Genomic DNA, 57251 nt, shown 5'->3' with positions numbered 1-57251 from the left:
GACGTCAAGGAGGGCATCGAGCGCGAAGGCACGGGCTACAACGAAGACGGTTACGACGATGGCTACGAGGGCGGGGAGGCGCCGGACGAGCAGGCGAATACGGCCGAAGGCAGCGAAGCCGCGGCAAACGCCGCGCGCACCCAGACTGCCACCCTCGACCGCAACGGCGGCGCGCGCATCGCCGTGCGCGACCTGCCGCCGATCGACGGTCCGCGCACCCTGTTGGCCGAGCTGAGCTACCAGGACGCGAACGGCGAAACGCTCACGACCGCGACCCGGGTCAGCCTGTTCCCGTCGGAGGTCATGCTCGGCATCAAGACCGTCAGCTGGCTGAACAAGGAGCCGGTCAAGCTGCAGGCCGTGGTGGTGGACGTGCACGGCAAGCCGGTGGCGGGGCGCCAGGTCGAAGTCGACCTGTTCCAGCGCACGAGCTACTCGCACCGGCGCCGCCTGGTCGGCGGTTTCTACGCCTACGAGAACAGCAGCGAGATCAAGCGCATCGGCGCGGCCTGCAGCGGCCAGACCGATGCCCGCGGCCTGCTGGCCTGCGAGGTGGCGGCGCCGGTCCAGGGTAACCTGATCCTGCGCGCGCGCACCCAGGATGCCGATGGCCGCGCGGTGGTCAGCCACACCGAGGCCTGGGCCGGCGCCGGGGCCGAGGCCGAGGCGCGCGACGACAACTGGTTCGAGGTCTCCGACAACGACCGCATCGACTTACTGCCGGCCAAGCCGCGCTTCGAACCGGGCGAGGACGCGCGCTTCCAGGTGCGCGCGCCGTTCCGCTCCGGCACCGTGCTGGTGACCGTCGAACGCGAAGGCATCCTCGAGACCTGGGTGCGGCGCTTCTCGGCGAAGGACACGACCATCAGCGTGCCGATCAAGGGCAGCTATGCGCCGAACGTGTTCGTGTCGGCCATGGTCGTGCGCGGGCGCGTGGCCGGCGTGCAGCCGACCGCGCTGGTCGACCTCGGCAAGCCGGCCTACAAGCTCGGCATCGCCGAGGTGAAGGTGGGCTGGGCCGCGCACGAGTTGAAGGTGGCCGTCAGCACCGACAAGGAGGTCTACAAGGTGCGCGACCGTGCCCAAGTGCGCGTGAAGGTCACGCGGCTTGACGGCAAGGCGCTGCCGGCCGGGGCCGAGGTGGCCCTGGCGGCGGTGGACGCCGGCCTGCTCGAGCTGATGCCGAACGAGAGCTGGAAGCTGCTCGAAGCGATGATGCGCCAGCGCAGCCTGCAGGTGCAAACCTCGACCGCGCAGATGCAGGTGGTCGGCAAGCGCCATTTCGGGCGCAAGGCGGTAGCGCACGGCGGCGGCGGCGGGCGCGGCATGAGCCGCGAGCTGTTCGAGACCCTGCTGCTGTGGCAGGGCAAGGTCAAGCTCGACGCCAAGGGCGAAGCCACGCTGCCGGTGCCGCTCAACGATTCACTGACGAGTTTCCGCATCGTCGCCGTGGCGAATGCCGGCGCCGGCCTGTTCGGCACCGGCGCCACCGACATCCGCAGCACCCAGGACCTGATGCTGATGTCGGGTCTGCCGCCCCTGGTGCGCGAGGGCGACCGCCTGCGCGCCGGCTTCACGCTGCGCAACGCCTCCGAGCGCAGCCTGCAGGTGCAGCTGAGCGCGAGCGTGAGCGCCGACGGCGGCCAGGCCCGCGCCCAGGCGCCGCAGAGCGTGCGCCTGGAGCCGGGCGAATCGCGCGAGGTGGGCTGGGACCTGACGGTGCCGCAGGCCCAGGCCCTGCGCTGGCAGGTCGATGCGCGTACCGGCGAAGGCGCGGGCACCGGCGACAGCCTGCGCATCGTGCAGAAGGTGACGGCGGCGGTGCCGGTGCGCGTGATGCAGGCCACCTTGCTCCAGCTCGACGCGCCGAAGACGATTCCCGTGGCGCGTCCGCAGGACGCCTTGCCGGGCTACGGCGGCATCCGCACCACGTTTACGCCGCGCCTGGCCGGCAGCATGGCGGGGGTGCGCGACTACATGGCCGCCTACCCCTACACCTGCTTCGAGCAGAACACCTCGCGCGCCGTCGCGCTGCGCGATGCGAAGATGTGGGAGGGCCTGGCCGCCACGCTGCCGGCCCACCTCGACAGCGACGGCATGCTGAAGTATTTCGCCAGCATGCTCGAAGGCAGCGACAGCCTGACCGCCTACGTGCTGTCGGTCACGAGCGAGGCAGGCTACGCCATCGCGCCAGAGCAGCGCGAACGCATGGAGGCGGCCCTGGTCGCCTTTGTCGAAGGCAAGCTGACGCGCGGCCAGTCGCTGCGCAGCGGCGACCTGGCGGTACGCAAGCTGGCCGCGCTCGAAGCCCTGTCGCGCACCCAGGAAGTGCGCGACGCCTGGCTCGAATCGATCCGCATCGAACCGAACCTGTGGCCGACCTCGGCCGTGCTCGACTGGTACCTGGTACTGCAGCGCACCCCCGGCCTGGCCGAGCACGACACCCGAATGGCCCAGGCCGAACGCATCCTGCGCGCGCGCCTGACCCTGGCCGGCACCACCATGGGATTTTCCACCGAGGCGAGCGACGACTGGTGGTGGCTGATGGCCTCGCCTGACGTGAACGCCAACCGCCTGCTGCTGGCAATGCTCGACAATCCATCCTGGCAGGGCGACATGGGCCGCCTGGCGCGCGGCGCCCTGGGCCGCCAGCAGCGCGGGCGCTGGAACACGACGCTGGCGAATGCCTGGGGCGTGCTGGCGATGGAGAAATTCTCGGACAAGTTCGAGGCCGTGCCGGTAACCGGCAAGAGCAGCGCCGTGCTGGCTGCGAATGCAGGCAATGCAAGCGCCAGCCCCGCCGCCTGGAGCGGCGCCGTGCCCGCGACCGTGCTGCAGGCCTGGCCGCAGGCGGGCAGCGGCCAGCTCACGCTGCGCCACGAGGGCGGCGGCAAACCCTGGGCCACGGTGCAGAGCTTGGCCGCGGTGCCCCTGAAGGCGCCGCTGTCCGCCGGCTACCGCATCAAGCGCACCGTCACCCCGGTCGAGCAGGCGAAGCAGGGCGCCTGGAGCCGCGGCGACGTGTACCGCGTGAACCTGGTCATCGACGCCCAGTCCGACATGACCTGGGTGGTGGTCGACGACCCGATCCCGGCCAGCGCCAGCATCCTCGGCAGCAGCCTGGGCGGCGATTCGCAGCTGGCGGGAGGCGGGCGCAGGAGCGGCGGCCGAGGTGGCGATACCTGGGGTGGTGGCGGCTGGGGCTATGGCGGCCTCGAATACGAGGAGCGCACCCACGGCGCCTTCCGCGCCTATTACTCCTTCGTGCCGAAGGGCCAGTTCAGTGTCGAGTACACGGTGCGCCTGAACAACGCGGGCAACTTCAGCCTGCCGCCGACCCGGGTCGAGGCCATGTACAACCCCGAGACCTTCGGCGAGCTGCCGAATCCGGTGCTGGCCGTGGGGCCGTGATGCGCCGTTCGATGCTGTTGCCGGTGGTGCTGGTGCTGTCGGCCGCCGTGCACCTCGGCGCCTCGGCGGCCATGCCGACGCCGCAGCAGGTGCGCGCGGCCTGGAAGCCGTCCAGCGCGCGGCTGCTCGACCGCCACGGCGTGCCGGTCGAATCGGTGCGCATCGACATGCGCGTGCGCAGGATGGCCTGGACGCCGCTGGCCGACATCTCGCCGGCCCTGGGCCTGGCCGTGCTGCAGGCCGAGGACGGGCGCTTCATGGAGCACGGCGGCATCGACCTGCGCGCCATCGGCCAGGCCGCCTGGGACAATTTGTTCCGCGCACGCCCGCGCGGCGCCTCGACCATCACCATGCAGCTGGCCGGTTTGCTCGACGCCGAACTGCGCGCCGGCGCGGGCGGACGCAACTGGACCCAGAAATTCAACCAGGCCCTGGCTGCACGCGAACTCGAAGCCGGCTGGGGCAAGGCCGAGATCCTCGAAGCTTACCTGAACCTGGCCAGCTTCCGCGGCGAACTGCAAGGCGTCGCCGCCGCCTCGCAGGCACTGTTCGGCAAGGCACCGTCCGGGCTCGACCTGGCCGAATCGGCCATCCTGGCGGCACTGCTGCGCGCGCCCGGCGCGGCCCCAAAAACAGTGGCCATGCGCGCCTGCACCATTGCCGCCGAGCTCAAGGCGCGCACCGGCTGCGCCAGCATCGAGTGGCAGGCCGAGGTCGCCCTCGGCCGTCCCGCCGCTGCCGCCATCAAGGGGCAGGCGCAAATGGCGCCGCAAGTGGCCAATCAACTGCTCGGCACGGGCGGGCAGGACGTGCGCAGCACCCTCGACGCCGGCCTGCAGCGCTTCGCGCTCGACTCGCTGCGCCGCCACCTGCGCGAACTGAACGACCGGAATGTCGCCGACGGCGCCGTGGTCGTCATCGACAACGCCAGCGGCGAGCTGCTGGCCTATGTCGGCAACGGCGGCAAGGGCGAAGTCGACGGCGTGGCCGCCCTGCGCCAGGCCGGCTCGACCCTGAAGCCCTTCCTGTACGAACTGGCGCTCGAACGGCGCCTGCTCACCGCCGCTTCGCTGCTCGACGACAGCCCGATCGACGTCGCGGGCGAGGCCGGCCTCTACGTGCCGCAGAATTACGACCGCCAGTTCAAGGGCTACGCCAGCGTGCGCACCAGCCTGGCCAGCTCGCTGAACATCCCGGCGGTGCGCACGCTGCTGCTGCTCGGACCGGAGCGTTTCCACGGCCGCCTGCAAGACCTCGGCATCAGCTCACTGAAGGAAGACGCGGCATTCTATGGCCCCTCGCTGGCGCTGGGCTCGGCCGACGTTTCGCTGCTGGAACTGAGCAACGCCTACCGCACCCTGGCCAACGGCGGCCTGTACGGCCCGGTCACGCTGCGCGCCCACGCGCCCGCGTCCAGGCCCGGGCCGAAGCAGCGCGTGCTGGACGCCGGCGCCGCCTGGATCGTGGGCGACATCCTGTCCGACCGCGGCGCGCGCAGCCCGACCTTCGGCCTGCGCAGCGACCTTGCCACCGCCTACTGGAGCGCCGTCAAGACCGGCACCAGCAAGGACATGCGCGACAACTGGTGCGTGGGCTATTCCACACGCTACACGGTCGGCGTCTGGATCGGCAATTTCGACGGCCAGCCGATGTGGGACGTCTCCGGCGTCTCCGGCGCGGCGCCGGTCTGGCGCGACGTGATGGACTTCCTGCACCGCGAGAACCCGCCCCGGCAAGCCGCGGCGCCGGACGGGGTAGTGCGGCGCAAACTGCGCTACGCCCCGGCGCACGAGGCCGCGCGCCAGGAGTGGTTCCTGCGCGGCACCGAAACCAGCCTGGTCGAAGCGGTGGCGCCGGAACGCCGCACGCCGAAGATCATCTACCCGGTCGACGGCAGCATCCTGGCCACCGACCCCGACATTCCGGCCGAGCGCGAGCGCGTGCTGTTCCAGGCCCAGGCCGGCCAGGGCCTGCGCTGGCGTCTCGACGATGCCGAGCAGGGCGCCGCCGATGCCGTCCTGGCCTGGCGCCCGGCGGTGGGCCCGCACCGCCTGGAATTGCTCGACGCGGCAGGCAAGGTACTCGCCACCAGCCGCTTCGAAGTGCGCGGCAACCGGGAGCCGGCAGCGGACCAGAAGCCGGGGTTATAGATGAGCTCGTTCTATCGTTCAATCCGATGGCAGCTTACTTGCCGAGCCAGCTGCGCTCGCCAAGCCGCTGACCATGCGGGAAGCGCTGATGGCGGATCAGGATGCGTTCGACCGGACCCTCCGGCAGGTATTCGATCGTCAAGTTGCCGTCCTGCGAACTGAGCAGGTTTGGCGATACGGGGAACACCCGTTTGCGGTAATGTCGGTTCAGGTCGGCATACAACTGCTGGTCGACCAGACTGAGGCGTACGTCGAGGCCGCTCGCCAACCGGTATTGACCGGCAACGGCGTCTTTCAGGTTTTCCGCATCGCCACGGTCCATGGATGCGGCGGCAAGCGCGGATGAAATGAAAGCGGTGGACGACACGAAGGCAAGGCAAAGCAGGGCACGCATGGCTGTCTCCTTCATCGAACGTTGAACGACACGACTGACGAAGGTTGGACAGGCCGGGTTTCAGCGCGACTGCACGTATGTATTAAATTTTGCTGCGGAAACCCGCAAGGCTCAGGCTCAGGCCTGGTTCACGATGCCGATGAATTCCACAATCAGCGTCGCCGCACCAACCACCAGTACATGTGCGGTCACCAGCACCAGCCAGCGGCAGCATGTGGCGAAACGGCTTCCGCCATAAACCCGCTGCATCGCCATCGGTAGATAGGCTATCAGGCACAGAAAGGGAATGATCTGGAAAATGTCCCATGCCGAAAGCACGTCGCTGGATACGCCCTTCAGGAATGGGAACATCGCGGCCCATCCTATGCTTCCAGGGATGACGATCATCAGGCTGACAACTAGAAAGGCAAACGCATTGGTATGCAAGGCAAATACCAGATGCTCGCCGTAGCGGAAGTTGGAGCGCCGGTAAATCAGTTTCAGGTACAGCGCAAAGAGCGGCAGTGCGCCAATCAGCATGTAGGGCGCATATGCAAGGAATCCGTGATTCAGCGCCGCGCTTTTTTCCTTGTCGGTTTGTCTGAGAAAGTTGTTCAGCTTATCCTGCCAGTGTGCATTGACCTTGCCTATGGCGGCGATGGCGTCCTGGATGCTGTCGTTCACGGTTGGAGATTCGTCCGTTGTTTCCGCATGCTGCGGGTCATGCACCGCCAGCGTGAAAATCGCTCTTGGTGTCTTGCCTGGAGCATAAGTTCCTGGAGCCGCGTGGCTATACGTAAAGCCGAATTGCCCGTCTTCGATCAGCAACTGAGGCAGTTCAATATGAAAGACTTTAATTAGAGCAAACAGGATCAGACTCAGGGTCAGATACAGCCGCAACGGCGGAATATACGGCATGCGGCGCCCAGCCAGGAATTCCTTTGTCAGTTCGCCAGGACGCAGGACGAGCAGCTTCAGCGTTTGCCAGAGCTTGCCTTCCAATGCCACGTAATGGCCGACGAATTCATGCACAAACTCACCCGCGCTCGGGACGTGGGCATGGGTCGGTTCTCCGCATTTTGCGCAGAAGTTATCGGTGACGATAGCGTTGCAACTGCGACAGTGTGAGATGGGAAGGGCGGAGTGCGGGGCGAGGGTACTTTGTACGGCAGCAGTCTGCATGATATCTGTTGCAAAAGTTTCCAAACAAACACATGCTACCTCAAGCCTTGGCAACGCGACAATGCCAGCGTGTGGTTGTTGAAGAAAGCCGACAATCGAAAGCGAGCGGTAAAGACGAAAGGCTCCATGAATTTTCATGGAGCGCTAGGAGAACTTCAACCGACAGTCGCAGGCAAGCTGCCGATCAGCTTGCAGCCACATTCGGTCGTGCATCCCTCGACCGCAACGGCTATCCCGTTGACTGTAACTGTGTCGTGGGCAGTAATGATCTTGTTCACACCGTGAGGCTTGCCGCCGGGGTAGAGCATTGGACAGTCAACTTTGTCACCCAGTCGAGCGATTGCTCTTCCCCTAATGTCGTGGTCGGGCGAACCGCTGATCACTGTACCGCCATGATTGGTTTTGTCTCCGACGGTGATGAACTTAATTGACATTGGTTCTCCAGTGGAATTGGTGACGTTATCAAATCGGCTAACCATCCGGCTAATCGCGTTCGTTAGGCAGCCTCATATATGTTTTAGCTGAAGATTGCAGTAGCAATCGGTGATCGCTGCAATACGCCTGGAATTAATAAACGTACCGTACTCACGCCCGGATTAGGTCTTATTGAATTCGATATCCTGGTCTTGTGCGCCATCTTGCAAATATCGTCCTCATTCGCAAGATAGATTCGAGCCAGCGCGTTCATGTCTTAGGCAAGGAAGGGTAGCGCAAAAAATGCAAGCGACTGTAGATCTTGTTAAAGATGCTAGGTCATATTTTGTTATATTAAACCTCTAAATTTGGTTCGTTTGAACTGTATTGGAATGTGATCTCCAAGCTTAAATCGCCTTGCTTGAAGTCATAATAAAAAATGAGTCTTCCCCAATTGTAAAAGTCTGAAGAGGCAGTGCTCGGGTGATCGCTTATTAAATTCAAATTCAAAGACTTTTCGCATGCCTTGATTGCATCTGATTCAAGAATGCTGGATTCGAAAAATTCGATCGAATCAAATAAAAACGTTACTGCGCTTAATCTTCCTTCTCCGATTTCAATCACGCCATCGGCGGATTTTCCAAAAACACTTATTTTGCTTAGGAGGCGATATTGTGTTTGGTTCTCATCTGTTTGAAGCGGTGGTCCGCATAGTCTTGCGATAGATCCGACGAGAACGCCTTTTTCGTCAACAGTTATGGGCGTCGAATTAACAAAAACCGAACCGTTCTTGGGATCGAATGTAATTGTATGCATTATCGATTTATGTGCGCGATGGCACTCCTATTCGAATTCGACAATCAAGCCACTATCCTGAAAATGTTTTCGAATTGCGCTGACGATATCTTGCTTCTCGGTTTCATTCAAGGCAACCTCTGGCGGTATTTTCCATTCATTTAATGAGTTCAAATAGATGACGTAACTTGGTTCAGTTGGCGCTGAGGCAATGAGCGCCTCGCCTAAGACCCGTACATGCCTGTCTCCACTCTTTAACTGTATAGCGCCTCGTGAGACGTGTACGACTTCCAAATTCATATACCACCTCCTAAGCAGATCCCTGCGATTTCGAACCTTTGGTCGATAATAATGGTCTGGAAGAATTTGGACAGGGAGTGCTTCTATTCCATATGTGCTCATTACAAACTAAGGTCTCTAACAAACCTTTGTGTTCTGACTTTGACAGCAAAAAACGGACGATTACTTACAGTTCGAATGAGTCTGCATGTGCGATCTGCAACACTCGAAGCAACTGATCGTTCTTAGCCCCAGCTTTTCCGGCATCAACATCAATGGAAACATTTCCGCAAACACAGTATTTATTATCCGTAGGATTTGACCATAGAATACTCCAGCAGTTGATGCACTGATAGAATGTCCAATCCGACACAGGTAGAGTTGCTCCGACGATGTGGCTTAAATCTTTGATGACTAACTTATTCTTTGACATGATTTATTTTGGCAGCCAAAATTGATAATAAGCTTGGGCAAAAAGTTAAGTTGGAAAGCAGGGTTGTGTAGAACTGTTTTCTACTTGGCCTGAATAATCAGCATCTAGCGAAATTTAGTGTGCGAGAGTGGCTCTAGAGTCAGATGGTACAAATCAGTTCGCTAAAAGGCCACGCAGAGCTCGAATGTTTCACTGCAAAAGATTCTAGTTAGCAGAGGAAGTCATGAACGAATATCGTCCCTTCATCGCATGCAAATGGTGTGAACATGGACTATTGCGCACCGCCAACTCTCCAAGAGATACATGGTTGTTTATGTATACCCAACCTCGATACCGCACAAAGTCGACTTCAAATCGGCTCTCGAAATTACACCGACCCAAGGAAAGTCGAACACGTTGGCGCCTAATGATGTCGATGAAGCGTCTATGCCGAGCGACCTTATCAAGGTTCCATAAAAATGGCCACATTAAAGGAACGTGGCTCATAGCTCACTTCAAGTTTTCCCCACTGAAAGCACCACATGCGCCGTCTATTCCTTTTGTCGTTCGGCGGACTTCCAGCCCTCTGCTCTACGAATTTCGATAGCGTATGATATTCATCTTTCAACACCTCTTCACTTACGCCATCCCACCCTTTATTGGTGCAAGGGCCGTCTAGCCAGCGCAATAGTAACCACTCAATCTTTTTCTCTCGCAATGAGATGGTAACGCCAAATTTCATGTTGTCCGCTACGGCCTCGACGTAGAAATAAGGTTCGCCTCCACCTGGGTCTTTCCGTTTCTCGATTAAGCCTTCTTCGGTAAGAGCGATTAGATTTTCATAACCGGACACAACGGAAATATTTTTCGCGCCTAGCTCGATTTCTTCTCCAGTTAAATTAATCATGGGCTTGTCAATCTATAATTGCCCCTCTTCCATACTCATACGATCATTTGCGGTGATGTAATACTGCGTCCCCCCTCCCGGTCCATATTGGTCGTTGGCTTGGGCATAAGCTTTTCCGAAACGAAGATCTTCTCTGAGTGTGAATGCCTGTACCTGCTGCCTTGGACCTCGCGGGAAGAGCTTGGAATTTCTAGAGTGCCCCACTTATGTAGCCTCATGATATGCACCAATTGATTTCCTGTCGAGTGACTTCATCGAGGTACTATAAAGATATCCGCCTGAAAGGCACGTAGGTCAAAGCTTACGTCAATTTTCCCCCATTTAAAGCGCCACGTATGCTCTCTATTTTTCTTAACATCAGGCGGACGTCCAACGACCTTTTTGACAAAATTTAATAGAAGATGATATTCATTTTTTACCTCTGTAACGCTCACATCATCCCACCCCTTCATTGAACTGCCTAACCAGTGCAATCGTAGCGATTGGGTTTTTTTCTCTTTCAAGCTAATGGTGATGCCAAACCTCATGCCGTCTGCCTCATCTTCGAGGTAATAGTAAGTTCCAATAGCGTCTTTTCGTTTCTCAATTAGACCATGTCGGGCAAGGTTACTTAATTCTTCATTAGAAACAGCGAGGATATTTTTCTCGCCGATATTGATTTGTCCTTCAATGAAATTAATCATGGGTTTGTCAACGGTATCATTGCTCCTGCTGTTAAGGTCCGACGATCATTTTTACTTATAAAATACTGCAATCCGCCGCCCGGTCCATATTGGTCATTGGCCAGGGCGTAAGCTTTTCCTACGCAAAGATCTTTTGTCAGTGTGAATGCGAAGGTTTCATGGCCCAACGCGCTGTGTGCCGCCAGCAGCCGCCCGACCGGATCGTAGCGGTATTCGATACGTCCACGCCCGTTGTCTTCGACACTGGTCAGTTGGCCGGACGGGGCGTAGCGGTAGCGCCGCAGGATGGCGGCTTGCATGCCAGCCTGGGCGTCGGGCCGGTAGATACGCCGCTCCCGCCCCGACGGGCGGCGTCACGATCCATCCAACCGGTGGCGCGCCGCCAGCGCGCGTTCCACGTCCGCACGAAGGGCGCGGTGCTGCTGCTTGTCTAGATTGACAACGTCGTTGCCGAGTGAAAGGTGCCACGCGCCGCGTTTGTCCACGCCATACCATCCGCCGCCGGACAGGCCGGTTCCTAGCGGCAGATCATCGAAATGGTAGTTCACGACGGTAAACGTCGCCGCGTCAGCGCCGTCGATCCGCGCGTATTCGTGAAACACTGCGTGGCGATCACGCACTACTGTGATCTCGGGAGGGTGGCCGCCGTCGGTCCGTGAGATGGCGACGGGGATGTCGCTGCGCAAGGTGGCTGGGTCGGCGCCGGCCAGTACGTGGTGCTCGTACAGTACCCAGCGACCGTCAGTCACATAGCCAGGCAGGAGCTGGCGCAGCCGCGTCGCGTTGACCGGTGGCGTCTGGTCCGCGACACGGCGCAAGCGGATGAACACGGCGGAGCCATCGCTGAGGATCCACCCGTCGAGAAACGGCCGCATCCGGTCAAGGTCGACAGGACCGTCAAGCTTGGTGAAGTGCTTGTGCCGCCAGATCTTCGGCCGCGACCAGATTGGCAGGCAAGCGACACCCGTCATGCAGGGGAATCCGGCGGCCTGCCGGTTTTCCGTTTCTCCCACTGCATAAACAGCTCCTCCGATCGCTGCCAGCTCGTAGCGCCCGACCGTGCGGCTCGCGAATTTGTGCGAGCAGCTGGAAAATGGCTCAGCGATCTTCTCGCCGGCACTGTCCTTCCAGCGGGTGTAGCACGACCTCTCAGGAAAATGACAGTAGCCGAGCACCAGCAGCGGCACGGCGATCGCCTCGCATACACCAAACTTGCTCATAGGATGCTCCGGTGGTCATTGTTTGGGAACGATACCCAGATCCATGTCGTTGAAGTTGACCAACGGCAACCGAATGTGGCGCTCATACAGGACTGAATCGCTCCGGCTTTCGTGAAGGCCGATTAGTGTGTCAGGCTGGGACGGCTTGACCAGACTTCCCGCACTACCAGCGCTATGCAAAGCCACGAAAGAGCGTTGTACGCGGGCAGCCGGGAAAGAATTAATTTCTCGAAGCTGAAAGACCAGACAACATTGAACTCCACCTGAGGTGATGGATATCTTGAACAGATAGTCTGGCAATTTTTCAAGCTGCATAGCTTCGTCGGAACCAACTTGATACGGCGTTGCATGCAATGAGCAGGTTCGGACGAACAAAAAGCAATTTGATCATGTGCGCGGAGAGTGCGCTGCTGTAGTCAGCCTTATAGCGCACGAGAGGTGCGCTATGCTTAGCCACTGCAAGCGTTGCAAGTGACACCTCAAGAGATCGGGTCATGTCACTTTACAAACGCGGTAGTACGTAGTGGATCGATTTCACCACGCCATCAGGAGAACGCATCAGGCACTCTGCTGAAACGGTTAACAAAGTCGAAGCACAGGAACTGCACGACCGACTAAAGGCAGAACACTGGCGAGTGCAAAAATTAGGTGAACGGCCCAAGCATACGTGGGACGAGGCTGTGTCGAAGTGGTCACAGGAAACGGCACAAAAGCGCACTCATCATGAGGATTTGCTCAAGCTGGACTGGCTACGTCCGTTCTTGCAAGACCGGGTGCTGATTGAAATAACGCGCGACGAGATCGTGGCAATCGGGCTACGCAAGAAAGGAGAGGCGAGCAACGCGACAGCGAACCGTTACCTGGCTCTTATCCGCTCTATTCTGCGGAAGGCGTGCGCCCAAAGTGAAGATGTACCCCGAACTCAAGCGCCGCGTTCGCTGGATCTCGCCAGAGCAGGCGAGGGCACTGCTGGAGGCGTTGCCGGAGCACCAGCGCGACATGACACTGTTTGGGCTTGCTACCGGGCTAAGGCAGAGCAACGTCACCGGTCTGCGCTGGGGGCAGGTTGACCTCAAGCGCGGCACAGCCTGGATCGCAGCTGACGACGCGAAGGGTGGCGAGGACATTCACGTTTCGCTGTGCGACTTGGCTCTAAAGGTATTGGAGTGCCAGCACGGAAAGCATCCAGAGCGCGTCTTCATGTATGAAGGTAAACCGGTCAGGTACGTAAACACAAAGGCTTGGCGCACGCTCTCAAGCGCGCAGGAATTGCCGACTTCTGTTGGCACGACCTGCAGCACACTTGGGCGAGCTGGCTGATCCAGAACGGCACTTCTTTGTACGACCTGCAGAAGATAGGCGGTTGGAAGTCGGCGGCGATGGTGCGGCGGTACGCGCACCTGGCACCGGCGCACATGGCGCGTCGCGCGGCCGTAGTCGATGGACTGCTGCGCGTCACAAGTACGGCACAGCAGGTAAAAGAGCGAACTGCTGCGGATACAAAAAAAGGCGTCACGATTGCTCGTAACGCCTTGATCTGATACTACAAATTCGTGGTAGGCCGTGCGGGATTCGAACCTGCGACCAACGGATTAAAAGTCCGCTGCTCTACCAGCTGAGCTAACGACCCAAAAGAAGCAAGATTATAGGGGCGAACGCCGATGCTGTCAAACGTCCGCGCCCAAAATCTTGCCATAGAACCTTATTTGAGCACTGCCAGCCGGTCCTTGGCCGATTGCGCCGCCTGGGTGCCCGGGAACTTGGACACCAGCTGCTGCAGCGTTTTCTTCGCCTTCGGCAGGTCTTTCAGTTCGGCATAGCTGGTAGCCATGTTCAGCATGGCGTCGGCCGCCTTCGGGCTGGTGCCGTAGTTGGTGGTCACGATTTCCTGGGCCGCGATCGCCTTCTTGTAGTCGCGCTGGGCGTAATAGGCGTTGCCCAGCCAGTACTGCGCATTCGCGGCATAGGCCGAATCCGGATAGCGCTTCACGAAATCCTGCAGGGCAGCGGCGGCTGCCTTGTAGTCGCCACCCTTGAAGGTTTCCATGGCGGTGTCGTAGGCCTGCTTTTCCGACGGCAGCACTTCGGCGGTCTGGCCGTCGATGTTTTCCTGGCGCGGCTCGAGTTTCTTGATGCGGGCGTCGAGGTCGGCGTACAGGGTGCGCTGGCCGTTTTGTGCCTTGGCGATTTCGTTGGCCAGCACTTCGATCTGGCCGCGCAGCTTGGCGATCTCGGCCATGGTGCGCTCGTTCTGGTTCAGCATGTCGAGCGTCGCGGTCTTGTCGGCCTTGTTGTCGAGGCGGCCGTTCAGGTCGCGCGCGATGTTGTCGACTTTGGCGCGCAGGTCGAGGATGGCCTTGCGGGCTTCATCGTCGTCGAGCAGACCGGCGTTGGCCTGCAGCGGCAGCCAGGCGGCGATCAGCAGGCAGGCAAGACGGGACGGAAGCAGTTTCATCATGTCGTGGCTCTTTCTAAACCAGTGTTGCAATGGAAAACGGGGCGGGTTGCAGTCTGCACTGCACCCGCCCCGCTGTCAATTAACCGGGTCTTAATGCGACCCGGACGCGACAGGATTACTGATAAACGATGTCGGCGCGACGGTTTTCAGCCCAGGCGGATTCGCCCGAACCGGTTGCCTTTGGCTTTTCTTCGCCCAGCGAGACGGCTTCCATCTGACTTTCCGACACGCCCAGCGATGCCATCGAACGACGGACGGCTTCGGCGCGCTTCTGGCCCAGGGCCAGGTTGTATTCGGTGCCGCCGCGATCATCGGTGTTACCTTGGATCAGGACTTTGCGGCCCTGGTTCTTGGTCAGGTAGCCCGAGTGGTTGGCGACGACTGGCTTGCCGTCTTCACGCACAACGTAGCTGTCGAAGTCGAAGTAGACGCTACGGTTGGCCAGCACGCCCTGTGGGTCGTTCAGTGGGTCGACGGTTGCGGTTTCGACTGGACGCACGTCACGTGGGTCGGTGGTGGCGGCGACTGGCGCAGGCGACTTTTCTTCGACTGGCGCTGGTGCGTCCGGCACTGGGGTTTTGCACGCTGCCAGCAGGGCAGCGGAGGCGATGATGAATGCGAGGCTCTTGGTATTGCGCATGGTTTCTCTCCTGGTCTTGGTTAGTGATTTACTGCTATTACTTCATGAAAGGACCCCAGCTGGGCTCCCGAATGTTTCCCGCTTTGGTGGTCAAACGTTGCTTGACCCGTCCATCCACCGAAACCACGGCCAGCGCAGTACGCCCGCCGCCTTTGTTCGCATACATGATGTACTTGCCGTTAGGCGAAAAACTCGGTTCGGTGGCCCCATCGGCCAGGCGCAGTTCCTGGCCGCTGGCCAGGTCCATCGCAAAGAGGGAATATCCGCCGTCGCGCTGCGAAATCCAGGCCAGGGTCTTGCCGTCTGGAGCCACGCGCGGGCTGATGTTATAGCTGCCATTGAAGGTGACGCGGGTCGCATTCCCGCCATTCACGCTCATTTTGTAAATCTGCGGGCCGCCGCTGCGATCGCTGGTGAAATAAATGCTCTGGCCGTCGGCCGAGAATTGCGGCTCGGTGTCGATGCCATTGCTGTTGGACAGGCGGCGCAGGCCGGAACCGTCGGCATTCACGATATACACCTGGTAGCTGCCCGACTTCGACAGGGCGATCGCCAGCTTGCTGCCGTCCGGCGACCAGCTCGGCGCCGAATTGCTGCCTTTTTCGTTGGCGATGACGCGGCGCTTGCCGCTGACCAGGTCCTGCATGTAGATCACAGGCTTGCGGTCTTCAAACGAAACGTAGGCGACCTTGCCGCCGTCCGGCGACCACGATGGCGAAATGATCGGCTCGCGGCCCTGCACGGCGATGATTTCGTTTTCGCCGTCGGCATCGGCCACGGCCAGCGCGTAATTGCGGCCGGCGCGGTTTTCTTTCACGTACGCGATGCGGGTCGAGAAAATGCCGCGCACGCCGGTCAGTTTTTCGTACACGTCGTCGGCGATGCGGTGGGCTTGCAGGCGGGTATAGCGCGGCTGCACTTCGCCGCCGAGGGCCGACAACTGGCCGCCCTTGACGGTATCGAACAGTTTATAGCGCACGGCGAAACGGCCGTCCGGCTGGCGCGATACGCTGCCGACGACGAGTGCATCGGCGCCGCGCGCTTTCCAGGCGCCGGCGTCGATATTCGCGCTGTCGCTGATCACCTGACCGGCGTCAATGACCTTGAACACGCCGCTGCGTTCGAGGTCGGCGCGGATGATGGCCGACACCTGGTCGGGCGCCACGCCTTCGTCGGCAAAGGCGGCGACGGCGACCGGGATCTGGGTGCTGCTGACGCCGGCGATCTCGACGCGGAATTGCGCGTGCGCGGCGCTGCCCATCAGGAGGGAAACGCTGAACAGAAGGGTATGTAGTTTCTTCATGGGCCTCTCAATACTTGAATACTGGTGGTCACTGCAAATCTTTTAACTTGAAGACGAGTGGGAAAGTCCGTTCTACCGTACCATCTTTTTTCTTCGGTAGTGGTGACGATTTGTTAATGCCCCTTTCCACTGCTTCGTCGAAAGCCGGAACGCCACTGCTCTTGGTCTTGCGCACCGACAGGATTTCACCGGTCGGCAGTTGCTCGATGCGGAATTCGACGGTCGGATTACCCGGCTCGTCGCCGCCCGGATAGACCGTATTGCTCTTGACCTTGGCCGCAATCGCCGCCTGGTAACCGCTGTCGAGTTTTGGCGCGCTCGATTTCTGGGCATTGCCGGTCGAACCGGCGGCACCCGCAATGCGCTTGAGTTCCAGGTCGCGCAGTTTATCGAGCTGGGCCTTTTCGGCGGCGTCGGCTTTTGCTTTCGCGGCTTTTTCGGCGGCGAGTTTCTTTTTCTTGTCGGCTTCGGCTTTTTCGGCTTTCTCGGCGGCGAGCTTTTTCTCCGCTTCTTTCTTTTTCTCTTCTTCCTTCTTTTTCTCGGCGAGTTCTTTTTTCTGCTCTTCGCGTTCCTTCAATTCTTCACGCCGCTTTTCCTCGGCGAGTTCCTTGCGCTTTTGCTCTTCGCGTTCCTTTTTCTCCGCGAGTTCGCGTTCCTTCTTCTGCGCCAGTTCACGCTCGTCGCGTTCCTTCTTCGCCAGCTCGATCTTGCGCTGCTTCTCGCGCTCGAGCGCGATGTCCGGCGCGGCCGGTTTTACTGGCTCCGGCTCCACCACTTTCGGCGTGGGCGGCGGTGGCGTCGGCGCTGGCGGCGTCGGTTCCGGTTCGGGCTGCGGTTCCGCTTCCGCCGGAGGCGCCGGCAGCGGCGGCGCGGCAGCCGTCTCGACCTTCATGTCCCAGACTTCCGCCTCGACCGAGATCGGGGTATTGCTCTGCCAGCTGATACCGAAATACAAAAAGGCCAGCAGCAGGGCGTGCACGGCCAGCGCCAGCAGGATCGCTGGCATGCGGCTCGGTTCGGGCGGCACCGTGTACGGGGCGCCGGGGGAAGCTGGCTTCATTCCTGGTATGACTCTTTACTGGGTGGCAAGGCCAACACGGGCGATGCCCATCTTCTTCGCTTCCGAGATCATCTCGATCACTTCCTCGTACTTGCTTTCGCGGTCGCCGGCGATCAGCACCGGGTAATCCGGGTTGTCCTGGTGCAGGGTGCGCAGGCGGGCGAGCAGGGCGGCGCGGTTGTCCATGCTTTCGGCCGGCGTCGATTCCTTGCCGTGGACACCGATCGAGAGTTCCGCGTTCGGCTTGATCGAAATCTGGATATAGGTGTCAGGCGGCAGCGTCGACTTTTCGGCGCGTGGCAAATTCACCACATTTGGCGTCTCGTTGGCTGGCACCGCCATGAAGATGATGAGCAGCACCAGCATCACGTCGATGTAGGGCACGACGTTGATCTCGGATTTCAGTTTGCTGCGGCGCCCGCTGCGCATGCTGCTGCCGGAATAGGCCATGTCGGTTCCTCCTGCCGATCAGCGCGACTGGCGCTGCAGGATGTTCGAAAATTCCTCGACGAAGCTCTCGAAGCGGATCGCCAGGCGGTCGATGTCGTGGGTGAAGCGGTTGTAGGCGACCACGGCAGGAATCGCGGCGAACAGGCCGATGGCGGTGGCGATCAGCGCTTCGGCAATGCCGGGGGCGACCACGGCCAGCGTCGCTTGCTGGACATTTGCCAGGCCGCGGAAGGCGTTCATGATGCCCCAGACGGTGCCGAGCAGGCCGATGTAGGGCGAGACCGAGCCGACCGATGCCAGGAAGTTCAGGTGCAGGTCGAGCGCGTCGAGTTCGCGCTGGAAGGCGGCGCGCATGGCACGGCGGGCGCCGTCGAGGACCGCGCCCATGTCGAGGGCGTCGCGCGAGGCTTGCTTGCCCTTGATGAACTCACCCATGCCGGCTTCGAAGATGCGGGCCAGGGCACCGCTCTGGTCGCGCTGGGCGCTGGCGCTCTGGTGCAGGGTGTGCAGGTTGCCGCCGGCCCAGAAGCTGCGCTCGAACTGCTCGGTCTGGCGCCGTGCGGCGCGGATCGCGAACAGCTTGCGGAAGATGTACGACCACGAGAAGACCGACAACAGCAACAGCAACAGCATGATGAGCTGCACCAGGATATGCGCGTTACTGATCAGGGCAATGAAGGAAAGGTCGTGGGTCGGGGTCATCGGTTGGGCAATATTGTCGGTTTATTCAAGCGGCACGCATTTTATCAGCCACGTGGCCGGGGAGCGAGCGCGGCCGTACAGACGCGAGGTCGACGCAGCCGACCTTGACGCTGGCTTCGGCCAGGAGTTGGTCGCCGCGGTAGGCCTTCTGCGCGAACTGCACCGAGGCGCGGCCGAGCTTTTCGACCGCCAGGGTGAGCGTGATTTCGTCGTCCAGGCGCGCCGGCGCGTGGTAGTCGATGGTGGCGCTTTTCACCACGAAGCCGGCATTGTCGGATGCGATCAGGTCCTGCTGGCCAATGCCCGCCGCGCGCAGCCATTCGGTGCGCGCGCGTTCGAAGAACTTCAGGTAATTCGCGTAGAACACGATGCCGCCGGCGTCGGTGTCTTCGTAATAGACCCTGACAGGCCAGGTGAAAACGGAGGGCATGCTACAAGCCATAAATGATAAAAGGAAACATTTTACGCTATTCGATTCCGCATATGTACTCCAGCGAACATGACGGATGGAGAGCGCGACCAGGCGCATGCTGGTGAATTGCCAGGATTGCGAGGTAGTAGACGAGATGCAACCCTGTCAAGACAACAACTGTAACACTTTCTCACAATTATCGAAGGCAGGGCGCACGGTGTGCATATGCAGTTTCCGTGGGGTTCGTAGGAGGGCCGGGCCGCGCAAGACACCTGTGTCCACGCGGTATGGGACTGACGCATACCGGCTTGCCGGTCAGCATCGCATCTGCTCGACGGTCGGACAGCGTGGACACGGGTGTCCACCCTACAAAATCAATTACGCTCCGTTGGAGCTTGCTGATCAGGTACGTTTGATATTGAACGGCGAGAATCCCTGGCAAGTCGGCATCAGCTCGATCAGGTTGACGTTGATATGCGGCGGCAGGGTCGCGATCCAGTACGCCGTCTCGGCAATATCCTGCGCGGTCAGCGGCGTCGTGCCTTCGTATACCTTGGCCGCGGCCGCATCGTCGCCCTTGAAGCGCACGTTCGAGAACTCGGTGCCGCCGCACAGGCCCGGCGCCAGGTTGGTGGCGCGCACGCCGGTGCCGACCAGATCGGCGCGCAGGTTCAGGGTAAATTGCTCGACGAAGGCCTTGGTGGCGCCGTACACGTTGCCGCCCGGGTAAGGATAGTGGCCGGCCACCGAGCCAAGGTTGATGATCAGCCCGCTGCCACGCTCGACCATCGCCGGCAGGATCGCGCGGGTCATGGTCACCAGGCCCTGGCAATTGGTGGCAATCATGGTTTCCCAGTCTTCGAGCGGGGCCTGGTGGGCCGGCGCGGTGCCCAGGGCCAGGCCGGCGTTGTTGATCAGCACGTCGATCGGGCGCCAGGATTGCGGCAGCAGGGCCAGCGCTTCCTCGATCGAGGCCTTGTCGGTCACATCCATTTCCACCGGCAGCGCCGATTCGCCCAGCTCGGCGGCGAGGGCGTCGAGGCGGTCCTTGCGGCGCGCCGCCATCACGACTTGGTGGCCGTTGCGGACGAAAGTGCGCGCCATGTCGGCGCCGAAGCCGGCCGATGCGCCGGTGATGAAAACGATCATGATGAGTCCTCGGGTTGGCTGAACCCGGTGATTGTAGCCGAAACAATCATGTTGCCAGCTGTTTAAGGCCCATTGCCGCCAGGTCGGCGGTTTCCTTGCCCTAAAAGGGCGCATCACATACAATCCGAGCTCCATTTGCGTCTCACGTGACTGGCGAAAACCGCATGAGCCTGGCTCTGCGGCAAGGTGGCTACCACCGTGGAGCGTGAGACCTCATCCGCCGTTCGCCTGGGCAACCGACAAAGTGCACGCGCAGCAGACCCTGCAGCGCGGCCGGTTGCGTCCAGGCTTCCTGCCGATCCGGCTCTGCCCTGTCTGGTTCTCTTATCGATTGGAGTTTTGTTCATGTTTGCAAAAGATCACACGCTGGCCAATGTTGACCCGGAACTGTGGGATGCGATTCAGAAGGAAAACACCCGTCAGCAAGATCACATCGAGCTGATCGCGTCGGAAAACTACACCTCGCCGGCCGTGATGCAGGCGCAGGGTTCGCAGCTGACCAACAAGTACGCCGAAGGCTATCCAGGCAAGCGCTACTACGGCGGCTGCGAATACGTCGACGTCGCCGAGCAGCTGGCGATCGACCGCGTCAAGCAACTGTTCGGCGCCGAAGCGGCCAACGTCCAGCCGAACTCGGGTTCGCAGGCGAACCAGGGCGTGTTCTTCGCCATGCTCAAGCCGGGCGACACCATCATGGGCATGTCGCTGGCCGAAGGCGGCCACCTGACCCACGGCATGGCGCTGAACATGTCTGGTAAATGGTTCAACGTCATTTCCTACGGCCTGACCGAGCAGGAAGACATCGACTACGACGCCATGGAGCGCCTGGCGCGCGAGCACAAGCCGAAGATGATCATCGCCGGTGCCTCGGCCTTCGCCCTGCGCATCGACTTCGAGCGCTTCGCCCGCATCGCCAAGGAAGTCGGCGCCTACTTCATGGTCGACATGGCTCACTACGCCGGCCTGATCGCCGCGGGCGAGTACCCGAACCCGGTGCCGCATGCCGACTTCGTCACCTCGACCACGCACAAGTCGCTGCGCGGCCCGCGCGGCGGCATCATCCTGATGAAGGCCGAGCACGAAAAGGCCATCAACTCGGCGATCTTCCCTGGCATCCAGGGCGGCCCGCTGATGCACGTGATTGCCGGCAAGGCGGTCGCCTTCAAGGAAGCGCTGTCGCCGGAATTCAAGGCTTACCAGCAGCAGGTCGTGAAGAACGCCAAGGCCCTGGCCGACGCGCTGATCGAGCGCGGCCTGCGCATCGTGTCGGGCCGTACCGAGTCGCACGTGATGCTGGTCGATCTGCGCGCGAAAGGCCTGACCGGCAAGGAAGCCGAAGCGATCCTGGGCCAGGCGCACATGACCTGCAACAAGAACGGCATCCCGAACGACCCGCAGAAACCGTTCGTGACCTCGGGCATCCGCCTGGGCAGCCCGGCCTTCACCACCCGCGGCTTCAAGGAAGAAGACGCAACCAAGGTGGGCCACCTGATCGCCGACGTGCTGGACAACCCGCACGACGCCGCCACCATCGAGCGCGTGAAGGCCGAAGTCAAGGTCCTGACCGACAAGTACCCGGTGTACGCAGCGTAATCGTCACGACGCTGCAAACGTAGTAGAGTTCAGGAACGGCGCCGGAAGCATGGCGCCGTTCCTTGCATCACCCCGCACCATCCGCATCATCAGCACCATCGGCGCCCCATGAAATGTCCGTTCTGCCAGCATGAAGATACCCAGGTCCTCGATACGCGCGTATCCGAGGAAGGCGACGCCATCCGCCGCCGCCGCCGCTGCGTGCAATGCGACAAGCGCTTTACCACCTACGAACGCATCGAACTGTCGATGCCGATCATCGTCAAGAAGAACGGCAGCCGCACCGAATTCGCCTCGAGCAAGCTGCGCGGCAGCCTGATGCTTGCGCTGCGCAAGCGCCCGGTCTCCGCCGAAGCCATCGATGCCGCCGTCGCTTCGATCGAGGAAAAGCTGCTCACCAGCGGCCGCCGCGAAGTCGATACCGGCTATGTCGGCGAACTGGTGATGCAGGAACTCAAGCGGCTCGACGAGATCGCTTACATCCGCTTTGCCTCCGTCTATAAAGACTTCAAGGACCTCGCCGAGTTCCAGCAGGCGCTTGCCGAAGTCGGGCATCCGCGCAAATAAATTCGCGGTTCTACGCGACCCTGGCACACACAACTTTGGCAAGCGCGCACGCTTGAGCGGCCGCATGGGTGCACCTTAGCTCGCTGATAACTTCACAGCTCGCGCGGATTCCCGCGCCTTGAACCTGTGGAGGTGGCCGTGCAACGCTGTGGTGCCAAGGGCTTTACGCTGGTCGAAGTACTGGTCGCGATGTTCATCCTGGCTGTCGGCGCCATCGGTGCGGCGGCCACGCAATCGACCGTGGCGCGCCTGCGCGAACAGGCTGCGCTCGAATCCGAAGCCGTGCAGCTGGCCGCCTCGCTGTCGGCGCGCATGCTGGCCAATCCGGCGCAGATGGCGCTGCCCGACGCGGCCAACCCTTACCTCCAGCTCGACTACGACGCCGACGACGGCGACCCGGACGCCGCGCCCGTGCAGTGTTTCGATGGCGCCGACTGCGACCCTGCCAGCCTGGCCCGCTTCGACCTGTACGAAACGGCGCGCCTCGTGCAGCGTGCCTTCCCGGGTGGCCGTATCGCGGTCTGCCGCGACGCCGCCGTGTGGAATCCGGCCTTGCAGGCGCCCGACTGGGAGTGCGTCAGTTCGGCGCAAGCGCCGATCGTCATCAAGCTCGGCTGGCGCCTGCACGCGCGCCAGGGGCAGCCGGCGAGCGGCGCGCAGGCCTTTGTCACGATGGCGGTGCCGGGATGAAGGCCGCAGTCCATCAATGTGGCATGACGCTGGTCGAGCTGCTTGTGGCGCTGTCGCTCGGCCTGGGCGTGCTGCTGGCCGGTTCCACCTTGCTGCTCGGCGCGAACGCTGCGTATGCCGGCCATGCCGATGCGGCTGCCATCGACGACAACGGCCGCTATGCGCTGGAAGTCATCGGCCGTGCCGTGCGCCAGGGCGCCTTTGCCGATTGGGAGCGCCTGGGAGCCGCCGGGCCGGCTCCGGGTGCGCCGGCGCCGCTGCTGGGTCTGGACGACCGCTCGATTGGCAAGACCAGCTTCGGCATCGACAGTCCGCTTCCCGCCAGCGTCAACCATAGCGACGTGCTGGCGGTGCGCTACGGCGGCGCCGGGGCGGGGCCGGATGGCGATGGCAGTGTGCTCAACTGCGCGGGCTTTCCGGTGCACGAAGCCGAGGATGGCTGGAGCATCTTCTATGTGGCGCGCAATAGCGACGGCCAGGATGAACTGCGCTGCAAGTACCGCGGCACGGCGAGCTGGGGCGCGGATGCGGTGGTGGCCGGCGTCGATGGTTTCCAGGTCCTGTACGGCATCGACACCGACACGCCGCGCGACGGTATCGCCAACCGCTTCGTGAACGCCAGCGCGCTGAACGCCCTGGATGCGGCGCTGGTGCCGAGCGGCGCCACGCCCGCCGACCTGGAAGCGGAGCGGAATGCCAGGACCTGGTGGAAGCGGGTGACGAATGTGAAGGTGGCCTTGCTGCTGCATGGCGAGCGGCCATCGACTGTCGCGGCGCCGGCCGGCTACGACTTGTTCGGGCAGGCGTACAGCGATGCGCACGCGGCGGGCGACCCGGGTGTGCGCCTGGGGCAGGCCGAGCTCGCCAGCGGCGAGGGCGCACCCGGGCAACCGCTGCGCCGCCTCTTCACGGCCGTGTATGCAACCGGCGCCACCGTTCCTTGAGGCTGCAATGGATACCCTTCAAAAAGAACGCGAGCGCGGCGCGGCGTTGGTCACGGTCCTGTTCCTGATGCTGGCCGTGCTGATGATGTCGGTCTCCAGCACGCGCGCGTCGCTGGCCGCCGTCAAGTCGGCACGCCATGAGCGCGACCGCCATATTGCGCACCAGTCGGCGCAGGTGGCGCTGTTCGACGCCGAGCGCGATATCGCCGGCGCGGCAGGTCCGGCCTCGCCGCGTACTGCCATCTTCGTCGCGGCAAACGCTTCAGCCTTCATCGCCGCCTGTGCCGGCAGCGCCGAACACGCAGGCCTGTGCCACCTCGTCCCGGCGCCGGGCATTCCATCCTGGCAGGCAGTCGATCTCGCTGGCGCAGTGTCGGTCGAATACGGCCGCTTCACCGGCGCCGCAATGCCGACCGGCCTTGGCCTGCTGCCGGCCCGGCCGCCACGCTACATCGTCGAACTGCTGGACTACCCGGCAGCCGATCCGGTCTACCGCATCACCGCCATCGGCTTCGGCGCCAGCGAGGCCACGCGCGTGGTCCTGCAGGGCCACTACCGCCGCGCCAGCGCCACCGCGCCCGCGCGGCGCCTGGGCTGGCGCGAGGTCGCCAACTGGCCCGAGCTGCATGCCGCCACGCTCTGACATCCACCCTCAATCGAAGGAGAACGACGATGTACCGCAGTCCCGGCTTTACCCTGATCGAAACGATGGTCGTGCTGCTGATCCTGGCTATCCTGGCGGCGATTGCCTATCCCGGCTATACCGAGCACCTGGCGACGATGCGCCGCATCGAAGGGCAGGTGGCGCTGATCGACGCCATGCAGCAGCAGGAGCGGCACCATTCGCTGCACCACAGCTATGTCGCGTTCTCGGCGGCGGCGCCGGTCGAGGGCCAGCGCTGGTGGTCGGGCAGCCACGCGCCGGAGAGCGCCTATGAACTCGAGGCGCGTGCCTGCCCGGACAGCGCGCTGCGCGACTGCGTCGAGATTGTCGCCACACCGGGCACGCCGAACGTGGACGCCAGCTACAGCGACAGCGCATGCGGCACGCTCAGCATGCGCAGCACGGGCGAGCAGGGCGCCAGCGGCACCTCGTCACGCTGCTGGCCATGAGCAAACGGCCACAGCGCGGCATGACGCTGCCCGAGCTCATCATCGTCACCGCCATCGCGGCGACCCTGCTCGCCGTCGGCCTGCCCAACCTGCAGGCGCTGGTGCACGCCCAGCAGGTGCGCAGCGCCACCAACGATCTGTTCGGCGCCATCAACCTGGCGCGTGCCCAGGCCATCGCGCGCAACGAGCGCGTCAAGATGGTGCCGCGCGACCCCGAGGGCACGCAGTGGGCGCGCGGCTGGACCGTGTTCGCCGACCGCGACGGCGACGGCGAACCCGGCCCGCCGGACGACATCATCGCCGTGCACGGGCCGCTGCCGAGCGGCGTGGCGTCGGTATTCGCCTTCACCAGTCCTGCAGCGCCGTATTACATCGCCTACAATGGCGCCGGGCGCAGTTGCAGCGACACCAGCAGCGCGTCGGCGCGCTGGGGCACGCTGTCACTGTTCTACGGCAATGCGATCCGGCGTATTAAAATCAACATGCTGGGCCGCGCCCGCGTATGCGACCCGCAGCGCGACGCCAACTGCGAAGGCGCCGAGGCGCCTTCCTGAACCAACCACATTGAACACAGTGCAGATCAAGACCGATACCGAAGGCATGGCGCTGGCCCTGGAATGGGCCGCAAAGGGCATGTACATCACCGCGCCGAACCCGCGCATCGGCTGCGTGATCGTCAAGGATGGGGAAGTGATTGGCGCCGGCCACACCCAGCCGGCCGGCCAGGCCCATGCCGAGATCCAGGCCTTGCGCGACGCCGCCGCCCGCGGCAACGACGTGCGCGGCGCCACCGCCTACGTCACGCTGGAGCCCTGCAGCCACTATGGCCGCACGCCGCCCTGCTCGAAGGCGCTGGTAGAGGCCGGGCTGGGGCGCGTGGTGGCGGCGATGGGTGACCCGAACCCGCTGGTGGCCGGGCGCGGCATGGCCCAGCTGGAAGCGGCCGGCATCGCGGTGGCGATAGGCGAACTGGCGAACGAAGCCCACGAACTGAACATCGGCTTCTTCAAGCGCATGCGCCAGGGCCTGCCCTGGGTGCGCCTGAAGACGGCGGCCAGCCTGGACGGTTTCACGGCGCTGGAGAATGGCGAAAGCCAATGGATCACCGGCCCCGAAGCCCGTGCCGACGGTCATGCCTGGCGCGCCCGCGCCTGCGTCATCCTGACCGGCATCGGCACGGTAAAGGCGGACGACCCGCAACTCACGGTGCGCGGGATTGACATGGATGTGGCCAATGCGCGCCAGCCGCGCCGCGTGATCGTCGACAGCCGCCTCGAGATCGATCTCGATGCACGCATCCTGCAGGGTGAGCCGTGCTGGATCGTGGCTGCCGCCGACGATGGCGACAAGGCGGCGATGTTGCGCGCCCTCGGCCATGAAATCATCCTGCTGCCCAACGCTTCCGGCAAGGTCGACCTGCCGGCCCTGATGCGCGAACTGGGCCGGCGCGAGATCAACGAAGTCCACGTCGAAGCCGGCTCCAAGTTGAACGCCTCGCTGGTGCGCGAAGGCTGCGTCGACGAGCTGCTGGTCTACCTGGCGCCCAGCCTGATCGGCGCGGGGCAGGGCATGTTCGCGCTGCCTCCGCTGGCCCGCCTGGCTGATAAACACGCATTGCGTTTTCACGGCGTGAGCCAGGTCGGCGTCGACCTGCGCATCCTGGCGCGCTTCGAAAAACAAGAACAACCCCTAGAATCAACCTGAGGAATCAAGCCGTATGTTTACTGGAATCGTCGCCGCTGTCGGCAACATCACTTCGGTCTCGCCGCTGGCGGGTGGCCATGACGCGGGCGTGCGCCTGGATATCGACGCCGGCAGCCTGCCGCTGGGCGACGTCATCCTGGGCGACTCGATCGCCATCAACGGCGCCTGCATGACCGTGGTCGCCAAGACCGATAACAGCTTCGCCGTCGACGTCTCGCGCGAAAGCCTGAGCAAGACCGCGGGCCTGGACGCCGCCGGCGAAGTCAACCTGGAAAAAGCCCTGACCCTGGCCGAGCGCCTGGGCGGCCACCTGGTTTCGGGCCACGTCGACGGCCTGGGCACGGTGCACAGCTTCGCGCCGGTGGGCGAGTCGCACGAGCTGGTGATCGACGCACCGCAGGAGCTGGCCAAGTTCCTGGCCTATAAAGGCTCGGTGGTGGTGAACGGCGTGTCGCTGACCGTCAACCGCGTGGAAGACCTGGAAGCCGATGGCGCCAGGGTCTGCCGCTTCTCGATCAACCTGATCCCGCACACCATCGAGGTCACGACCCTGAAGCACCTGCGCGCAGGCAGCAAGGTCAACCTCGAGATCGACCTGATCGCCCGCTACGTCGAGCGCATGCTGTCGGCCTCGAAGGTCTGAAGCCCTGAACCAGTCCGCAGTGCCTATTGCGGATTGGTGAAGTAGAGCGAGCTGGTGCCGCAGCCCGTGCACTCGCGGTAGAAGTGGCGCCCGTCCTTGCGGATGCGTTCCTTGTGGTCGGCGCCGCCGCAGCCCACGCTGAACGGCGTATTCCCGCCGCAGCCGCCGCACTTGAAGTAGTAACCGTATTTTCCCCAGACGATGGACAGGTCCGCACCGCCGCAGCTGCGGCAGGCATGCGGCTGTGCCGCCGCGTCATGGTCCGCAGCCGGCGCGGCGGCAGCGTGTGTAGACGCGGCGCCAGCGGCGCCGTGCGTCATCGGCCGGGCGGTGCTCCCCTGCGGCAGGATGACCACCCGCGGGCCGGCGCGCGGCGCGGCCGCCGCTGCCAGCGCCGGTTCCCGCTCCATGCTGGCGGAAGGCGCGGAACGTGGCGGCGCCGGCCTGGCCGGACCCGGCTCCTGCGGCGCCATTGCGCGGGCCGCTGGCGCTTCGGGCGCCGGTGCGGCAGCAGAGGGCGGCGCCGGGTCCGCCCTGGACGGCGCCGGCGCGGCCTGCATCAACGCGTCGCGCTGCACGCCGAAGCGCGCCATGTAGTCCGAGGTCGAGGGCCGGTGCAGCGCCACCAGCTTCTTCGCGATGTCGCCGATCGAGTCCGACACCGTGTTCTTCAGCAAGCCGCTGAGCACCGTCAGCACCGGCGCGCCTTCCAGCGATTTGTGCAGCCTTTCCATGAACTGGTCGGCCTTGACCACCTGCGAGGTGTCGAACTTGCGCGGCCGGTCGATGCGCGCGTCGGGCGCCACCAGCACCAGGGTCTCGATCGGCGACTCGCCCAGCCCCAGCGTCTCCAGCACCTTGCGCAGCACCAGCGCATGGCGCTCGTTCTGGGCCAGCGGCGAGGGCATGCCTTCGTAGGTCTTCTTCCAGTCGTTCCAGCGCAGGAATTCGCCTTGTTCGGTGATCTTCACGCCGTGTGCGAAATGCTTGGTTTCGAGGATGTAGATGCGGCGCGTGCGGTGGATCAGCAGGTGGTCGATCTGGGCCACGCGGCCGTCGTCGAGCACCAGGCGCAGGTCGTGCACGACGGCGGTGCGGGTCGAATCCTTCAGGTGGAAGTCGATCAGGTAGGCCGATTCGCGCTCGCCCTTCACGCCGGCGCGCATGATGCGCAGCTCGCGCTCGATCAGCGCCTTCTTGCCTGCGCCGGCCAGGCCCAGCATCTTCTCGAGAATGGCGAGGACCGGTTCCTTGTTGTCGGTGTCTTTGTAGATCATGCTTGTCTCCTGCTCGGTTTACCCGGGAAGTGTAGCTGCAGGGCAAGAAGCCATCATGATATTTCATTGCTTCATAGCAAAATCATGCGGCCGGCATAAGAATCGTTGCGCGGCGAACTCAGAAGATGTCGCGTAGACTGCGCCAGGTCAAACAACGACGAGCCAGCCCGCGCATATCCCGTGCCCAGGGCGGCCAACGAGGAGGAGAACAATGAAAGTAACCAAGGCCCTTGCCGGCGCCATGACTGCCGGCGCCCTGGTGGGCACGAGCCTGGCCGCCGCGGCAGCTCCCACCGCAGCTCCCACCACGGCTTCCACCCCAACCGCGCTGCGCGACTACCGTTCGGTCGCGATCACGGCCAACGGCGAGCGCATCGCCGCCATCGAATCCGACGCCGGCGCGCCTGGCCAGCGCCCCCACGGGCGCATCGTCGTGCGCGACGCCGCGAGCGGCAAGGTGACGGCCGAATACGACCCCTGCGCCGCATGTTCCTACGATTTCCCGAGCTGGTCGCCGGACCGCCGCAGCCTGGCCTTCATCGCCGCCGATTCCCAGGCCGGCACGGCCACGCTGTGGGTGGTGCGCGGCGGCCAGCCCGCAGCCGCGGCCACGATTGCAGGCGTGGCCAACACCGCGCGCTGGTCGCCGGACGGCAGCCGCATCGCCTTCCTGGCCACGGTCGGCGCGAAGAAACAGACCGGCGCGGTCGAGGCGGGCGAACGCCTGGTCGGCGAGATCGGCGTCAACGAGGATGCCCAGCGCATCGCCATCGTGCCAGGCGCGGGCGGCGAGGCGCGCATGGTCTCGCCCGACGGCACCAATGTCTACGAATACGACTGGACGCCCGACGGCAAGGGCTTCATCGCGACCAGCGCGCAAGGCAACGGCGACAACAACTGGTGGGTGGCCACGCTCGGCCACATCGATGCCGCCAGCGGCGCGCTGCGCATCGTCGCCGCGCCGAAGATGCAGGTCAGCCTGCCGCACGTGTCGCCGGACGGGCGCACGGTCGCCTTTGTCGGCGGCCTGATGAGCGACTTCGGCTCGGTCGGCGGCGACATCTTCACGGTGCCGCTGGCCGGTGGCGAGCCGGTCGACGTGACCCCGGGCTTTGCCGGCTCGTTCAACGGCCTGGCCTGGAAAGGGACCGGCCTGGTCGCCTCCAGCCTGCAGGGCGACCAGATGACGGTGGTCGCGGTCGACCCGCACGCGCGCAGCACGCGCCGCCTGTTCTCGCGCGCGGTCACGGCCAGCGGCTCGCGCGACGGCCGTATCGTGTTCAGCGCGGACGGCGGCGCGGCGGTGTCGGTGTTCGAGACCTACGAGCAGGCGCCTTACATCGCGGCCGGGCGCGTGAACGAACTGGTGAAGCTCACCCGCGACAACGATGGCGCCGCGCCCCAGGTGGCGGCGCGCAGCATCGCCTGGACCAACGAAGGCTACCGCAGCCAGGGCTGGCTAATCGGCCCGCGCCAGCCGCACGCCAAGGACGAGCAAACGCGCAAGCACCCGATGGTGGTGATCGTGCACGGCGGCCCGGCCTCGGCCGCGACGCCGCGCTACGTCGGCGCCGGCGCGTCGGCCAACCCGCTGGTGCGTGAGCTGGTCGAGCGCGGCTACTTCGTGTTGCAGCCGAACCCGCGCGGCAGCTATGGCCAGGGCCTGGCCTTTACCTCGGCCAACCGGCGCGACTTCGGCGGCGGCGACTGGCGCGACATCCTGGCCGGCGTCGACGCCGCCATCGCGCAGGCGCCGATCGACGGCGCGCGCCTGGGGCTGATGGGGCATTCCTACGGCGGCTTCATGACCATGTGGGGCGTGACGCACAGCACCCGCTTCAAGGCGGCGGTGGCGGGCGCCGGCATCGCCAACTGGATCAGTTACTACGGCCAGAACGGCATCGACCAGTGGATGGTGCCGTTCTTCGGCGCCACCATGTACGACGATCCGGCGGTGTACCGCAGGGCCTCGCCGATCGAGGCCATCAAGCAGGCGAAGACGCCGACCCTGATCTACGTGGGCGAGCGTGACGTCGAGACGCCGGCGGTGCAGTCGATGGAGTTCTGGCACGGCCTGCGCGCGATGGGGGTGCCGACCGCGCTGGTGATTTACGAAGGGGAAGGACATGCGATCCGCAAGCCGGAGCACCAGCTGGACCAGCGCAAGAGGACGGTGGAGTGGTTCGAGAAGTATTTGAAGCAGTGAGCGGATTTGCGGGACGCCGATCTCACGCTTTCGGGTGATGGGACGGCTGCGGTGACCGTACGGTCTTGGCCGCAGGCCTTATTTTGGCCGCAGGCCGTGGTCAGTTTGCCGGTGCCGGCTCCGCCGCCTTCGCCGGCGCTTCCTTCGCCGCCGGCGCCGCGCCTTTTTCCGGATACAGCACCACCTGCACGTAGTTCCCCGTGTTCAGGTAACGCTTCGCCGCATCCTGCACCTCGCCCGCTGCCAGCGCCTGCACGCGCTGCTCGTGCGTCAGGATCGCCGCCGGGTCGGTCCCGTCCAGCAGCGCCGACTGCAGCCTGCCCAGCCAGTAGCCGTTCTCGCGCATGGCGCGGCGGTGGTTCTGGATCCAGTTCTGCTTCACCTTGGCCAGGTCGGCCGCGCTCGGGCCTTCGCGCTTGATGCGCTCGAATTCCTCGAAGGTGGCGGCAATCACCTTGTCCACGTTCTCCGGCCCGGTCGGCAGGGTGATCGACAGCGAATAGCTTTCATACGGAATCCGGCCCAGCGAGGCGCTGGCGCTGCCGCCGTAGATCAGCGACAGCTTCTCGCGCAGTACCTCGATGATGCGGATGTTCAGCACCTCGACCAGGGCCTGCAGGCGCATCTGCTCGGCGTCGGAGAACGACGCGTCGCCGGTGAAGGTGAGCGAGACCGTGCTTTTCGGCTCGCTGCCGCTGTGGACGGCGCGCTTGATCACGCCCTTCACCGGGCGCAGGCCGACGTCGCGGTAGGCGGTCGGGATGTCCGGGGTCGGCAGGCTGCCGAGGTAAGTCGCCAGCAGCGGCTTCATTTTCTCGATGTCGAAGCTGCCGACCATGATGAAGGTGAGGTCCTTGGCGCTCGAGAAGCGTTCGCGGTAGATGGCGATGCTGCGGTCCAGGCTGATCTGCGAGAACTCTTCCGGACGCAGCGCACGCGGCGCGCGCGGGTGGTTGTTGTACAGCGTGGCGATCAGGGTGTCGCCGAAGCGCGCGCCCGGCTGGGCCAGGCGGTTGCGCGCCGCTTCCACCTGCTTGCCGATGAAGGACTTGAACAGCTCTTCGTCGCGGCGCACGGCGTCGAAGCGCAGCCACAGCATCTGCAGCATGGTCTCGATGTCGGTCGCGCCCGAGGAGGCGCCGACGATCTCGCTGTAGCCCGACAGGCCCATGGTCACCGCCGCCGCCTTGCCGGCCAACACGCGCGACAGGTCGAGCGGCGAGTAATCCTTCAGGCCCATGCTGGCGACGATCGCATTCGCGTAGCGCGCATTCAGGATGTCGGCGTCACCGTACAGGCTCTGGCCGCCAAAGCGCGCAGCGCTCATCACCACCTGGTCGTTGCGGAAGTCGGTCGACTTCAGGATCGCCTTCACGCCGTTCGAGAAGGTGAACTCAAGCAGGCCGAGCGCCTTGTTCTCGGTTTCCTTGACGATGCTGCCGGCCTTTGGCGGCTGCGCCATCAGGGTCGAGCCGAGCGCCTTTTCCTCGCGCGGCGCCACCTGCGCCTTTTCGGCCGTGGCCAGGGCCGCGAGCAGGGCGTCGCCTGCGGGCGGCGGCATGTCCGGGCGCGCAATGCCGGTGTAGACCACCAGCTTGCCCGAGTCAGCCGGAATGGTGCGGCGCGCGTAGGCGTTCATTTCGTCGAGCGTCACGCCGGGCAGCAGCGTCTGCGCATAGCCGTATTCGGCGGCGATGCCGGGGATCGGTTCCTGCTGCAGGAAGTTGCGCATGTACTCGCCCACGTAGGAGCCGGAGTCGGTCTTGTCGCGCTCGTTGTAGCTGCGCTCGAAGCTGCGCATCATGTCCTTCTTGGCCCGGTCCAGTTCGGCGGCGGAAAAGCCGTACTGGCGCGCGCGTTCGTTCTCGCGCACCAGGGCGTCGATGGCTTTCGGCGCGCCGCCGGGGCCGATGGCCGCGCTGGAGTTGTAGGCTTTATAGAAGGGCGTCAGCTTGCCGAGGGCGCTGCCGCCGCGCAGGAAGGGCGGTTCGGCCTGCTGCGTCAGTTCCACCAGGCGCAGGTTCAGCATGCCGGTGAACAGGCTTTCGACCAGCTGCTCGCGGTAGCCGCGCACGGTGTCGGGCTCGCGCACCGGCATCACCGGATAGCGGATCAGGATGCTGTTGCCGCCGGCTTCCTTGTCGGTGATGACCAGGGCTTCGGTGTCGTCGCGGCGCGGGATTTGCGCGTATTCGCGCTTGCGGGAAGGGCTCGGGTTCTTCAGCTTGCCGAAGTGGGCGCGGATCAGCTTTTCGGCCTGGGCCGGCTCGATGTCGCCCACCGCCACCACCGCCATCAGGTCGGGGCGGTACCAGTCGCGGTAGAAGCGGCGCAGGGTCTCGGGCTGGAAGTTGCGCAGCACCTCTTCCTTACCGATCGGCAGGCGCTCGGCGTAGCGCGAGCCGTTGAACATCTTCGGATACAGCTTCTTGCCGATGCGGTCGCCCGCGCCCTTGCCGAGCCGGAGTTCCTCGAGCACGATGCCGCGCTCCTTCTCGATCTCGGCGTCCTCGAACGCGAGGCCGTGCGCCCAGTCTTCGAGCACCTGGAAGGCGCGCGTCACGTTCTCCGGCTTGTCGGTTGGGATCGGCAGGATGTACACGGTTTCGTCGAATGAGGTGTAGGCATTCAGGTCCGCCCCGAACTTGACGCCGATCGACTGCAAATAGTCGACCAGCTCGTGCTTCTTGAAGTTGGCGGTGCCGTTGAAGGCCATGTGCTCGACGAAGTGCGCCAGGCCTTGCTGGTCGTCGTCTTCGAGGATGGAGCCGGCCTTCACCACCAGGCGCAGTTCCACGCGGCGCTCGGGGCGCGCGTTCTTCTGGATGTAGTAGGTCAGGCCGTTCGGCAGCTTGCCGACCTTCACCTGCGGGCCGACCGGGATCGGCGCATCGAGCTGGATGGCCGCTGCGGGCTGGGAGGGCTGGGCGGCGGATGCGGCAACGAAGGGATGGACCAGCAGGACAGCGGCGAGACAGGTGCTACGGACGAATTGGATGAGCATCGGGATTCCGTGACAGGATTCTGTAAATGAAGGTCGGAGCGCTATTGTAAAGGCGTGGCAGCAAAGGCATCAGGGCGCCACGCGTCCGGCCCGCAGCAGCTCCCCCATCTCGCCTGCCGGCACGGGTGGGCTGTACAGGAAGCCCTGCAGCACCCCGCAGCCGATGCGGCCGAGGAAGTCGCGCTGGGCCAGGGTCTCGACGCCCTCCGCCACCACGCGCAGGGACAGGCCTTCGGCCAGGGCAATGGTGGCCTGGGCGATGGCCGCGCTGCGCGCGTCGAGGGTGATGTTGCGCACGAAGGCCTGGTCGATTTTCAGCTTGTCGAGCGAGAAGCGCGACAGGTAGCCGAGCGAGGAATAGCCGGTGCCGAAGTCGTCCAGCGACAGCGAAACGCCCATCGCGCGCAGCTCGGCCAGCTGGGCCTCGGCGGCGGTGGTATCGCCCATCATCACGCTTTCGGTCAGTTCCACTTCGAGGTAGCGCGCCTCGAGTCCGGATTCCTGCAAGGCCGCGCGCACCACGGCGGGCACGGTGCCGGCCTTGAACTGGTGCGCCGAGACGTTCACCGCCACCGGCACGCGCGCCAGCCCGGCATCCTGCCAGGCCTTGTTCTGCATGCAGGCCTGGCGGATCACCCAGTCGCCGATCGGCAGGATCAGGCCGGTATCCTCCGCCAGCGGAATGAAGTCGGCCGGGGAGATGCGGCCCAGTTCCGGGCTGTGCCAGCGCAGCAGGGCTTCCATGCCGAGCACGCGGCCGTCGTTCGTCGCCACCTGCGGCTGGAAGTGCAGCGCCAGTTCGGCGCGGCCGATCGCCCGGCGCAGGCGCGTTTCCAGGGCCAGCCAGCGCAGCGCCTGGTCGTTCATCTCGCCCTTGAAGAAGCGGAAGCCGTTGCGGCCGGCCTCCTTCTGGTGCGCCAGCGCGGCGTCGGCTGCCTTGAGCAGGTCGCCGGGGGCGTCGCCGTCGCGCGGGAAGACGCTGATGCCGACGCTGCCGGTGACCACCACGTCGTGCCCGCCCACCGGCAGCGGCTGGGCGATGGCGTCGATCAGGCGCCGCGCCGAGAAGATGATGTCCTCGGTGTCGTCGCAGCTGCAGAGCAGCAGCACGAATTCGTCGCCCGACAGGCGCGCCACCGTATCGAGCGGCCCGGCGATCTCGCTGGCGCGGCGCGCCACCTCGCGCAGCAGGGCGTCGCCGGCGGCGTGGCCCAGGCTGTCGTTGATGCGCGAGAGGCGGTCGACGTTCACCATCAGGAGCGCCAGCTGGCGCCCGCTGCGGCGCGCCGCCGCGATCGACTGCTGCAGGCGGTCCTGGAACAGCGAGCGGTTCGGCAGCTGGGTCAGGGCATCGTGGTTGGTGAGGAAGTCGAGCTGGTTGTGGGCGGCCTTCAGGGCCGACAGATCGCTCGATACCGAGACGTAGGCGGTGAGCTTGCCGGCGTCGTCGCGCACCGCGCTGATGCTGGTGTGCTCGGGGAAGATCTCGCCGTTCTTGCGCCGGTTCCAGAGTTCGCCGCGCCACTGGCCGTGGCGCTCCAGGCTGTCCCACATGGTGCGGTAGAAGCCGGCGTCCTGGCGTCCCGAGCGCAGGAAACGCGGGTTCTTGCCCATCGCCTCGGCCTCGCTGTAGCCGGTGATGCGCTCGAAGGCGGGATTCACGGCGACGATGTTGGCGCAGGCGTCGGTCATCATGATCGCTTCCTGGGTGCTGTCGAACACCTGGCGCGCCAGCTCCAGCCGGTGCTCGCTCTCGCGCAGGGCGGCGTCGGCCCTGGCGCGCGCGGTTGCTTCCAGCTGCAGCTGGGCGGCGTGGCGCTGCACTACCTGGTACAAATTCAGGTTCTCGTAGGCCACCGCCAGGTGGGCGCCGAGGGCCGAGGCCCAGCGCCGGTCTTCCTCGCCGAAAGGTGCGGCGCCGGGCGCGCGCACGAAGTACATCCAGCCGTGCAGGTGGTGCAGGTCGCGCACCGCCAGGCCGAGGAAGGCGCCGGGACGCGGCTGCGGGGCCGGCCAGGGCAGGGTGGCCAGCAGCGGCTCGCCGCCTTGCAGCAGCAGGGCCTCGCGCGCATGCACCAGGGCGCCCGGCAGGCGCAGGTCGTTGGCCGCGTGCTGCGCCAGCAGGGCGCCGTCGAAGCCCTGCGCCGCCAGGTGGCGCACGCTGCGCTCGTCGCGCTCGAACAGGCACAGCGCCAGGGCATCGGCGCACAGGATGCGGGCGGCGGCCTGCAGGAAGCAGGCGGCCAGGCCTTCGACCTCGCGCTCGCCCACCAGCTGCAGGCACATCGCCTCGAGCGCGGCCAGGCGCGCGTTCAGCTGGCCTTCGGGTGCGGCGCAGCTGTTCGGAATCTCGTCCGTCGCGACAGGAGCGAGGCTGGCCGGAGGGGCCTGGTCCATCGCGGAAGACGGCGCCTTCGGCGGGGCGCTCGGCAGCGCGCCGGCCAGCACCAGTTCGGCGTTCACCGCTTCCATGATGGCGTCGGCGTCGGACGGCTTGCTCAGCACGCGCTCGACGCCGCAGCTGCGCGCCATGGCCAGGGTCTCGCGCTCGGCGTAGACGGCGGAATAGAAGATAACGCGGGTGGCGGCCAGCTCGCGGTCGGCGCGCAGGCGCTGCACGAACTCGTAGCCGTCCATCTTCGGCATCAGGATGTCGGTGATGATCAGGTCGGGGCGGTGGGCGCGCACCAGGTCGAGCGCGGTGGCGCCGTCGTCCGCCTCGAGCAGGCGGTGTTCGGTAAAGCCGAGCAGGGCCAGCAGATAGGCGCGGTTGCTCGGCCGGTCGTCGACGATGAGGATGGTGGCCATCAGTGGTTCTCCCGGGCTGCGGCGGTGAACTGACGGTCGAATGGCAGTACCAGCATGACTACTCCAAGAATACGCCGGCGGCAGCACGCCGACGCGTTAGACCGGATTATCATAATCCAGCCGATGTCGCAAATACCATGAAGTTGCATTCTAAGACATTACGTTTAACAATTGTATTTGAACAATTGCTAATTTGTTGTGGTAGTGCAACGAGTCGAGACGGATGGAATGGCGAGCGCGCGGCATTGTCGTGCCCGGATCGCCGGGAGGGGAGGCCGGATGCCGGCAAATCCTTTAAAATAGCGGATTACGCGCGGCGCGTCACCCGTGCGCCAACCGTATCTGTCACCCGCATCCGTCACCGCTCTCAAGGAATCCACATGTCTATCTCCAGCACCCAGGAAATCGTTGCCGAATTGCGCGCAGGGCGCATGGTCATTCTGGTCGATGAAGAAGACCGCGAAAACGAGGGCGACCTGGTGCTGGCAGCCGATTTCGTCACGCCGGAAGCGATCAACTTCATGATCCGTCACGCGCGCGGCCTGGTCTGCCTGACCCTGGCCGAAGACATCTGCGACCGCCTGGCGCTGCCGATGATGACCACCCGCAATGGCACCTCGTTCGGCACCAACTTCACGGTCTCGATCGAGGCGGCCGAAGGCGTCACTACCGGCATCTCGGCGGCCGACCGCGCCCGCACCATCCAGGTGGCGGTGGCGAAGAACGCGAAACCCGACGACCTGGTGCAGCCGGGCCACATCTTCCCGCTGCGCGCGGTCAAGGGCGGCGTGCTGATGCGCGCCGGCCATACCGAAGCCGGCTGCGACCTGACCGAAATGGCCGGCCTGACCCCGGCCTCGGTGATCTGCGAGATCATCAAGGAAGACGGCACCATGTCGCGCCTGCCCGACCTGATCGAGTTCGCGAAAGAGCACAACCTGAAGATCGGCACCATTGCCGACCTGATCCACTACCGCAGCCAGAACGAAAGCCTGGTCGAGCGCGTTGCCGAGCGCACCCTGAACACCGCCCACGGCGAGTTCAAGCTGATCGCCTGGCGCGACAAGCCGAGCGGCTGCGCCCACCTGGCGATGGTCCACGGCGACATCGGCCGCGACGTCGAAACCCTGGTGCGCGTGCACCAGCCGGTGTCGATCCTCGATATCCTGGAGCACAAGGCCACCACCCACTCCTGGACCATGGCCTCGGCGATGGAAGCGATCAAGAAGAGCGAGAGCGGCGTGCTGGTGCTGCTGAACTGCGGCGAAACCGCCGAGCAACTGTTCTCGCAATTTGCCTCGATCGACGCCCCGGGTGCGCGCCCGAGCGGCCGCGCCGCCACGATGGACCTGCGCACCTACGGTATCGGCGCCCAGATCCTGAAGGAACTCGGCGTGGGCAAGATGAAGCTGCTGGCGAATCCGCGCAAGATGCCGTCGATGACCGGTTTCGACCTCGAAGTCACCGGGTATATCGCCAGCCCCGCGGCGTAAAGCGGTACCATTTACTATCCATTTAAACGAACAAACAAGAAGAGGGCAGCCATGACCGTAGGAACTTATGAAAGCAACATGACGGGCGAAGACCTGCGCATCGGGATCGTGCAGGCGCGCTTCAACGCCGACGTCGGGCACGGCCTGCTGTCGTCCTGCCTGGCCGAGCTCAAGCGCCTGGGCGTGGCCGACGAAGACATCCTGCACGTGACCGTGCCGGGCGCGCTGGAAGTGCCGCTGGCGCTGGCCAAGATGGCCGAGACCCAGCAGTTCGACGCCCTGATCGCGCTGGGCGCGGTGATCCGCGGCGAAACCTACCACTTCGAGCTGGTCTCGAACGAGTCGGGCGCCGGCATCACCCGCATCGGCCTGGACTACGGCATTCCGATCGCGAATGCCATCCTCACCACCGAGAACGATGCGCAAGCCGAAGCGCGCATGGCCGAGAAGGGCAGCGACGCCGCCAAGGTGGCCGTCGAGATGGCCAACCTCCTGATGGCGCTCGAAGAGCTGCATCCGGAAGAAGAAGAGTAAACAGAAGGAACACGATGAACGACAAGACCACCCACGCCAACCCGAGCAAGAACCGCACCCCGCGCCACCGCGCGCGCGAGTTCGCGCTGCAGGGCCTGTACCAATGGCTGCTGAACAATGAGCCGTCGAGCACGGTGGCGAAGAACATCCGCCAGGCGCATGGTTTCGACAAGGCCGACGGCGACTATTTTGCTTCCCTGCTCAACGGCACCATCAGCACCTCGCCCGAGCTGCGCGAAACGATCGCCCCGCTGATCGACCGCGGCATCGCCGAACTGTCGCCGATCGAGCACGGCGTGCTGCTGCTCGGCGCCTACGAGCTGAAGAACCAGCCGGAAATCCCTTACCGCGTCGTGATCAACGAAGCGGTCGAGCTGACCAAGTCCTTCGGCGGCATCGACGGCCACAAGTACGTGAACGGCGTGCTCGACAAGCTGGCTGGCAAGCTGCGTCCGGACGAAGTGGCGGCCGACGCGCGGCGTTAAAACGTACTGCTACTATATATATTAGTAGCATCGGCCAGAAAGCCACCGTTGCCTCGCGGCGCGGTGGCTTTTTTGTTGGTGCTTGCGAATCCAGCACCGTTGCCAATGTGACCAACGCGCCCCGCCACCTTCGCCTATAAAAAAGGCCACCGCAAGCGATGGCCATGAGGAGGATCGATATATAGAGGCTTACAGGTTCGCCGCCAGCGTCTCGGTATGCGTTTCGGCAGTTGGTGCCGCTTCCGTCTTCGGTGCCGGAGCCGGCGCTTCCGGCTGGGCACGCTTGACGACCATCTGCGCCGGGGCCGCCGGGGTGCGGGTCGGCACCTTGTGGCCGTGCGCCACCTGCTTCAGGCGTTTCCATTCGGCCAGCACGCGGGCGCCGTAGCCCGAGTCGGATTCGAAGTCGGCCGCGCCCACGTAGGTCTTCAGGCCGCCTTCCACCGAACCGGTGCGTTTCACGTAATCCTTCAGGATCTGGGCGCCGACACGGATGTTGGCGACCGGGTTCAGCGCGGCCTGGGCGCCGCCCACTTCCTGGAACTTGTCGTGGTGGACCTTGGCCATTACCTGCATCAGGCCCTTGGCGCCCATCGGGCTTTCCGCGAACGGGTTCAGGCCCGATTCGATGGCCATCACCGCCAGGATCAGGAGCGGGTCGAGCTTGACCTCGTGCGCCGTCACGTAGGCGGTCGAGACCAGCATGTTGGCGGCGTCGCCGGCCACGCGGTAGCGCTTGGCCAGCCAGGAAGTCACGTTCTGCTGCTGCTTCGTATTACCCAGCAGCTTGGCGTCGTGGGCCACCTCGGCCGGGCCGGCCACGGCGGCCGGTGCGGGCGCAGGTGCGGCCTGGGCTGCCACCACGGGCGCCGCAGGCGTAGCGGAAGCGGCGGCCTCCGGGTGCAGGAAGCGGGACACCGACTTGGCAGCGTCCGGATTCGTGTAGAGCAGGGCCAGTACCGCCACTGCCGAGAGACCGAAAACGGTCAGGGTGTGCTGCATGGTGGTCATCAGACCACGCGCCGTTTTGCCCATGGAAGACCATGAGACTGGCTGGCTGGCCAGGTGGACGAGCCTTGCGCTCGTGCCGAACAAACGATTGATCATCGAAGTCCCCTTTGTCGCGGCAAAAAGCATCCCGTCGCGGCGCTCCAGGCGCTGCGGTGGTGACCAATGCCGTGCATCAGAAAAATCGTCAGGCCACCCATCGTGGGCTGGCCAAAACGCCGTCATTGCTTTGCTACAGCTGGCCGCATGACCCAAGGGTGGGTGGCGTTGCCAGTGGCTCAACAACTGTCTCGGGGGATAGAACCGAAAGGTTCTTGAGGCAGACGCCTCGTGAAAACACTCCTTAAAATGTCGTTGGGGCCCCGACCCCGTGAAGTTATGAGAACGGCTACAATCACTGCAAAATGTGGCCGCCTCATCAAGTAGGGGGGATTCTAAGAGGTGGTTTATACCAAGTCAATACTAGCACGAACGCGCTTAATTACTTTTAAATCTAATTATTGTCACGCCAGCTCAGCAATACCGTGGCAAATCAATCACTTGGCCGCTGTATTTGATTAACCTCAAGCAATCGAAAAAACAAGTAAAAGTTGATGAAATATTCGGATCTCCGGGATTTTATGTCCCAACTGCAACAAATAGGCGAATTAAAGCGGGTAACCATCCCGGTATCGCCCCATCTCGAGATGACCGAGGTCTGCGACCGCACCCTGCGCGCCGCCGGACCGGCACTGCTGTTCGAGCAACCGACCGGTCATACGATCCCGGTGCTCGGCAATTTGTTCGGAACGCCGCACCGCGTGGCGCTGGGCATGGGCGCCGACAATGTCGGCGAGCTGCGCCGCATCGGCCACGTGCTGGCGCGCCTGAAGGAGCCGGAGCCGCCGCGCGGTTTCAAGGACATCATGGACATGGGCTCACTCGTAAAAGCCGTGTGGGACATGGGGCCGAAGGAAGTCAAGGGCGCGCCTTGCCAGGAAATCGTCTGGGAGGGCAATGATGTCGACCTCGGCCGCCTGCCGATCCAGCATTGCTGGCCGGGCGACATCGCGCCGCTCATCACCTGGGGCCTGGTCATTACCAAGGGGCCGAACAAGAAGCGGCAGAACCTGGGCATCTACCGCCAGCAGGTGCTGGGGCCGAACAAGGTGATCATGCGCTGGCTGGCGCACCGCGGCGGCGCGCTCGACTTCCGCGAGCACGCGATCGCCAATCCTGGCCAGCCGTATCCGGTGGCGGTGGCCCTGGGCGCCGACCCGGCCACCATCCTCGGCGCGGTGACGCCGGTGCCGGACAGCCTGTCGGAATACCAGTTCGCCGGCCTGCTGCGCGGCCAGCGCACGGTGCTGACGAAAGCCATCGGCAGCGAGCTGCGGGTGCCCGCGTCCGCCGAGATCGTGCTCGAAGGGCATATCTACCCGGATGCGAATCATCCGTCGGGCTTCGAGCATGCTTTGGAGGGGCCGTACGGCGACCACACCGGCTACTACAACGAGCAGGACAGCTTCCCGGTGTTCACGATCGACCGCATCACGATGCGGCGCGACCCGATCTACCACTCGACCTATACCGGGAAACCGCCGGACGAACCGGCCGTGCTGGGTGTGGCGCTGAACGAAGTCTTCATTCCGCTGCTGCAGAAGCAGTTCAGCGAGATCACCGATTTCTATCTGCCGCCGGAAGGCTGCAGCTACCGCATGGCGGTGGTGCAGATGAAGAAGCAGTACGCCGGCCACGCCAAGCGCGTGATGTTCGGGGTCTGGAGCTTCCTGCGCCAGTTCATGTACACCAAGTTCATCGTGGTGGTGGACGAGGACGTCGACGTGCGCGACTGGAAAGAGGTGATCTGGGCGATCACGACGCGGGTCGATCCGACGCGCGATACGGTGCTGGTCGATAACACGCCGATCGACTACCTCGACTTCGCCTCGCCGATCAGCGGGCTGGGCAGCAAGATGGGGATCGATGCTACCAATAAGTGGCCGGGCGAGACCAGCCGCGAATGGGGTACGCCGATCGTGATGGCGCCGGAGGTCAAGACGAAGGTAGATGCGATCTGGCAGCAGCTGGGGATTTAATCCGCGGCGCCGAGCTCGGCCGCTAGCGCAAACCGTACGGTGGGCACTCTGTGCCCACGCGGTTACGTGCGTGTCCGGTTGGCCGGCGGCCGCAAGGTGTCGCTCGCGACGTCTGCCTCGGACGGAAAGTCCAGGAAGCGTTCGTGACTCGCGGAAGCGTCACGAGCGACAATTCACCGTTGCAGGTGCAAGGTGACGTGCGTACCGCGTGGGCACGGAGTGCCCACCGTACGAGCGTGAGCCGGTCCGTCGCATACGCATGTCATTTCCTGGGCAATAAAAACGATGCCACAACGCGGGCGCCGTCGGTTATAATGAGGGCTGGCGGGCCCCTGCGCATTGTGGCATGGTTTACCTGGTCAGGTCGGGAACGAAGCAGCCACAGCCGTTCACCGCAAGTGCCGCAGATCAGGCTCGCCTCCTTCGTTTTCCCTCCCTCCCTCCCGTAGTTCCCAGCATTAGCTTCCACCCTTGTTGTCTCCATCCGTTCGCGCCAGCCTGCTCGTTCGCTGAACAATTGTTCTATAGCTAAAACAATTGTTGTACTTCTGGCAGCCTGAACGCGCTTTACCTCAGCCGGTAATGTTCGCGGCAAGCCTCAACTGCGGTAAAATCGCGGCATGTCCTATCAAGTCCTCGCCCGCAAATACCGTCCCAAGAACTTCGAAACGCTGGTCGGCCAGGAGCACGTGGTGCGCGCGCTCACGCATGCGCTGCACACGGGCCGCCTGCACCATGCCTACCTGTTCACGGGTACCCGCGGCGTCGGCAAGACCACGCTGTCGCGTATTCTCGCCAAGTCGCTCAACTGCACCGGCCCCGACGGGCAGGGCGGGATCACGGCCAGCCCTTGCGGCGCGTGCGAAGCCTGCCGCGCCATCGACGCCGGCCGCTTTGTCGACTATATAGAGATGGACGCCGCCTCGAACCGCGGCGTCGACGAAATGGCCCAGCTGCTGGAACAGGCGGTCTACGCGCCGAGCAATGCGCGCTTCAAGGTCTACATGATCGACGAAGTGCACATGCTGACCAACCACGCGTTCAATTCGATGCTGAAAACGCTCGAGGAACCGCCCGAGCACGTCAAGTTCATCCTCGCCACCACCGACCCGCAGAAGATCCCGGTCACGGTGCTGTCGCGCTGCCTGCAGTTCAACCTGAAGCAGATGCCGCCGGGCCACATCGTCGGCCACCTCGAGAACATCCTGGGCCAGGAAGGCGTGAGCTTCGAGCAGCCGGCCCTGCGCCTGCTGGCGCAAGGCGCGCACGGCTCGATGCGCGACGCGCTGTCGCTGACCGACCAGGCGATCGCCTACGCCGCCGGTGCGGTGACGCTGGACGCGGTGCAGGGCATGCTCGGCGCCCTCGACCAATCCTACCTGGTGCGCCTGCTCGATGCGCTGGCGCTCGAGAACGGCGCCGACCTGCTGGCCGTGGCCGACGAGATGGCCAGCCGCAGCCTGTCGTACAACGGCGCCCTGCAGGACCTGGGCACGCTGCTGCACCGGATCGCGCTGGCGCAATCGGTGCCGGCCGCCGTGCCGCAGGACTTGCCGGAACTGGCCGACATCCTGCGCCTGGCCGAGGCCTTCGATCCGCAGGAAGTGCAGCTGTACTATCAGATTGCCGTACACGGCCGTAACGAGATCGGCCTGGCGCCGGACGAGTATGCGGGCTTCACCATGACCCTGCTGCGCATGCTGGCCTTCCGTCCGGGGCAGGGCGGGGCCGAGCGCCTGGCCGCGCCGGCCGCGTCGGCAGCCGCGCCGCGCATGGCGGCGCCGGCGGGGCGTGCTGCCGCCGCCGCTGCGGCTGCGCCGTCCGCCGGGATGCCTGGCGCGGCGGCGCGTCCGAACATGGCGCCGCCCGCCGCCGCACCGGCTACCTCGGCCGCACCGGCTGCCTCGGCTGCCCCGGCCGCTCCGGCAAACCCGGCCCCGGCCATGAATTCCGCCCGCGCCGCCATCAACGCCGCGCTGGAAGCGGCGCGCGCCGCCTCCGGCATCCGCACGCCGCCAAAACGTCCGGGCGCCGATGCCGCCCCGGCCACGCCGCAGGCCCCGACCGCACCGCAGGCCCCGGCGCCGACCGCGCCGCCTGGACGTCCGATCAATGTTGCCCCGGCAGGCATGCCGCCGGGCGCGCCGGCTGGCCGCATGGCGTCACCACCTGCGTCACCATCTGCGCCGCCGTTCGCGCCTTCCTCTGCGCCGTCTTCTGCGCCGCCGGGTCCATCGGCCGCCATGGCCGCGCCTGGCGCCCGTCCGAGCGCGGCATCGCCGCCCTGGGATAGCCCGCAGGCAGGCGCCCAGGCCCAGGCCGGCATACGCCAGCAGCCGCAGGCGCGCGCCGGCTACCAGGATGCGGGCGAGGACGACGGCCCGCCGTCCTGGGTCACCGAATTCTCCGACGATACCGCGGTCGCCTCCGAAGCGCCGGCCGTGGTGGCGCCGGCTCCGGCAGTGCGCGCACCGGCCGCGCCGCCGCATGCCTATGTCGTCACCCCGGTGCCGGCCATCGATTGGGACGGCAACTGGCCGGCCCTGGCCGCGGGCCTGGCGCTGCGCGGCGTGTCGCAGCAGCTGGCGCTGCAGACCGAACTGGTCAAGTGCCATGCCGACGCCGGCTCCGCCACCTTCTACCTGCGCGTGCCGGTCGACACCCTGCGCGCCAGCGGCAACAGCGAAAAACTGCAGGCGGCATTGCAGGAACGTTTCCCGTCCGTGCGCGTCAACCTGGAAACCGAACTCGGTCCGACCTGGTACACCGCCAGCGCCGAAGCCAAGGCCGCGCGCGAAGAGCGCCAGCGCCAGGCCGAAGCCGTGGTGGCCGGCGACGCCTTCGTGCAGGACATGGAGCGCACCTTCAATGCGTTCGTCGTGCCCGGCTCGGTCAAGCCGCCGCTGGCCTGACCTGAACTTTATTTCTCACCATCCGACTTATTGGAGAACCGCATCATGATGAAGAACCAGCTCGCAGGCTTGATGAAACAGGCGCAAGCCATGCAGGACAACATGAAGAAGGCGCAGGAGCAGCTGGCCCAGATCGAGGTCGAGGGCCAGTCCGGCGCCGGCCTGGTGAAGGTCACCATGACCTGCAAGAACGACGTCAAGCGCGTCCAGATCGACCCGTCGCTGCTGGCCGACGACAAGGACATGCTGGAAGACCTGGTTGCCGCCGCCTTCAACGACGCCGTGCGCAAGGCCGAAGCCACCGCCGCCGAAAAGATGAGCGGCCTGACCGCCGGCATGCCTGGCCTGCCGCCCGGCTTCAAGATGCCTTTCTGAGAGCGAAAGCGCTAGCGCCCGCATGTCCAAGTCGCTCGACTTCCTGACCGAGGCGCTGCGCCGCCTGCCCGGCATCGGGCCGAAATCGGCCCAGCGCATGGCCTTCCACCTGCTGCAGCACGACCGCGAGGGCGCCGCCATGCTGTCGCGCGCGCTCTACCAGGCCGTCGACACGGTGCACCACTGCGCCATGTGCAATACCTTCGCCGACACCGAGATCTGCGAGATGTGTGCCGACCCGGAGCGCGACCACACGCTGCTGTGCGTGGTCGAGACCCCGGCCGACCAGATGATGATCGAGCAGACCCTGACCTGGAAGGGCCTGTACTTCGTGCTGATGGGAAGGCTGTCGCCGCTGGACGGCATCGGTCCGAAAGACCTGCACCTGGAAAAGCTTGTCGGCCGCGCGGCCGACGGCGTGGTGGGGGAGGTGGTGCTTGCCACCAACTTCACCAACGAGGGCGAAGCCACCGCCCATTACATCAGCGAGATGCTCAAGGCGCGCGGGCTGAAGGTCAGCCGCCTGGCGCGTGGCGTGCCCGTGGGCGGCGAACTCGAGTATGTGGACGCCGGCACCATCGCGCGCGCCATGCTGGACCGCCGTACCGCATAATCGGTCTCATCCAGTAGCCCCGCAGCGGTGCTCGTCCCGTTTGCGTGCGCGCAATCGATGTCGACACTCCGCTGCTATCGTGGGCTCACTTTATGCGGACCGCGTTTATGCACCTTGTCGACATCACGATGTTCTACGCCGCCGAAGGCAACGGCGTGAGCACCTACCTGAATGCCAAGGCGCGCTGGCTGGCGCGCCAGAGCCGTTTTCGCCACACCATCCTCAGTCCGAACGTCGACAGCGGCGGCGCCGCCCCGGCCCTGGTGCGCGTGCCGGCCATGGCGCTGCCCGGCATCAACGGCTTTCGCATGCCGACCTCGGTGCGCGCCCCGATGCGCCTGCTGCACCAGGCCCGGCCCGACCTGATCGAGGTCGGCGACGCCGGCCACAGCGCCTGGGCCGCCCTGCGCCTGCGCCGCCGCCTCGGCGTGCCGGCCATCGCCTTTTACCATTCCGACCTGCCGCGCTTGGTGCGTCCGCGCTTTGGCCAGGCCGCCGAGGGTGTCGCCTGCAAATACCTGGCCCACCTGTACCGCCAGTTCGACCTGGTGCTGGCGCCCAGCCGCGTGATGGTCGAGCAATTGCAGGACATCGGCGTGCCCGGCGCGCGCCACCAGCCGCTCGGCATCGACAGCGCCGTGTTCCACCCGGCGCGCCGGGTCGAAACCCTGCGCGACCACCTGCATTTGCCGGAGAATGCGCGCCTGCTGGTGTATGCCGGGCGCTTCACGCTGGAAAAGAAATTGCCCCTGCTGATAGAGGCGGTGCGCAAGCTGGGGCGGCCCTATCACCTGGTGCTGATCGGCGGCGGCGCCGACCTGCCGCGCTATCCGCAAATCACCTATATTCCGTTCAAGCGCAACCAGCGCCAGCTGGCGCGGCTGCTGGCCAGCTGCGACGTGCTGGTCCATCCGGGCGATTGCGAAACCTTCGGCCTGATCGTGCTCGAAGCCATGGCCTGCGGCTTGCCGGTGGTGGCCACCACCGGCGGCGGGGTGGCGGAACTGGTCGACGAACGCACCGGCGTGCTGGCGGCGCCGAACAGCGTCGACAGCCTGGCCGCCGCCATCGAGGCCATCTATGCGCGCGACCTGGCGCAGCTGGGCGCCAACGCGCGCCGCAAGGCGGCCGAATACTATGACTGGGACCAGATCCTGCCCCAGGTGATGCGGCGCTACCAGGCCGTGCTCGGGCAACGCGAACGCGGCGAGCCGGATGCCGGGCAAATCTGTGTGTCGGACTGACGCGGTGGCCAGGCCTTCACCGTCCCGAACCCAGGCGCAGGCCGAGGTGCAGGCCGAGATGCAAGTCCAGCGCCAGGCCGCCGTGTCGCCGCCGCCCTTGCTGTGCGTCTCGATCCACGACGTCGCTCCCGCCACCTGGGACGATTGCGCACGCCTGGCCGCCGCCCTGCGCGAAGTGGCCGACATTCCTTTGAGCTGGCTGGTGGTGCCGCGTTATCACGACCGTCCCGGCGACGATGCGGCCATGCGCGCCGGGCTCGATGCGGCGCTGGCGCGTGGCGACGAACTGGTGCTGCACGGCCTGACCCACCTGGATACCGAAGCGCGGGCCACTAGCCTGCGCCAGCGTTTCTTGCGCGGGGTGTATACCCAGCGCGAAGGCGAGTTCGCCGCCTTGTCCGCCGCCGAGGCGCGGCGCCGGCTCGCACTGGGACTCGATTGGTTCCGCGAACGCGGCTGGACGGCAAGCGGCTTCGTGCCGCCGGCCTGGCTGATGGGAGAGGGGGCCTGGGAAGCCCTGAACGATTTTCCGTTCGCCTACACGACGACCTTCACGCACTTCCACCTGCTGGGCGGCAAGGGAGACGCCGCAGCGGCCGCGATAGCCGAAACAGGCAGTGCCAACGAACGCACTAGCGCCGGTGCAGGGCCGGCCGCGCGGCTGTCACAGACGCCCTTCGGCCCGGCGCTGTTCGCGCCGTCGCTGGTGTATGCGGCCCGCAACCGCAGCGGACGCTTCCTGTCGCCGCTGGCGGCCGGGCTGGCCGCGCGCTGGCAGGCCGGCGCGCCGCTGGTGCGCCTGAGCTTGCATCCGCCGGACGTGCGCCATCCGCGCCTGCTCGCGCATGCCAGGCGCCTGGTCGAACAAATGGTGGCTACCCGCCATGCGGTAACCAAGGCCGGCTGCGCCGATGTTTACCAGCCGCGGCCCCAGAACCCGCCGCGCCAGCCCGGGCCCCAGCCGCCATACGGCCCGTAGTTGCCGGCGCGCTGGACTTCGTCGCGCGTGCTCAGGCTGAGAATGCAGTTACGCCATTGATCCGACTGCTGGGCATAGCCGAGGCGGTCGCAGGCTGGCCCGTAAACCTGCATGAGTTCGGCCATTTCGGCCTGTTTGCGTGCGGCCTTTTCTTGCGGGGTAGCGCAGGCGCTCAGCGCCAGCACTGCGGATAGTGCGATGAGGGTACGCATGATTAACTCCTCGTTGTTGGTTTGTCCCGAATCCAGACCTGTTTCGAGCTTAGCGCAATCGCATCCCGATTGCTCGATCACGGCCAATCGCGCTCGCCCACGAGCCTGCTTATCGCTGGGTACTCTTATATAAGCCCATGTAAGCCTTTCTCAAGGATGGTTTTTCTGGCAAGATGCGGAGTTTAACAGATGGCAACAATAGGGGAGCGCATGGCCAAGCGACGCTGGACAGTCTGGACCGGGTGGATCGCTGCCTGCCTGCTCATGCTCCTGCTGCTCGGCGCCCTCGGCGCCTGGCTGTTCCTGCGCGCCAGCCTGGCCCAGCTCGACGGCGCACGCACCGCACCCGGCCTGCGGGCAGCGGTCAGCATCGAGCGCGACGACATGGGCGTGCCCCTGATCCGAGGCCGTGACCGGCTCGATCTGGCCTATGCCACCGGTTTCGTGCATGCCCAGGAGCGCTACTTCCAGATGGACCTGCTGCGCCGCACCGCTGCCGGCGAACTGGCCGAACTGTTTGGCCCACGCGCGCTGCCGCTCGACCGCGCGCGCCGCCTGCACCGCTTCCGCGCCCGCGCCCAGCAGTCGCTGGCCCTGCTGGCGCCGCAGGAGCGCGCCTTTGTCGACCGCTACGTGGCCGGCGTCAACGACGGCCTGGGCGCCCTGAAGGCGCGTCCCTTCGAATACCTGCTGGCAGGCGCCGCGCCGCAAGCCTGGCGCGCCGAGGATTCGCTGCTCGCCGTGTGGGCCATGTACATCGACCTGCAGGGCAGCCAGGAAGGACGCGAACTGGCGCGCGGCTGGCTGCGCGAGCACAGCGACGCGTCCCAGTTGGCCTTCCTGCTGCCGGAGGCCTCGCGCTGGGATGCCCCGCTCGACGGCGCCCTGCACGCCGCGCCGCCTGAAGCGCCGCTGCCGCCGGCGCCTCCGGCGTGGTGGGGACGCAGGCCGCAGGCGCCGGCGCAGCTGGCGCTGGCCTCGAACGCCTTTGTCGACGCGGTCGGCAGCAACAACTACGCGATTGCCGGCAGCCGCAGCAGCAGCGGCGCGGCGATCGTCGCCGACGACATGCACCTGGGCCTGCAGCTGCCGAACATCTGGTACCGGCTGGCGTTGCTGTACCAGGACGAGCAGGGCGTGCAGCGGCGCCTGGCCGGCGTCACCCTGCCGGGCGCGCCGCCCCTGGTCATCGCCGGCAGCAACGGCCACGTGGCCTGGGGCTTCACCAACAGCTATGCCGACACCGTCGACCTGGTCGAAGTCGGCGTCGACGCCGCGCGCCCGCATGAAGTGCGCACGCCGGCGGGCTGGGAGCGCGTGATCGAACGGGTCGAGACCATCGCCGTGAAAGGCGCGTCGGGCGAGCGCCTGGCGGTGCGCGAAACCTCGCTCGGACCGCTGCGCGCGGCGGGCGGCAGGCAGTACGCGGTGCACTGGGTGGCGCACCAGCCGCAGGCGGTCAACCTGAACCACCTGAAGCTGGAAACGGCGGAGACGCTAGACGCGGCGCTGGCCATCGCCAACACCGACGGCATCCCGGCCCAGAACTTCGTCGGCGGCGACCGCGCCGGCAACATCGGCTGGACCATCGCCGGCATGCTGCCGCGCCGCGCGCATCCGGGCGCGGAACACAGCTTCCCGCTGGCCGCCGGCGCCGCTGCCCCGGGCTGGCAGGGCCTGCTGGCGCCGCAGGATTATCCGCGCGTGGTCAATCCCCTCGACGGCCAGATCACCACCGCCAACAGCCGCCAGTTGGCGGGGCCGGGCGCCGCGCTGCTGGGCGACGGCGGCTTCGACCTCGGCCAGCGCAATGCCCAGCTGGCCGACCGCGTGCACCGCCTCGGCCCGCGCACCGACGTCGCGCATGCCTTCCAGGCCGCGCTCGACGACCGCGCGCGCTTCATCGCCCTGTGGCGCGAGCGCGTCCTGGCCGTGCTGGACCCGGCCGCCACCGCCGGCCAGCCGCGCCGCGCCGAGTTCCGGCGCCTGCTGGAAACCAGCTGGAACGGCCGCGCCGACGTCGATTCGGTCGGCTACCGATTGGCGCGCAACACCATGTGGGCGCTGCACGACATCCTGTTCGCCGGCGTCAACGAAGAATTGGCGCGGCTCGACCCGAAGGCGAGCATGGGCAGCGCCAATCCGCGCTGGCCGGCCGTGCTGGTGCGCCTGCTCGACACCCAGCCGGCCGGCTGGCTGCCGCCGGGCCAGAAAACCTGGCGCGACCTGCAGCTGGCTGCGGTCGACCGCGTCATCGCGGACTTCGACAAGGAAGGCATGGCGCTGGCGCAGGCCACCTGGGGCCAGCGCAACACGGCCACGATCACGCACCCGATCGCGCTGGCCGTCCCGAGCCTGGCCGGCTGGCTCGGCATGCCGCCCGACCAGCTGCCGGGCGACGCCCACATGCCGCGCGTGGCCGGGCCGAAGTTCGGCCAGTCCGAGCGCATGACGGTGTCGCCGGGGCGCGAGGAAGAAGGGCTGTACAACATGCCGGGCGGGCAGAGCGGGCATCCGCTGTCGCCCTGGTTCCGGCGCGGGCACGCGGAGTGGGTGAAGGGCACGCCGCTGCCGCTGCTGCCGGGCGTGGCGCGGCATACGCTGGTCTTGCAGCCCTAAGGTGTGCTGCCGGTGCGTCAGCAACCGTAACGCATCGGATCCCAGAAATAAAACCTTGCCGCCGGCCGCCAGGGCTGGCCGGCCGCCAGTTGGCTCGACAGGAACAGCTGCATCTCGAGGTAGTCGCTGCGGTCCTGTGGCCGTACCACCAGGTCCGGCTTGCCGTCGCCATCGAGGTCGCCGATCCAGACCACGAAGTCCTCGATCGGCAGCGGCATGCCCAGTTCTGGCGCGTTCGTCGTCACCACCGCCAGTGTGCGCTTGACGTCGCCGAGCCGGTATTCCCAGGCGACGCGCAGCACGTCCGGGCACTGCGCCACCGGTTCGCATTCCGGGTCTTTCGCAGCCGAAAAGGCGCCGGTCATGGACAGCGGCATGCCGTCGATATCGAAGCTGCGCGTCTGGCTCGCGGTCCACGGGCGGTCGGGGCCGCGCTCGTCGTCGGGGAAGCGGAAACGCTTGTTGACGTACCAGGTGCGTACCGGGCCCTTCTTCAGGCCGGGGATGCCGCGCACCAGGAACAGCGAGCGTCCGGCGCTCTTGAGCAGCAGGCCCGGGGCCGGGCCGTCGGTGGTGTCGATGGTCTGGCGCAGCACGCGCAGCTGGTCCTCGACCAGTTCGCAGTCCGGCGCGCAGCGCAGGCCGAGATAGGCGCCGGCCGGATAGTCGGCCACGGGATCAATGTTCTCGTAGTGATTGGTATAGGCGTGGCCGGCCGGGGTGCCGTGGACCAGGTGCACCGCGCTTCCGTTTGTGTTTTCGGCTGCGGCCCCGCTGGCGCCGGCGCAGGCGGCAAGACCAAGGAGTGCGGCGCAAAGGGAGCGGATGGCAGGCATGGGCGGCGTGGGTAGTGGATGTCGTATTGACAGCATAGCCGATCCACCCTGCCGCCGGACAGAAAAAAACCTCGCCGTGGCGAGGGTCTGCGGCAGGCATGGGCGCCGGTTCAGCCCGAGGGCAGCACCAGGCGCACCGGGCCCAGCATGTGGGTGATGCTCTCGGCCGTCGACGGATGGCCCAGGAAGTAGCCCTGCACCACATCGCAGCCATACTCTTCGAGCAGTACCAGCTGTTCGTCGGTCTCCACGCCTTCGGCCACCACCGCCATCTTCAGGCCATGGGCCATGGCGATGATGGCGCGCGTGATCGCCGCGTTTTCCGAGTCCTGCGGCAGGCCGTTGATGAAGCTGCGGTCGATCTTCAGCGCACGCACGTCGAAGCGCTTCAGGTAGTTCATCGACGAGTAGCCGGTGCCGAAGTCGTCGATCGACAGGTAGACGCCGATGCGGCGCAGCTGCTCGAGCGTGGCCAGCGTGGCGAGGGCGTCGTCCATCAGCGTGCCCTCGGTGAGCTCGAGTTCCAGCAGCTTCGGATCGAGGCCGGTCTCATGCAGGGCCGAGAGCACGATCTGCGACAGGTTCTCGTCCTTGAACTGCTTGGCCGAGAGGTTCACCGCCATGCGCAGCGCGCGGCGGCCGTGGCGCTGCCAGGCGCGCGCCTGGTTGCAGGCGGTGCGCAATACCCACTCGCCGATCGGCACGATCAGGCCGGTCTCCTCGGCGAGCGGAATGAACTCGGTCGGCGAGATGATGCCGCGCTCCGGGTGGCGCCAGCGCACCAGCGCTTCCACGCCGACGACTTCCTGCGAACGCACGTCGAGCTGGGGCTGGTACAGCAAATACAGTTCGTCGTTCTGCAGCGCCTTGCGCAGCCCGACCTCGAGCTTCACGTGGCTCATGATCTGCATCGTCAGCGAAGAGCTGTACAGCTTGGCGTTGTTCTTGCCGCAGTTCTTTGCGTGGTACATGGCGGTGTCGGCGAATTTCAGCAGCGAGTTGCAGTCGTCGCCGTCTTCCGGGAACAGCGAGATGCCGATGCTGGCCGTCACAAAAATCTCGTTGCCGTCGATGAGGAAGGGGCGGCGCATCGCTTCCTTCACGCGGTGGGCCACGTTCAGCGCGTGCTCCACGCGCTCCAGGTCCGGGATCAGGATGGTGAATTCGTCGCCGCCCAGGCGCGCCAGGTTGCTGGCCGAGTCCTCGGTCGTCCCATCCAGCCCCGCATCGCCGCGCGATACCAGGTCGCTCGGGCGGATGGTTTCGCGCAGGCGCTCCGAGACGATCTTCAGCAGGTGGTCGCCGACGTTGTGGCCGAGCGTGTCGTTGATGCGTTTGAAGGCGTCCAGGTCCATGAACAGCACGGCGAACTTCTTGTTGCCGATCTTCGAGCGCTGCAGCTCGCGTTCCAGGTTTTCGAGGAAGGCCTGGCGGTTCGGGATGCCGGTCAGGCTGTCGCAGTAGGCCAGGCGCCGGATCTGCTCCTCGCTGCGCTTGCGCTCGCTGATGTCGCGGACCAGGCCCAGCACCTCGGAGGGGCTGGTGGCGACCAGACGCGCCTCGAAATGCTGGGCCGCGCCGAAGCGGATCAACTCGTATTCGACCGAGCGGATTTCCTGGGTGCGCAGCACCTCGCCGAGCTGATCGAGCATGCGCGCGGCGATCGGGCGCGGCAGCATGTCGCTGATGTGGCGGCCGATGCAGCGTTCGCTGGAGAAGGGGGCGTCGTGGCGGTCGGCGGCGCGCCCGGCGCGCTCGCCCGGCGTACGGCCCTGGCCACTCCTGTCGTGGCCGGGTTCATAATCCAGGTAAAAGCCGTCGCGGTTCATGCGGAAGAAAGTGTCCGGAATCGCCGCCAGCACCGCGCGGTTCTGGGCGTCGGCGATGCGCAGGCGCGCAATCGCATCGCTGGCGCGCAGCACGTACAGCACGCGGTGGCCGAGGATGGGCCAGTTGATCGGCTTCGAGACGAAGTCGGTGGCGCCGGCCTCGTAGGCGCTGGTGACGGCCTCGATGTCGTCGCCGCCGGTGACCATCACGATCGGCACCTGGGCGCCGCCGGACTCGTCGCGGCGGATCGCGCGGCAGGCGGCAAAGCCGTCCATCTGCGGCATCTCGACGTCCATCAGGATCAGGTCGGGCCGGCGCTCGTGCGCCAGCCGCACCGCCTGGGCGCCGTCGGCGGCCTCGATCGCATCCAGGCCGACCCCGGCCAGCATTTCCAGCATCAGCATGCGCATCACCGGATCGTCGTCGGCCACCAGCACGGCGCCGCGTTGGGAAGAACTTGGCATCTCAGGTTTCCTTCTCTAGCATGGCATTGAGCGAATGCCGGACCGCCTGGAAGGCGTGTTCCATGTCGGTGAGGAGCGCATCGGCGCCCTCGACGGTGTCGGCGCGGCCGAGCTGTTCGAGGTCCTTGCACAGGCCGGCCAGCGCCTCGGCGCCGACGTTCGCGCTGGCCGATTTCAGACTGTGGGCGATGCGCCTGACGGTATTGGCGTCGTGGCCGCCGACCGCCTGGCGCAGCGTACGCAGGTGTTGGGGCACGTCGCCGACGTAGGCGTTGATCACTTTCTGCACCAGAGCGTCGCCGCCGTCGCGGCTCAGCGCGCGGATTTTGTCGAGCGCCGCGCCGTTGATGGCCTCGCGCTGGATCGCTTCGCGCGCCTCCGGCGGCAGCGTCGGAGGCGCACCAGGGTGATGCGCGGCGTGGTGCACGCTGCCGGCCAGCGGCAGCGCGATCCAGCGCCCGATGACGGCGGCCAGCTGCTGCTGGGTGAAAGGCTTCGACAGGTAGTCGTCCATGCCGGCGGCAAGGCAGGCTTCGCGGTCGCCCTGCAGGGCGTTTGCGGTAATCGCGATAATGGGTAAGGTGCGGGGTAAAATGCGGGGTGAACTGTGGGCAGCGCCGGATTCGCGCTCGGCGCGGCGGATCGCGGCGGTGGCGGCAAAGCCGTCCATCACCGGCATCTGGCAATCCATCAGCACCGCCTCGACCCCGCCCTTGCGCACCGCCTGCAAGGCTTCCATGCCGTTCTGCGCCACCTGCGCCTGCAGGCCCAGGCTTTCCAGCATCGCCTTCGCGACCTCGACGTTCACCGGGTTGTCCTCGGCCAGCAGCACCCGGCGCACCGGCGTCACGCCGCCCGGCTGGGGCAGGGCCGGCGGCGGCATGAATTGCGGCGCCGGTGCGGTGGCGCCGCGCGGGCGCGTGGCCAGGCAGGCAAACAGGTCGGCGGCGCGCGCCGGCTGGATCAGCTGGTAGGCCACGCCCGCCTCGCGCCGCTGCACCGGGTCGGCCGCCAGGCGCTCGGGGCTGAGCAAGACCAGGCGCGTCGGCCGCGTGACCGGATTGGCCTTGATGGTGGCGGCCAGCAGCAGGCCGCTCGAATGCTGCAGTTCCATGTCGAGCACCGCCGCATCGAAAGGCTGGCCGGCGCGCGCGGCGCCATCGAGCTTGTCGAGCGCCTCGGCGGCGCAGGTGGCGCTGGCGCAGTCGGCCTGCCAGGCGGCCAGGTGGCGTTCGAGGCCGACGCGGCTGTCGTGCACCTCGTCGACCACCAGCACGCGCAGGCCGTCCAGGGTGTGGTGCTGTTCGCCCGGCGTGGCGACGCCCGGCGTGGCAGCGCGCGGCGTGGCGACGCCCGGCGCATCCGGATCGACGCGGCGCTTGTCGAAGCCGACCGTGAACCAGAACACCGATCCCTGCGGCTTGCCGTGCTCGACGCCGATGGCGCCGCCCATCAGCTCCACCAGCTCCTTCGAGATCGCCAGGCCCAGGCCCGTGCCGCCGTACTTGCGGGTGGTCGAATCGTCGGCCTGGGAAAAGGCCTCGAAGATGCGGCTCCTGGCGTCGCGCGAGATGCCGATGCCGGTGTCATGCACCTCGAAGCGCAGCATCACGGCCTGGCTGTCTTCGCCGGCCACGCGCACCCTGGCCTGGATGCGCCCCTGCTCGGTGAACTTGATGGCGTTGCCGAGCAAATTCGCCATGATCTGGCGCAGCCGGTTCGGGTCGCCGCAGATCGCCACCGGGATGTCGTTGGCGATGTCGAAGTCGAGCGCGATGCCCTTGACCTGGGCCTGGGGCGTGTAGACGGTGTGGATGTCTTCCAGCAGGTCCCAGAGGTTGAAGTTGATGTACTCGATGGTCAGCTTGCCGGCTTCGATTTTCGAGAAGTCGAGGATGTCGTTGATGATCACCAGCAGGTGCTCGCCCGAGCGCTTGACCAGGCGCGTGTAGTTGCGCTGGTTGTCGGTGAGCTCGGTCCCGAGCAGCATCTCGGCCATGCCGAGCACGCCGTTCATCGGGGTGCGGATCTCGTGGCTCATGGTGGCCAGGAAGGCGCTCTTCGCGCGGCTGGCCGCCTCGGCGGCGTTCTTGGCGCGCTCCAGCTGCTCGGTGCGCACCGAGACCTGGCGTTCGAGTTCGTCGCGGTGGTTGGTGAGCGCAGTGCCGCGGCCCTCGATCTGGGCCAGCATGGTGTTGAAGCTGTCGATCAGGGCGCCCAGTTCGTCGTTGCGGCCATTCGCCACGCGCAGGGTGTAGTTCTGGCTCTCGGACACCTGGCGCGCGGTCTGGATCAGTTTCGTCACCGGGTCGGCGATCGAGCGCGTGAAGCGGCGCGCCAGCACCAGCGACACCAGCAGCGACACGCAGGTCGCCGCGCCGATCACGCCCACGCTTTTCGCGATGTCCAGCCACATCGGCAGCAGGTCGGCCTCGATCACGATCACGCCGGCCTGGGCGCCTTCCTTGGTCACCGGGCGGTACAGGCGCATGCGCGGCGACCAGATGCGGCTGCCGCGCCCGCTGGCTTCGGCCAGGGCCGCCTCGTCAAAGGCGTCCAGCTGCGGCGCGGCGTTGGCGCTGGCGTGACGGGGCGACTGCCAGGACGCGAACAGCCGGCCCTTGCGGTCGTACAGGGCGGCGCCGGAGATTTCCTCCTTGGCCGCCAGGGCGGCGAGCAGGGTGCCGGCCAGGCTGCGGTCGTTGAAGACCAGGGCGTCGGCGCTGTTGGTGGTCACCACGCCGGCCAGGGACGAGAGCTGCATGCCCTCGTCCTTGCGCCCGTTCAGCACCGAGGCGACGGCAAAGGCGAGGAACACGCACACCAGCGCGCTGCCGGTCGACAGCAGCGACATCACGGTCAGTTTGCGGCTCAGGCTGGAACGCTGGAAATGGGGCATGGGGTCGGGTCCGGCATTGGGATGCGGACCCGCGCAAGGTGTCGCACGCAAGCCCTCCATGCAGAAATGCAAATTCCTGCAAGAAAAAATATACGTTGCCGGGGGAGGGCGGGCTTTGCGC

General features: G+C 65.3%; 48 protein-coding genes, 1 tRNA gene, 1 other RNA gene, 1 pseudogene and 1 riboswitch (1 of these 52 running past the window's edge). Of the genes and pseudogenes, 24 read left to right on the top strand and 27 right to left on the bottom strand.

The features are described 5' to 3' along the window. Positions 1-3411 carry the 3' portion of an alpha-2-macroglobulin gene (locus LK540_RS21580; protein ID WP_229439383.1) on the top strand. 2421 nt of this gene lie to the left of the window's left edge, so the window shows 3411 of its 5832 coding nt (coding positions 2422-5832); its start codon lies beyond the left edge, outside the window; its stop codon occupies positions 3409-3411. After that, positions 3411-5561, top strand: a complete 2151-nt coding sequence (gene pbpC / locus LK540_RS21575; protein WP_229439382.1) for a penicillin-binding protein 1C — start codon at positions 3411-3413, stop codon at positions 5559-5561. The genes LK540_RS21580 and pbpC overlap by 1 nt, the downstream gene beginning before the upstream one ends. A 34-nt stretch (positions 5562-5595) precedes the next feature. Here pbpC and LK540_RS21570 read toward each other — a convergent pair whose 3' ends face one another. The 10 genes from LK540_RS21570 to LK540_RS21525 all read right to left on the bottom strand — a co-directional run bounded on the left by LK540_RS21570 (position 5596) and on the right by LK540_RS21525 (position 12141). Beyond that, entirely contained in the window at positions 5596-5955 is a 360-nt protein-coding gene (locus LK540_RS21570; protein WP_229439381.1) for a hypothetical protein, read from the bottom strand. Between the two features lie 117 nt (positions 5956-6072). Continuing rightward, complete coding sequence (locus LK540_RS21565; RefSeq protein WP_229439380.1) at positions 6073-7254, bottom strand: DUF3667 domain-containing protein; 1182 nt, start codon at positions 7252-7254, stop codon at positions 6073-6075. Positions 7255-7271: 17 nt separating this feature from the next. Continuing rightward, entirely contained in the window at positions 7272-7550 is a 279-nt protein-coding gene (locus LK540_RS21560; protein WP_229439379.1) for a PAAR domain-containing protein, read from the bottom strand. A gap of 334 nt (positions 7551-7884) precedes the next feature. Beyond that, positions 7885-8346, bottom strand: a complete 462-nt coding sequence (locus LK540_RS21555) for a hypothetical protein (RefSeq protein ID WP_229439378.1) — start codon at positions 8344-8346, stop codon at positions 7885-7887. A gap of 27 nt (positions 8347-8373) precedes the next feature. Continuing rightward, positions 8374-8625 carry an Imm74 family immunity protein gene (locus LK540_RS21550; RefSeq protein WP_229439377.1) on the bottom strand — a complete coding sequence of 84 codons (252 nt, stop codon included), beginning with the start codon at positions 8623-8625 and terminating at the stop codon, positions 8374-8376. Positions 8626-9479: 854 nt separating this feature from the next. Continuing rightward, positions 9480-9923 (bottom strand): hypothetical protein, encoded by a 444-nt coding sequence (locus tag LK540_RS21545; RefSeq protein WP_229439376.1) that lies wholly within the window; start codon positions 9921-9923, stop codon positions 9480-9482. 251 nt (positions 9924-10174) lie between these two features. After that, positions 10175-10606: a hypothetical protein gene (locus tag LK540_RS21540; RefSeq protein WP_229439375.1), complete on the bottom strand. Its 432-nt coding sequence runs from the start codon at positions 10604-10606 to the stop codon at positions 10175-10177. Continuing rightward, positions 10603-10905 carry an RHS repeat domain-containing protein gene (locus LK540_RS21535; RefSeq protein ID WP_229439374.1) on the bottom strand — a complete coding sequence of 101 codons (303 nt, stop codon included), beginning with the start codon at positions 10903-10905 and terminating at the stop codon, positions 10603-10605. Before LK540_RS21535 ends, LK540_RS21540 begins: the two co-directional genes overlap by 4 nt. A 54-nt stretch (positions 10906-10959) precedes the next feature. Further along, positions 10960-11826 carry a hypothetical protein gene (locus tag LK540_RS21530; protein WP_229439373.1) on the bottom strand — a complete coding sequence of 289 codons (867 nt, stop codon included), beginning with the start codon at positions 11824-11826 and terminating at the stop codon, positions 10960-10962. A 15-nt stretch (positions 11827-11841) separates the two neighbouring features. Further along, on the bottom strand, positions 11842-12141 hold the full coding sequence (locus LK540_RS21525) for a hypothetical protein (protein WP_229439372.1): 300 nt from the start codon (positions 12139-12141) through the stop codon (positions 11842-11844). Positions 12142-12735: 594 nt separating this feature from the next. Here LK540_RS21525 and LK540_RS25265 point away from each other — a divergent pair. After that, a pseudogene (locus LK540_RS25265) lies at positions 12736-13367 on the top strand (site-specific integrase). A 13-nt stretch (positions 13368-13380) separates the two neighbouring features. Here the strand turns inward: LK540_RS25265 and LK540_RS21515 are convergent. The 9 genes from LK540_RS21515 to LK540_RS21475 all read right to left on the bottom strand — a co-directional run bounded on the left by LK540_RS21515 (position 13381) and on the right by LK540_RS21475 (position 20000). Then, positions 13381-13456 (bottom strand) — tRNA-Lys (locus LK540_RS21515). Between the two features lie 72 nt (positions 13457-13528). Continuing rightward, positions 13529-14284 carry a tol-pal system protein YbgF gene (ybgF, locus tag LK540_RS21510; protein WP_229439371.1) on the bottom strand — a complete coding sequence of 252 codons (756 nt, stop codon included), beginning with the start codon at positions 14282-14284 and terminating at the stop codon, positions 13529-13531. 115 nt (positions 14285-14399) lie between these two features. Continuing rightward, positions 14400-14924 carry a peptidoglycan-associated lipoprotein Pal gene (gene pal / locus LK540_RS21505; protein ID WP_229439370.1) on the bottom strand — a complete coding sequence of 175 codons (525 nt, stop codon included), beginning with the start codon at positions 14922-14924 and terminating at the stop codon, positions 14400-14402. A 37-nt stretch (positions 14925-14961) separates the two neighbouring features. Beyond that, entirely contained in the window at positions 14962-16227 is a 1266-nt protein-coding gene (gene tolB, locus LK540_RS21500; protein WP_229439369.1) for a Tol-Pal system beta propeller repeat protein TolB, read from the bottom strand. Between the two features lie 28 nt (positions 16228-16255). Further along, positions 16256-17287 carry a cell envelope integrity protein TolA gene (tolA, locus tag LK540_RS21495; RefSeq protein WP_229439368.1) on the bottom strand — a complete coding sequence of 344 codons (1032 nt, stop codon included), beginning with the start codon at positions 17285-17287 and terminating at the stop codon, positions 16256-16258. Between the two features lie 15 nt (positions 17288-17302). Then, positions 17303-17737, bottom strand: a complete 435-nt coding sequence (locus LK540_RS21490) for a biopolymer transporter ExbD (RefSeq protein WP_229439367.1) — start codon at positions 17735-17737, stop codon at positions 17303-17305. An 18-nt stretch (positions 17738-17755) separates the two neighbouring features. After that, positions 17756-18439: a protein TolQ gene (gene tolQ, locus LK540_RS21485; protein WP_229439366.1), complete on the bottom strand. Its 684-nt coding sequence runs from the start codon at positions 18437-18439 to the stop codon at positions 17756-17758. Positions 18440-18464: 25 nt separating this feature from the next. Then, positions 18465-18869, bottom strand: a complete 405-nt coding sequence (gene ybgC / locus LK540_RS21480; RefSeq protein ID WP_229439365.1) for a tol-pal system-associated acyl-CoA thioesterase — start codon at positions 18867-18869, stop codon at positions 18465-18467. Between the two features lie 384 nt (positions 18870-19253). Then, positions 19254-20000: an SDR family oxidoreductase gene (locus LK540_RS21475; protein WP_229439364.1), complete on the bottom strand. Its 747-nt coding sequence runs from the start codon at positions 19998-20000 to the stop codon at positions 19254-19256. Positions 20001-20136: 136 nt separating this feature from the next. Then, positions 20137-20241, top strand: a riboswitch (ZMP/ZTP riboswitch). Between the two features lie 104 nt (positions 20242-20345). Between LK540_RS21475 and glyA the strand changes: the two genes are divergently transcribed. The 9 genes from glyA to LK540_RS21430 all read left to right on the top strand — a co-directional run bounded on the left by glyA (position 20346) and on the right by LK540_RS21430 (position 27254). After that, positions 20346-21593, top strand: coding sequence for a serine hydroxymethyltransferase (glyA, locus tag LK540_RS21470; RefSeq protein ID WP_229439363.1), 1248 nt, complete (start codon positions 20346-20348; stop codon positions 21591-21593). Positions 21594-21701: 108 nt separating this feature from the next. Then, complete coding sequence (gene nrdR / locus LK540_RS21465; RefSeq protein WP_229439362.1) at positions 21702-22160, top strand: transcriptional regulator NrdR; 459 nt, start codon at positions 21702-21704, stop codon at positions 22158-22160. A 138-nt stretch (positions 22161-22298) separates the two neighbouring features. Then, the gene (pilV, locus tag LK540_RS21460) at positions 22299-22850 is read left to right on the top strand and encodes a type IV pilus modification protein PilV (protein WP_229439361.1); all 552 of its coding nucleotides are present in this window, start codon (positions 22299-22301) and stop codon (positions 22848-22850) included. Beyond that, positions 22847-23794, top strand: coding sequence for a PilW family protein (locus tag LK540_RS21455; protein ID WP_229439360.1), 948 nt, complete (start codon positions 22847-22849; stop codon positions 23792-23794). Before pilV ends, LK540_RS21455 begins: the two co-directional genes overlap by 4 nt. Positions 23795-23801: 7 nt before the next feature. Beyond that, positions 23802-24437: a PilX N-terminal domain-containing pilus assembly protein gene (locus tag LK540_RS21450; protein ID WP_229439359.1), complete on the top strand. Its 636-nt coding sequence runs from the start codon at positions 23802-23804 to the stop codon at positions 24435-24437. A gap of 29 nt (positions 24438-24466) precedes the next feature. Further along, positions 24467-24907 carry a type IV pilin protein gene (locus tag LK540_RS21445; protein WP_229439358.1) on the top strand — a complete coding sequence of 147 codons (441 nt, stop codon included), beginning with the start codon at positions 24467-24469 and terminating at the stop codon, positions 24905-24907. Further along, positions 24904-25461, top strand: a complete 558-nt coding sequence (locus LK540_RS21440; RefSeq protein WP_229439357.1) for a GspH/FimT family pseudopilin — start codon at positions 24904-24906, stop codon at positions 25459-25461. Before LK540_RS21445 ends, LK540_RS21440 begins: the two co-directional genes overlap by 4 nt. Positions 25462-25480: 19 nt before the next feature. Then, positions 25481-26611, top strand: a complete 1131-nt coding sequence (gene ribD, locus LK540_RS21435; RefSeq protein ID WP_229439461.1) for a bifunctional diaminohydroxyphosphoribosylaminopyrimidine deaminase/5-amino-6-(5-phosphoribosylamino)uracil reductase RibD — start codon at positions 25481-25483, stop codon at positions 26609-26611. Positions 26612-26624: 13 nt separating this feature from the next. Then, the gene (locus LK540_RS21430; protein ID WP_229439356.1) at positions 26625-27254 is read left to right on the top strand and encodes a riboflavin synthase; all 630 of its coding nucleotides are present in this window, start codon (positions 26625-26627) and stop codon (positions 27252-27254) included. 23 nt (positions 27255-27277) lie between these two features. On the opposite strand, the gene LK540_RS21425 is transcribed toward LK540_RS21430, so the two are convergent. Further along, positions 27278-28531, bottom strand: a complete 1254-nt coding sequence (locus tag LK540_RS21425) for a nuclease-related domain-containing protein (RefSeq protein ID WP_229439355.1) — start codon at positions 28529-28531, stop codon at positions 27278-27280. A gap of 211 nt (positions 28532-28742) precedes the next feature. On the opposite strand from LK540_RS21425, the gene LK540_RS21420 reads away from it, so the two are divergent. Further along, entirely contained in the window at positions 28743-30737 is a 1995-nt protein-coding gene (locus tag LK540_RS21420; protein ID WP_229439354.1) for a S9 family peptidase, read from the top strand. Between the two features lie 100 nt (positions 30738-30837). Here the strand turns inward: LK540_RS21420 and LK540_RS21415 are convergent, their stop codons facing one another. Both LK540_RS21415 and LK540_RS21410 read right to left on the bottom strand, forming a co-directional pair. Further along, positions 30838-33741, bottom strand: coding sequence for a pitrilysin family protein (locus LK540_RS21415; RefSeq protein WP_229439353.1), 2904 nt, complete (start codon positions 33739-33741; stop codon positions 30838-30840). Between the two features lie 69 nt (positions 33742-33810). Beyond that, positions 33811-36549, bottom strand: coding sequence for an EAL domain-containing protein (locus LK540_RS21410; RefSeq protein WP_229439352.1), 2739 nt, complete (start codon positions 36547-36549; stop codon positions 33811-33813). Positions 36550-36929: 380 nt separating this feature from the next. Between LK540_RS21410 and ribBA the strand changes: the two genes are divergently transcribed. The 3 genes from ribBA to nusB are packed head-to-tail and all read left to right on the top strand — an operon-like array spanning position 36930 to position 39061. Further along, entirely contained in the window at positions 36930-38042 is a 1113-nt protein-coding gene (gene ribBA / locus LK540_RS21405) for a bifunctional 3,4-dihydroxy-2-butanone-4-phosphate synthase/GTP cyclohydrolase II (protein WP_229439351.1), read from the top strand. Between the two features lie 51 nt (positions 38043-38093). Next, complete coding sequence (gene ribH / locus LK540_RS21400; RefSeq protein ID WP_229439350.1) at positions 38094-38576, top strand: 6,7-dimethyl-8-ribityllumazine synthase; 483 nt, start codon at positions 38094-38096, stop codon at positions 38574-38576. Positions 38577-38590: 14 nt separating this feature from the next. Further along, positions 38591-39061 carry a transcription antitermination factor NusB gene (nusB, locus tag LK540_RS21395; protein WP_229439349.1) on the top strand — a complete coding sequence of 157 codons (471 nt, stop codon included), beginning with the start codon at positions 38591-38593 and terminating at the stop codon, positions 39059-39061. Positions 39062-39250: 189 nt separating this feature from the next. Here nusB and LK540_RS21390 read toward each other — a convergent pair whose 3' ends face one another. Continuing rightward, positions 39251-40072, bottom strand: coding sequence for a transglycosylase SLT domain-containing protein (locus tag LK540_RS21390; RefSeq protein ID WP_229439348.1), 822 nt, complete (start codon positions 40070-40072; stop codon positions 39251-39253). A gap of 590 nt (positions 40073-40662) precedes the next feature. Between LK540_RS21390 and ubiD the strand changes: the two genes are divergently transcribed. The 7 genes from ubiD (at position 40663) to LK540_RS21355 (ending at position 48270) form a co-directional block, all read left to right on the top strand. Next, positions 40663-42147 (top strand): 4-hydroxy-3-polyprenylbenzoate decarboxylase, encoded by a 1485-nt coding sequence (ubiD, locus tag LK540_RS21385; RefSeq protein ID WP_229439347.1) that lies wholly within the window; start codon positions 40663-40665, stop codon positions 42145-42147. Positions 42148-42470: 323 nt separating this feature from the next. Continuing rightward, positions 42471-42569, top strand: an RNA gene (ffs, locus tag LK540_RS21380) — signal recognition particle sRNA small type. A 198-nt stretch (positions 42570-42767) separates the two neighbouring features. Beyond that, positions 42768-45059, top strand: coding sequence for a DNA polymerase III subunit gamma/tau (locus tag LK540_RS21375; protein ID WP_229439346.1), 2292 nt, complete (start codon positions 42768-42770; stop codon positions 45057-45059). A 45-nt stretch (positions 45060-45104) separates the two neighbouring features. Then, entirely contained in the window at positions 45105-45434 is a 330-nt protein-coding gene (locus tag LK540_RS21370; protein ID WP_229439345.1) for a YbaB/EbfC family nucleoid-associated protein, read from the top strand. Between the two features lie 22 nt (positions 45435-45456). Further along, entirely contained in the window at positions 45457-46047 is a 591-nt protein-coding gene (gene recR, locus LK540_RS21365; RefSeq protein ID WP_229439344.1) for a recombination mediator RecR, read from the top strand. Positions 46048-46154: 107 nt separating this feature from the next. Further along, on the top strand, positions 46155-47291 hold the full coding sequence (locus LK540_RS21360; protein ID WP_229439343.1) for a glycosyltransferase family 1 protein: 1137 nt from the start codon (positions 46155-46157) through the stop codon (positions 47289-47291). Positions 47292-47295: 4 nt separating this feature from the next. Then, a complete protein-coding gene (locus LK540_RS21355; RefSeq protein WP_229439342.1) occupies positions 47296-48270 on the top strand; it encodes a polysaccharide deacetylase family protein in 975 nt (324 codons plus the stop codon). Here the strand turns inward: LK540_RS21355 and LK540_RS21350 are convergent. Then, positions 48207-48482: a hypothetical protein gene (locus LK540_RS21350; RefSeq protein ID WP_229439341.1), complete on the bottom strand. Its 276-nt coding sequence runs from the start codon at positions 48480-48482 to the stop codon at positions 48207-48209. The two genes, LK540_RS21355 and LK540_RS21350, sit on opposite strands and share 64 nt — an antisense overlap. Before the next feature lie 210 nt (positions 48483-48692). Here LK540_RS21350 and LK540_RS21345 point away from each other — a divergent pair, with 210 nt between their 5' ends. Continuing rightward, complete coding sequence (locus LK540_RS21345) at positions 48693-51101, top strand: penicillin acylase family protein (protein ID WP_229439340.1); 2409 nt, start codon at positions 48693-48695, stop codon at positions 51099-51101. A gap of 17 nt (positions 51102-51118) precedes the next feature. Here the strand turns inward: LK540_RS21345 and LK540_RS21340 are convergent, their stop codons facing one another. The 3 genes from LK540_RS21340 to LK540_RS21330 all read right to left on the bottom strand — a co-directional run bounded on the left by LK540_RS21340 (position 51119) and on the right by LK540_RS21330 (position 57130). Next, positions 51119-51841 carry a hypothetical protein gene (locus LK540_RS21340; RefSeq protein ID WP_229439339.1) on the bottom strand — a complete coding sequence of 241 codons (723 nt, stop codon included), beginning with the start codon at positions 51839-51841 and terminating at the stop codon, positions 51119-51121. A 206-nt stretch (positions 51842-52047) separates the two neighbouring features. Further along, positions 52048-54231 (bottom strand): bifunctional diguanylate cyclase/phosphodiesterase, encoded by a 2184-nt coding sequence (locus tag LK540_RS21335; RefSeq protein WP_229439338.1) that lies wholly within the window; start codon positions 54229-54231, stop codon positions 52048-52050. A gap of 1 nt (position 54232) precedes the next feature. Further along, positions 54233-57130 carry a response regulator gene (locus LK540_RS21330; RefSeq protein ID WP_229439337.1) on the bottom strand — a complete coding sequence of 966 codons (2898 nt, stop codon included), beginning with the start codon at positions 57128-57130 and terminating at the stop codon, positions 54233-54235. Between the last annotated feature and the right edge of the window lie 121 nt (positions 57131-57251).

The organism is Massilia sp. IC2-278 (assembly GCF_020708045.1).
Taxonomy (GTDB): domain Bacteria; phylum Pseudomonadota; class Gammaproteobacteria; order Burkholderiales; family Burkholderiaceae_D; genus Telluria.
Note: the sequence above shows the minus strand (reverse complement) of the source record. Positions and strands in the feature narration are given on the sequence as shown.

What these genes read in the sequence shown, in the direction of transcription:
- LK540_RS21415 (WP_229439353.1), bottom strand. Translation starts at nt 33,741, where the DNA reads ATGCTCATCCAATTCGTCCGTAGCACCTGTCTCGCCGCTGTCCTGCTG.
- ubiD (WP_229439347.1), top strand. Translation starts at nt 40,663, where the DNA reads ATGAAATATTCGGATCTCCGGGATTTTATGTCCCAACTGCAACAAATA.
- LK540_RS21410 (WP_229439352.1), bottom strand. Translation starts at nt 36,549, where the DNA reads ATGGCCACCATCCTCATCGTCGACGACCGGCCGAGCAACCGCGCCTAT.
- LK540_RS21455 (WP_229439360.1), top strand. Translation starts at nt 22,847, where the DNA reads ATGAAGGCCGCAGTCCATCAATGTGGCATGACGCTGGTCGAGCTGCTT.
- LK540_RS21420 (WP_229439354.1), top strand. Translation starts at nt 28,743, where the DNA reads ATGAAAGTAACCAAGGCCCTTGCCGGCGCCATGACTGCCGGCGCCCTG.
- LK540_RS21440 (WP_229439357.1), top strand. Translation starts at nt 24,904, where the DNA reads ATGAGCAAACGGCCACAGCGCGGCATGACGCTGCCCGAGCTCATCATC.
- pal (WP_229439370.1), bottom strand. Translation starts at nt 14,924, where the DNA reads ATGCGCAATACCAAGAGCCTCGCATTCATCATCGCCTCCGCTGCCCTG.
- nrdR (WP_229439362.1), top strand. Translation starts at nt 21,702, where the DNA reads ATGAAATGTCCGTTCTGCCAGCATGAAGATACCCAGGTCCTCGATACG.
- recR (WP_229439344.1), top strand. Translation starts at nt 45,457, where the DNA reads ATGTCCAAGTCGCTCGACTTCCTGACCGAGGCGCTGCGCCGCCTGCCC.
- LK540_RS21490 (WP_229439367.1), bottom strand. Translation starts at nt 17,737, where the DNA reads ATGGCCTATTCCGGCAGCAGCATGCGCAGCGGGCGCCGCAGCAAACTG.
- LK540_RS21550 (WP_229439377.1), bottom strand. Translation starts at nt 8,625, where the DNA reads ATGAATTTGGAAGTCGTACACGTCTCACGAGGCGCTATACAGTTAAAG.
- ribBA (WP_229439351.1), top strand. Translation starts at nt 36,930, where the DNA reads ATGTCTATCTCCAGCACCCAGGAAATCGTTGCCGAATTGCGCGCAGGG.
- pbpC (WP_229439382.1), top strand. Translation starts at nt 3,411, where the DNA reads ATGCGCCGTTCGATGCTGTTGCCGGTGGTGCTGGTGCTGTCGGCCGCC.
- LK540_RS21540 (WP_229439375.1), bottom strand. Translation starts at nt 10,606, where the DNA reads ATGATTAATTTCATTGAAGGACAAATCAATATCGGCGAGAAAAATATC.
- glyA (WP_229439363.1), top strand. Translation starts at nt 20,346, where the DNA reads ATGTTTGCAAAAGATCACACGCTGGCCAATGTTGACCCGGAACTGTGG.
- LK540_RS21565 (WP_229439380.1), bottom strand. Translation starts at nt 7,254, where the DNA reads ATGAAAATTCATGGAGCCTTTCGTCTTTACCGCTCGCTTTCGATTGTC.
- ybgF (WP_229439371.1), bottom strand. Translation starts at nt 14,284, where the DNA reads ATGATGAAACTGCTTCCGTCCCGTCTTGCCTGCCTGCTGATCGCCGCC.
- LK540_RS21445 (WP_229439358.1), top strand. Translation starts at nt 24,467, where the DNA reads ATGTACCGCAGTCCCGGCTTTACCCTGATCGAAACGATGGTCGTGCTG.
- LK540_RS21450 (WP_229439359.1), top strand. Translation starts at nt 23,802, where the DNA reads ATGGATACCCTTCAAAAAGAACGCGAGCGCGGCGCGGCGTTGGTCACG.
- LK540_RS21390 (WP_229439348.1), bottom strand. Translation starts at nt 40,072, where the DNA reads ATGACCACCATGCAGCACACCCTGACCGTTTTCGGTCTCTCGGCAGTG.
- ribH (WP_229439350.1), top strand. Translation starts at nt 38,094, where the DNA reads ATGACCGTAGGAACTTATGAAAGCAACATGACGGGCGAAGACCTGCGC.
- LK540_RS21330 (WP_229439337.1), bottom strand. Translation starts at nt 57,130, where the DNA reads ATGCCCCATTTCCAGCGTTCCAGCCTGAGCCGCAAACTGACCGTGATG.
- LK540_RS21570 (WP_229439381.1), bottom strand. Translation starts at nt 5,955, where the DNA reads ATGCGTGCCCTGCTTTGCCTTGCCTTCGTGTCGTCCACCGCTTTCATT.
- tolQ (WP_229439366.1), bottom strand. Translation starts at nt 18,439, where the DNA reads ATGACCCCGACCCACGACCTTTCCTTCATTGCCCTGATCAGTAACGCG.
- LK540_RS21530 (WP_229439373.1), bottom strand. Translation starts at nt 11,826, where the DNA reads ATGAGCAAGTTTGGTGTATGCGAGGCGATCGCCGTGCCGCTGCTGGTG.
- LK540_RS21345 (WP_229439340.1), top strand. Translation starts at nt 48,693, where the DNA reads ATGGCCAAGCGACGCTGGACAGTCTGGACCGGGTGGATCGCTGCCTGC.
- LK540_RS21370 (WP_229439345.1), top strand. Translation starts at nt 45,105, where the DNA reads ATGATGAAGAACCAGCTCGCAGGCTTGATGAAACAGGCGCAAGCCATG.
- LK540_RS21560 (WP_229439379.1), bottom strand. Translation starts at nt 7,550, where the DNA reads ATGTCAATTAAGTTCATCACCGTCGGAGACAAAACCAATCATGGCGGT.
- LK540_RS21350 (WP_229439341.1), bottom strand. Translation starts at nt 48,482, where the DNA reads ATGCGTACCCTCATCGCACTATCCGCAGTGCTGGCGCTGAGCGCCTGC.
- ybgC (WP_229439365.1), bottom strand. Translation starts at nt 18,869, where the DNA reads ATGCCCTCCGTTTTCACCTGGCCTGTCAGGGTCTATTACGAAGACACC.
- LK540_RS21475 (WP_229439364.1), bottom strand. Translation starts at nt 20,000, where the DNA reads ATGATCGTTTTCATCACCGGCGCATCGGCCGGCTTCGGCGCCGACATG.
- LK540_RS21335 (WP_229439338.1), bottom strand. Translation starts at nt 54,231, where the DNA reads ATGCCAAGTTCTTCCCAACGCGGCGCCGTGCTGGTGGCCGACGACGAT.
- LK540_RS21555 (WP_229439378.1), bottom strand. Translation starts at nt 8,346, where the DNA reads ATGCATACAATTACATTCGATCCCAAGAACGGTTCGGTTTTTGTTAAT.
- LK540_RS21375 (WP_229439346.1), top strand. Translation starts at nt 42,768, where the DNA reads ATGTCCTATCAAGTCCTCGCCCGCAAATACCGTCCCAAGAACTTCGAA.
- LK540_RS21430 (WP_229439356.1), top strand. Translation starts at nt 26,625, where the DNA reads ATGTTTACTGGAATCGTCGCCGCTGTCGGCAACATCACTTCGGTCTCG.
- LK540_RS21535 (WP_229439374.1), bottom strand. Translation starts at nt 10,905, where the DNA reads ATGCAAGCCGCCATCCTGCGGCGCTACCGCTACGCCCCGTCCGGCCAA.
- LK540_RS21425 (WP_229439355.1), bottom strand. Translation starts at nt 28,531, where the DNA reads ATGATCTACAAAGACACCGACAACAAGGAACCGGTCCTCGCCATTCTC.
- nusB (WP_229439349.1), top strand. Translation starts at nt 38,591, where the DNA reads ATGAACGACAAGACCACCCACGCCAACCCGAGCAAGAACCGCACCCCG.
- tolA (WP_229439368.1), bottom strand. Translation starts at nt 17,287, where the DNA reads ATGAAGCCAGCTTCCCCCGGCGCCCCGTACACGGTGCCGCCCGAACCG.
- LK540_RS21525 (WP_229439372.1), bottom strand. Translation starts at nt 12,141, where the DNA reads ATGCAGCTTGAAAAATTGCCAGACTATCTGTTCAAGATATCCATCACC.
- tolB (WP_229439369.1), bottom strand. Translation starts at nt 16,227, where the DNA reads ATGAAGAAACTACATACCCTTCTGTTCAGCGTTTCCCTCCTGATGGGC.
- LK540_RS21545 (WP_229439376.1), bottom strand. Translation starts at nt 9,923, where the DNA reads ATGATTAATTTAACTGGAGAAGAAATCGAGCTAGGCGCGAAAAATATT.
- LK540_RS21360 (WP_229439343.1), top strand. Translation starts at nt 46,155, where the DNA reads ATGCACCTTGTCGACATCACGATGTTCTACGCCGCCGAAGGCAACGGC.